53 protein-coding genes, 1 tRNA gene and 1 pseudogene (2 of these 55 only partly in view) are annotated in these 56,818 nt (G+C 65.9%); 6 read left to right on the top strand and 49 right to left on the bottom strand.

Annotated features, from left to right (window positions below; translation table 11 throughout):
• From CEK29_RS07040 to CEK29_RS24060, 6 genes and pseudogenes are all read right to left on the bottom strand, one after another.
• Nucleotides 1-206, bottom strand: the start of a protein-coding gene (locus tag CEK29_RS07040) for an HK97 gp10 family phage protein (RefSeq protein ID WP_094857679.1). Its footprint begins 370 nt before the window's first position; 206 of the gene's 576 nt are visible here — the first part of the coding sequence; it begins with the start codon at nucleotides 204-206; its stop codon lies off the left edge, out of view.
• The gene (locus tag CEK29_RS07035; protein ID WP_094857678.1) at nucleotides 203-520 is read right to left on the bottom strand and encodes a phage head closure protein; all 318 of its coding nucleotides are present in this window, start codon (nucleotides 518-520) and stop codon (nucleotides 203-205) included. Before CEK29_RS07035 ends, CEK29_RS07040 begins: the two co-directional genes overlap by 4 nt.
• 1 nt (nucleotide 521) lies before the next feature.
• Nucleotides 522-866: a head-tail connector protein gene (locus tag CEK29_RS07030; protein ID WP_094857677.1), complete on the bottom strand. Its 345-nt coding sequence runs from the start codon at nucleotides 864-866 to the stop codon at nucleotides 522-524.
• Entirely contained in the window at nucleotides 866-1,171 is a 306-nt protein-coding gene (locus CEK29_RS07025) for a hypothetical protein (protein ID WP_094857676.1), read from the bottom strand. Before CEK29_RS07025 ends, CEK29_RS07030 begins: the two co-directional genes overlap by 1 nt.
• A 56-nt stretch (nucleotides 1,172-1,227) precedes the next feature.
• Complete coding sequence (locus tag CEK29_RS07020; RefSeq protein WP_255176115.1) at nucleotides 1,228-2,139, bottom strand: phage major capsid protein; 912 nt, start codon at nucleotides 2,137-2,139, stop codon at nucleotides 1,228-1,230.
• Between the two features lie 23 nt (nucleotides 2,140-2,162).
• Nucleotides 2,163-2,343: pseudogene (locus CEK29_RS24060) on the bottom strand (terminase TerL endonuclease subunit); the annotation flags it as partial.
• Between the two features lie 45 nt (nucleotides 2,344-2,388).
• Between CEK29_RS24060 and CEK29_RS07015 the strand changes: the two are divergent.
• Nucleotides 2,389-2,937 (top strand): site-specific integrase, encoded by a 549-nt coding sequence (locus CEK29_RS07015; protein WP_094857675.1) that lies wholly within the window; start codon nucleotides 2,389-2,391, stop codon nucleotides 2,935-2,937.
• A 25-nt stretch (nucleotides 2,938-2,962) separates the two neighbouring features.
• Here the strand turns inward: CEK29_RS07015 and CEK29_RS07010 are convergent.
• From CEK29_RS07010 to ndk, 20 genes are all read right to left on the bottom strand, one after another.
• Nucleotides 2,963-3,041, bottom strand: a tRNA-Ile gene (locus tag CEK29_RS07010).
• Between the two features lie 7 nt (nucleotides 3,042-3,048).
• Nucleotides 3,049-5,322 (bottom strand): RNA polymerase sigma factor RpoD, encoded by a 2,274-nt coding sequence (rpoD, locus tag CEK29_RS07005; RefSeq protein ID WP_094800423.1) that lies wholly within the window; start codon nucleotides 5,320-5,322, stop codon nucleotides 3,049-3,051.
• A 964-nt stretch (nucleotides 5,323-6,286) separates the two neighbouring features.
• Nucleotides 6,287-8,404 carry a DNA primase gene (gene dnaG / locus CEK29_RS07000; RefSeq protein WP_094857674.1) on the bottom strand — a complete coding sequence of 706 codons (2,118 nt, stop codon included), beginning with the start codon at nucleotides 8,402-8,404 and terminating at the stop codon, nucleotides 6,287-6,289.
• Between the two features lie 19 nt (nucleotides 8,405-8,423).
• On the bottom strand, nucleotides 8,424-8,636 hold the full coding sequence (gene rpsU, locus CEK29_RS06995; protein ID WP_006218592.1) for a 30S ribosomal protein S21: 213 nt from the start codon (nucleotides 8,634-8,636) through the stop codon (nucleotides 8,424-8,426).
• Between the two features lie 477 nt (nucleotides 8,637-9,113).
• On the bottom strand, nucleotides 9,114-9,653 hold the full coding sequence (locus CEK29_RS06990) for a phosphoribosyltransferase (RefSeq protein ID WP_094800426.1): 540 nt from the start codon (nucleotides 9,651-9,653) through the stop codon (nucleotides 9,114-9,116).
• A gap of 125 nt (nucleotides 9,654-9,778) precedes the next feature.
• The gene (locus CEK29_RS06985; RefSeq protein ID WP_170948483.1) at nucleotides 9,779-11,074 is read right to left on the bottom strand and encodes an adenylosuccinate synthase; all 1,296 of its coding nucleotides are present in this window, start codon (nucleotides 11,072-11,074) and stop codon (nucleotides 9,779-9,781) included.
• A 77-nt stretch (nucleotides 11,075-11,151) separates the two neighbouring features.
• A complete protein-coding gene (locus CEK29_RS06980; RefSeq protein WP_094857673.1) occupies nucleotides 11,152-12,306 on the bottom strand; it encodes an ATP phosphoribosyltransferase regulatory subunit in 1,155 nt (384 codons plus the stop codon).
• Nucleotides 12,307-12,534: 228 nt separating this feature from the next.
• Entirely contained in the window at nucleotides 12,535-13,425 is an 891-nt protein-coding gene (gene hflC, locus CEK29_RS06975; protein WP_094800432.1) for a protease modulator HflC, read from the bottom strand.
• Between the two features lie 18 nt (nucleotides 13,426-13,443).
• The gene (gene hflK, locus CEK29_RS06970) at nucleotides 13,444-14,763 is read right to left on the bottom strand and encodes an FtsH protease activity modulator HflK (protein WP_094800434.1); all 1,320 of its coding nucleotides are present in this window, start codon (nucleotides 14,761-14,763) and stop codon (nucleotides 13,444-13,446) included.
• A complete protein-coding gene (gene hflX, locus CEK29_RS06965) occupies nucleotides 14,729-15,835 on the bottom strand; it encodes a GTPase HflX (RefSeq protein ID WP_094800436.1) in 1,107 nt (368 codons plus the stop codon). Before hflX ends, hflK begins: the two co-directional genes overlap by 35 nt.
• A gap of 90 nt (nucleotides 15,836-15,925) precedes the next feature.
• Nucleotides 15,926-16,162 (bottom strand): RNA chaperone Hfq, encoded by a 237-nt coding sequence (hfq, locus tag CEK29_RS06960; RefSeq protein ID WP_003810707.1) that lies wholly within the window; start codon nucleotides 16,160-16,162, stop codon nucleotides 15,926-15,928.
• 131 nt (nucleotides 16,163-16,293) lie between these two features.
• A complete protein-coding gene (gene hisC, locus CEK29_RS06955) occupies nucleotides 16,294-17,376 on the bottom strand; it encodes a histidinol-phosphate transaminase (RefSeq protein WP_094800438.1) in 1,083 nt (360 codons plus the stop codon).
• On the bottom strand, nucleotides 17,377-18,726 hold the full coding sequence (der, locus tag CEK29_RS06950) for a ribosome biogenesis GTPase Der (RefSeq protein ID WP_094800440.1): 1,350 nt from the start codon (nucleotides 18,724-18,726) through the stop codon (nucleotides 17,377-17,379). It abuts the gene before it with no gap.
• Between the two features lie 21 nt (nucleotides 18,727-18,747).
• Nucleotides 18,748-19,911, bottom strand: coding sequence for an outer membrane protein assembly factor BamB (gene bamB, locus CEK29_RS06945; protein ID WP_094800442.1), 1,164 nt, complete (start codon nucleotides 19,909-19,911; stop codon nucleotides 18,748-18,750).
• A 3-nt stretch (nucleotides 19,912-19,914) separates the two neighbouring features.
• Nucleotides 19,915-20,553: a YfgM family protein gene (locus CEK29_RS06940; protein WP_094800444.1), complete on the bottom strand. Its 639-nt coding sequence runs from the start codon at nucleotides 20,551-20,553 to the stop codon at nucleotides 19,915-19,917.
• Nucleotide 20,554: 1 nt separating this feature from the next.
• Nucleotides 20,555-21,847, bottom strand: a complete 1,293-nt coding sequence (gene hisS / locus CEK29_RS06935) for a histidine--tRNA ligase (RefSeq protein ID WP_094857672.1) — start codon at nucleotides 21,845-21,847, stop codon at nucleotides 20,555-20,557.
• A gap of 52 nt (nucleotides 21,848-21,899) precedes the next feature.
• Nucleotides 21,900-23,186, bottom strand: a complete 1,287-nt coding sequence (gene ispG, locus CEK29_RS06930; protein WP_094857671.1) for a flavodoxin-dependent (E)-4-hydroxy-3-methylbut-2-enyl-diphosphate synthase — start codon at nucleotides 23,184-23,186, stop codon at nucleotides 21,900-21,902.
• Nucleotides 23,187-23,200: 14 nt separating this feature from the next.
• Nucleotides 23,201-23,728 (bottom strand): helix-turn-helix domain-containing protein, encoded by a 528-nt coding sequence (locus CEK29_RS06925; RefSeq protein ID WP_094800449.1) that lies wholly within the window; start codon nucleotides 23,726-23,728, stop codon nucleotides 23,201-23,203.
• Nucleotides 23,725-24,876, bottom strand: a complete 1,152-nt coding sequence (gene rlmN / locus CEK29_RS06920) for a 23S rRNA (adenine(2503)-C(2))-methyltransferase RlmN (RefSeq protein WP_094800451.1) — start codon at nucleotides 24,874-24,876, stop codon at nucleotides 23,725-23,727. The genes CEK29_RS06925 and rlmN overlap by 4 nt, the downstream gene beginning before the upstream one ends.
• A gap of 34 nt (nucleotides 24,877-24,910) precedes the next feature.
• A complete protein-coding gene (gene ndk / locus CEK29_RS06915) occupies nucleotides 24,911-25,336 on the bottom strand; it encodes a nucleoside-diphosphate kinase (RefSeq protein ID WP_094800453.1) in 426 nt (141 codons plus the stop codon).
• A 385-nt stretch (nucleotides 25,337-25,721) separates the two neighbouring features.
• Here ndk and CEK29_RS06910 point away from each other — a divergent pair, with 385 nt between their 5' ends.
• Together CEK29_RS06910 and CEK29_RS06905 are read left to right on the top strand one after the other, a co-directional pair.
• The gene (locus CEK29_RS06910; RefSeq protein ID WP_094857670.1) at nucleotides 25,722-28,610 is read left to right on the top strand and encodes a valine--tRNA ligase; all 2,889 of its coding nucleotides are present in this window, start codon (nucleotides 25,722-25,724) and stop codon (nucleotides 28,608-28,610) included.
• 367 nt (nucleotides 28,611-28,977) lie between these two features.
• A complete protein-coding gene (locus CEK29_RS06905) occupies nucleotides 28,978-29,358 on the top strand; it encodes a hypothetical protein (protein ID WP_255176090.1) in 381 nt (126 codons plus the stop codon).
• Between the two features lie 52 nt (nucleotides 29,359-29,410).
• On the opposite strand, the gene trmD is transcribed toward CEK29_RS06905, so the two are convergent.
• The 17 genes from trmD to panD form a co-directional block, all read right to left on the bottom strand.
• On the bottom strand, nucleotides 29,411-30,220 hold the full coding sequence (gene trmD / locus CEK29_RS06900) for a tRNA (guanosine(37)-N1)-methyltransferase TrmD (RefSeq protein ID WP_094857669.1): 810 nt from the start codon (nucleotides 30,218-30,220) through the stop codon (nucleotides 29,411-29,413).
• Nucleotides 30,220-30,846 (bottom strand): ribosome maturation factor RimM, encoded by a 627-nt coding sequence (gene rimM / locus CEK29_RS06895; protein ID WP_094800459.1) that lies wholly within the window; start codon nucleotides 30,844-30,846, stop codon nucleotides 30,220-30,222. Before rimM ends, trmD begins: the two co-directional genes overlap by 1 nt.
• Nucleotides 30,847-31,110: 264 nt before the next feature.
• Complete coding sequence (rpsP, locus tag CEK29_RS06890; RefSeq protein ID WP_094800461.1) at nucleotides 31,111-31,371, bottom strand: 30S ribosomal protein S16; 261 nt, start codon at nucleotides 31,369-31,371, stop codon at nucleotides 31,111-31,113.
• Between the two features lie 644 nt (nucleotides 31,372-32,015).
• Complete coding sequence (locus CEK29_RS06885; protein WP_094800463.1) at nucleotides 32,016-32,273, bottom strand: sulfurtransferase TusA family protein; 258 nt, start codon at nucleotides 32,271-32,273, stop codon at nucleotides 32,016-32,018.
• Entirely contained in the window at nucleotides 32,273-34,894 is a 2,622-nt protein-coding gene (gene alaS / locus CEK29_RS06880; RefSeq protein ID WP_094857668.1) for an alanine--tRNA ligase, read from the bottom strand. Before alaS ends, CEK29_RS06885 begins: the two co-directional genes overlap by 1 nt.
• Before the next feature lie 69 nt (nucleotides 34,895-34,963).
• Entirely contained in the window at nucleotides 34,964-36,070 is a 1,107-nt protein-coding gene (locus CEK29_RS06875) for a hypothetical protein (protein WP_094857667.1), read from the bottom strand.
• Nucleotides 36,067-36,714 carry a prepilin-type N-terminal cleavage/methylation domain-containing protein gene (locus CEK29_RS06870; protein WP_141218312.1) on the bottom strand — a complete coding sequence of 216 codons (648 nt, stop codon included), beginning with the start codon at nucleotides 36,712-36,714 and terminating at the stop codon, nucleotides 36,067-36,069. The genes CEK29_RS06875 and CEK29_RS06870 overlap by 4 nt, the downstream gene beginning before the upstream one ends.
• A 33-nt stretch (nucleotides 36,715-36,747) precedes the next feature.
• Nucleotides 36,748-37,854, bottom strand: a complete 1,107-nt coding sequence (locus tag CEK29_RS06865) for a hypothetical protein (protein WP_094857665.1) — start codon at nucleotides 37,852-37,854, stop codon at nucleotides 36,748-36,750.
• Between the two features lie 35 nt (nucleotides 37,855-37,889).
• Entirely contained in the window at nucleotides 37,890-39,527 is a 1,638-nt protein-coding gene (locus tag CEK29_RS06860; RefSeq protein WP_176456846.1) for an ATPase, T2SS/T4P/T4SS family, read from the bottom strand.
• 113 nt (nucleotides 39,528-39,640) lie between these two features.
• Nucleotides 39,641-40,288 (bottom strand): hypothetical protein, encoded by a 648-nt coding sequence (locus CEK29_RS06855; RefSeq protein ID WP_094857663.1) that lies wholly within the window; start codon nucleotides 40,286-40,288, stop codon nucleotides 39,641-39,643.
• Entirely contained in the window at nucleotides 40,278-41,594 is a 1,317-nt protein-coding gene (locus tag CEK29_RS06850) for a hypothetical protein (protein ID WP_094857662.1), read from the bottom strand. The genes CEK29_RS06855 and CEK29_RS06850 overlap by 11 nt, the downstream gene beginning before the upstream one ends.
• Nucleotides 41,587-43,209: a hypothetical protein gene (locus CEK29_RS06845; protein WP_094857986.1), complete on the bottom strand. Its 1,623-nt coding sequence runs from the start codon at nucleotides 43,207-43,209 to the stop codon at nucleotides 41,587-41,589. The genes CEK29_RS06850 and CEK29_RS06845 overlap by 8 nt, the downstream gene beginning before the upstream one ends.
• 20 nt (nucleotides 43,210-43,229) lie before the next feature.
• Nucleotides 43,230-44,114, bottom strand: a complete 885-nt coding sequence (locus CEK29_RS06840; protein ID WP_255176088.1) for a TcpQ domain-containing protein — start codon at nucleotides 44,112-44,114, stop codon at nucleotides 43,230-43,232.
• A 343-nt stretch (nucleotides 44,115-44,457) separates the two neighbouring features.
• A complete protein-coding gene (locus CEK29_RS06835) occupies nucleotides 44,458-45,786 on the bottom strand; it encodes an extracellular solute-binding protein (RefSeq protein ID WP_094800481.1) in 1,329 nt (442 codons plus the stop codon).
• 4 nt (nucleotides 45,787-45,790) lie between these two features.
• The gene (locus tag CEK29_RS06830; protein ID WP_094800483.1) at nucleotides 45,791-47,047 is read right to left on the bottom strand and encodes a D-amino acid dehydrogenase; all 1,257 of its coding nucleotides are present in this window, start codon (nucleotides 47,045-47,047) and stop codon (nucleotides 45,791-45,793) included.
• 192 nt (nucleotides 47,048-47,239) lie between these two features.
• Nucleotides 47,240-48,286 carry a CDP-6-deoxy-delta-3,4-glucoseen reductase gene (locus tag CEK29_RS06825; RefSeq protein WP_094857660.1) on the bottom strand — a complete coding sequence of 349 codons (1,047 nt, stop codon included), beginning with the start codon at nucleotides 48,284-48,286 and terminating at the stop codon, nucleotides 47,240-47,242.
• Nucleotides 48,287-48,342: 56 nt separating this feature from the next.
• Nucleotides 48,343-48,711: an aspartate 1-decarboxylase gene (gene panD, locus CEK29_RS06820; RefSeq protein ID WP_094800487.1), complete on the bottom strand. Its 369-nt coding sequence runs from the start codon at nucleotides 48,709-48,711 to the stop codon at nucleotides 48,343-48,345.
• A gap of 253 nt (nucleotides 48,712-48,964) precedes the next feature.
• Between panD and sugE the strand changes: the two genes are divergently transcribed.
• Nucleotides 48,965-49,282 carry a quaternary ammonium compound efflux SMR transporter SugE gene (sugE, locus tag CEK29_RS06815; protein ID WP_094800489.1) on the top strand — a complete coding sequence of 106 codons (318 nt, stop codon included), beginning with the start codon at nucleotides 48,965-48,967 and terminating at the stop codon, nucleotides 49,280-49,282.
• On the opposite strand, the gene CEK29_RS06810 is transcribed toward sugE, so the two are convergent.
• The 6 genes from CEK29_RS06810 to CEK29_RS06785 all read right to left on the bottom strand — a co-directional run bounded on the left by CEK29_RS06810 (nucleotide 49,283) and on the right by CEK29_RS06785 (nucleotide 54,402).
• Complete coding sequence (locus tag CEK29_RS06810; protein WP_094857659.1) at nucleotides 49,283-50,158, bottom strand: MOSC domain-containing protein; 876 nt, start codon at nucleotides 50,156-50,158, stop codon at nucleotides 49,283-49,285. It abuts the gene before it with no gap.
• Nucleotides 50,159-50,525: 367 nt separating this feature from the next.
• Nucleotides 50,526-51,452, bottom strand: a complete 927-nt coding sequence (gene thpD / locus CEK29_RS06805) for an ectoine hydroxylase (RefSeq protein WP_094800493.1) — start codon at nucleotides 51,450-51,452, stop codon at nucleotides 50,526-50,528.
• A 25-nt stretch (nucleotides 51,453-51,477) separates the two neighbouring features.
• On the bottom strand, nucleotides 51,478-51,879 hold the full coding sequence (locus tag CEK29_RS06800; protein WP_094857658.1) for an ectoine synthase: 402 nt from the start codon (nucleotides 51,877-51,879) through the stop codon (nucleotides 51,478-51,480).
• Complete coding sequence (gene ectB / locus CEK29_RS06795) at nucleotides 51,876-53,183, bottom strand: diaminobutyrate--2-oxoglutarate transaminase (RefSeq protein WP_094800497.1); 1,308 nt, start codon at nucleotides 53,181-53,183, stop codon at nucleotides 51,876-51,878. The genes CEK29_RS06800 and ectB overlap by 4 nt, the downstream gene beginning before the upstream one ends.
• 113 nt (nucleotides 53,184-53,296) lie before the next feature.
• Complete coding sequence (gene ectA, locus CEK29_RS06790; RefSeq protein WP_094800499.1) at nucleotides 53,297-53,863, bottom strand: diaminobutyrate acetyltransferase; 567 nt, start codon at nucleotides 53,861-53,863, stop codon at nucleotides 53,297-53,299.
• Nucleotides 53,860-54,402 carry a MarR family winged helix-turn-helix transcriptional regulator gene (locus CEK29_RS06785; RefSeq protein ID WP_094800501.1) on the bottom strand — a complete coding sequence of 181 codons (543 nt, stop codon included), beginning with the start codon at nucleotides 54,400-54,402 and terminating at the stop codon, nucleotides 53,860-53,862. Before CEK29_RS06785 ends, ectA begins: the two co-directional genes overlap by 4 nt.
• Before the next feature lie 273 nt (nucleotides 54,403-54,675).
• Between CEK29_RS06785 and CEK29_RS06780 the strand changes: the two genes are divergently transcribed.
• The gene (locus CEK29_RS06780) at nucleotides 54,676-55,626 is read left to right on the top strand and encodes a MurR/RpiR family transcriptional regulator (RefSeq protein WP_094857657.1); all 951 of its coding nucleotides are present in this window, start codon (nucleotides 54,676-54,678) and stop codon (nucleotides 55,624-55,626) included.
• 43 nt (nucleotides 55,627-55,669) lie between these two features.
• Nucleotides 55,670-56,818, top strand: the 5' portion of a protein-coding gene (locus tag CEK29_RS06775) for an aspartate aminotransferase family protein (protein ID WP_094857656.1). It continues 192 nt past the right edge of the window; 1,149 of the gene's 1,341 nt are visible here — the first part of the coding sequence; the start codon lies at nucleotides 55,670-55,672; the stop codon falls past the right edge of the window.

The following is a 56,818-nucleotide window of genomic DNA, read 5'->3' as shown; positions in this document are numbered from 1 at the left end:
CGGGCGAGGTTTCCCGAGACACGCCGCATGCCAGCGACGTTCCGTTGCACTTCCTCGTAGAGGACCTGCGCCCCCGCCTGCGCGGCCGGCCGCATGGCCTCCTCCGCCTCTGCCCCAAGTTCATCAAGGAGGCCCTCCAGGCCGGAGGTGTCCAGATCGAATGTCGCAGTGCGACGGCCGGACAGGACAGGACGCCGGCGGCTCATGTGGTGATCTCGCAGGCCAAGTCCAGGAACTCACGGCGCTGCTCGTCTGGAAGTGCCGCCACGACGTTGTAGGGAATGTCGCCGACCAGCACTCTCATGCCGGCGCTGAAATCCTTGCGATAACGCACCCGGACGCTCGCAGAGGCGATGGACTCGACGCTACCCGCCGCCCCCACCTCTCGCCCGCTCATAACGCGCACGTTGGCCCAGACGGTGGCGACATCGGTCCATTCCTGCAGAGGCTGTCCCCATGCGTCGTGGCCGGAGCCTTTGCGCTGCACCGTCACACGGCGGTTCAAACTGCCTGCTCGCATATCACGCCCCCATCCCAACCCTGTAAGGCTGCAAGAGCGAGCGCACCCCGCGGGGCAGCTCTGCCACGGTCGCACCGACGACCACGTCCTCGCGATTGGCGTCGAGGTGACCGATCGTCAACAGCACGGCGGCCTTGATGGCGTCGTTGACCACCATCGGGGCCTCGCCAGCGGTGCCGGCAGCGACGGCGGCGGCCAGGGCATCGGCGTCCGGATAGACATCGCGGTCCATGTACTCGATCGCGGCCTGCTCAGCTGCGGCGATGTACACCATCAACAGCTCGTCGTCGCCGTCGCTGTCCGATCGAAGGTGCTTGCGGGCAAGCTCCAGCGAAACGAGGCCCATCAGTCACCTCCGGAGTCGCCGGCACCCTTGTTCTGGGGGTCGCCGCGCCGCTTGTTACTCGGCTTTTCTGCCTGCGGCGTTTTGACGGGCGGACCACCCTTCTCCCCGCCGCTGGCAGGCGTGGATTGCTGGCCGTGCGTTTGGCTGCCACCGTTCACGACCTTGCTTTCGTCGAAGGGCTCGACCAAGCGATTCAGGCGCAACTCACGAGCACGGGTGAGGTCGACCGTGATAGTCGCTCCCCGCTTGGCATACACGCCCTGATTGATGAATCCGGCGCACGTCTTGACTTCGATCTGGGTCATGTTGAGTCTGCGCCCGGTTGCCCGGGCGCAGTCCATTGCGTTGACGTTGGAGTCCGTTAATCGGTCTCGAACTCACCGTGAACGAACGACTCGGGGCGGTAGACCGCCAGAGCCAGCCGTTCCTCGGCGCGGATCGTCACCATGTTGGTGCGGAAGTTGTCACCGTCTTCCGTCGACACCTCGACAGCCGCCTCTTCGCGGTCGAAGACCTGGGCCGCGATGTTCATGGCGCCGACGAGGAACTCGTTTTCGGGCACGGCGTTGCTGTCGATCACCGGCAGCTTCCACATGCGCTGGACGCCGCCTTCTTGCACGTTGACCCAGATGTAGGCGCCGGTCGAATCCTTCTGCAGTTCCAGTTCAGCCCAGTCGACCGGGTTGAGCGCGATCGCCGACGCGCGGTATTCCGCGATACGCACCTGCAGGATGGCTCGTCGGAGCGTGTCGATACGCGTGTCTCCGGCCTTGCGCAGGGCCGCATTGAACGGCGTCGCCTGCGGAATGAGGCCCAGGAGATTCTGGCCAGTGCCGTCACCAGCCAGAATCTGCTCCTCCTCGACATACTTCAGGCCATAGATGGCGCGGCCATTGATGTAGCTCTGGAGCAGCGGAACATCGGAGAGAACTTGCTTCGAAGCCCGGAACCAGTGCGCCAGAGTACGAACCTGGGTGCTCTTCAGCTCGAACGAAAGATCCGATTGAGCTTTGGCCGCACCCTCGCCCGCCTGCGCGGCCGCCATGTTCTGGAAGCCGCTCTCCTGGACATACTCGATAGAGTTGGAGGCGGTTCGCCCCGGCATGATCAGGTCACGGATGGTGAACTGGCGATCAGGGCCCTGCAGGATCCCAGGCCTGCGGTCCGCGACAATGGCGGAACCTACGCCGCCCGTGCCAGAGATTGCGCTGGTGATGTTGGTCACGGCTTTCAGACCCAGGCGGGCGATGCCGCGCTCACGCATCGCGAGCACCTTGAAGTCCTCGGACTCGACCAGCTGCTCGCCGGCCAAGTCATGATCGGATTGCCGTCGTGGTGAAAGCGGCCCGAGGCGATCGCGGCCTCCAGCTCTTTCATCGGATCGCTCATGTTTGTGGTAGTTCTGGACGATGGTGATGGGCGTCAGCCCCTCCTCGTCCAGGTGATGCGATAAGTTGGTGGCCCCGTGCGGATCCAATGCTATCTCGTGAGCGCGTGCCGCTACGGCTGGAAGCGCCACGGGATGGCGGAGCACGACCCCGGCGCCCGGGTGCTCATGCCCACGGTCCGCAACGAACGCCAGTACTACACCGACCGACGCGGCATGTTGATGATCGCCCGCGCCTGCAAATGCAGGGCCACGCGCGCGGCGATACGCGTATCGTTCTACAGCGGCATGCGACTGGGCGAGGTGGTGAGCGCCAGCCGGGAAGATGGTCTGTTCAAGTTGCCGGACACGAAAAATGGAAATCCGAGATTCGTGCCGATCCATCCCCGAGCGCGGGCTGCGTCGACGGTCGCCATGCGCGACAAGTGGCACATGAGCAAGCAGTTCAAGAAGGCTGCGCGGGCAGTTGGCATGGACCACCTTCGCTTCCACGATCTACGACACAGCGCAGCAAGCGAGATGATCAATTCTTCGGTCGATCTGTATACCGTTGGCGCGGTGCTTGGGCATAAGTCGGCGGCGAGTACAAAGCGCTACGCGCACTTGGCTACCGGGACCATTGGGGAGGCTCTGGCCAACATTGGCAAGAAATCCCCCACCGCCAAAAGAAAAAGGGCTGCGTGATCACACGCAAGCCCTTGATTTTAAATGGTAGGCCCCCCGAGAGTCGAACTCGGCACCAACGGATTATGAGTCCGCTGCTCTAACCAGGCATGAGCTAGAGGCCCGAAAGCGTTACTGCCCTTCGAGGAAGCTCTTCAGCTTGTCGGCCCGGCTGGGATGACGCAGCTTGCGCAGCGCCTTAGCCTCTATTTGACGGATCCGCTCGCGCGTCACGTCGAACTGCTTGCCGACTTCCTCGAGCGTTTGGTCGGTGCTCATTTCGATACCGAAACGCATGCGCAGGACCTTGGCCTCGCGCGGGGTCAGGGAGTCTAGCACTTCCTTGACCACGTCGCGCATGGAGCCATGCAGCGCCGCGTCGGAAGGAGCCAGCGTGGACGTGTCCTCGATGAAGTCGCCCAGGTGCGAATCGTCGTCATCGCCGATGGGGGTTTCCATCGAGATGGGTTCCTTGGCGATCTTCAGGATCTTGCGGATCTTGTCTTCCGGCATGTCCATCTTCTGCGCCAGCGTCGCGGGATCCGGCTCGGCGCCGGTTTCCTGCAGGATCTGACGGCTGATCCGGTTCATCTTGTTGATCGTTTCGATCATGTGAACCGGAATACGGATGGTGCGTGCCTGGTCGGCGATCGAGCGCGTGATGGCCTGACGAATCCACCACGTGGCGTACGTGGAGAACTTGTAGCCACGACGGTATTCGAACTTGTCCACCGCCTTCATCAGGCCGATGTTGCCTTCCTGGATCAGGTCGAGGAACTGCAGACCGCGGTTGGTGTACTTCTTGGCGATCGAGATCACCAGACGCAGGTTGGCCTCGGTCATTTCGCGCTTGGCCTTGCGAGCCTTGGCTTCGCCGGTGGCCATGCGCTTGTTGACGTCCTTCAGGTCCTTCAGCGGCAGCACGACGCGCGTTTGCAGGTCGATCAGCTTCTGCTGCAGCTCTTGGACGGCCGGGATCTGACGCTCGAGCGTCTCGGCGTACGGATGACCCGCGGCGACCTCATCAAGCACCCACTGCAGGTTGGTCTCGTTGCCCGGGAACACCTTCAGGAAATGCGGACGCGGCATGCCGGCGCGATCCACGCAGGTGTGGAGCACGGCACGTTCGAGCTGACGCACTTCTTCGACCTGATTGCGCAGGGTGTCGGCCAGCTTCTCGACCATCTTGGCCGTGAAGCGGATACCCATCAGCTCGTTCTGGATGATTTCCTGAGCCTTGGTGTACGAGTCGGACTTGTAGCCTTCCTTCTCGTACGAGAGGCGCATGCGGTCGAACTGCTTGGACACTTCGTCGAACTTGGCCAGTGCCTTGACGCGCAGGTCTTCGAGCTGCTTGCTCGACATGCCGCCGGCCGGGCCGTCATCGCCTTCGTCTTCGTCGGCGCTCACGCCGGCGCCAGCGTATTCCTCACCATCTTCCGGATCCACCAGGCCGTCGACCACTTCGTCGATCTGAGCCTGGCTCTCACGCACGCGCGTGGCGTGGGCGAGGATCTCGTTGATGGTGGTGGGACACGCCGAGATGGCCATGACCATGTGCTTCAGGCCGTCTTCGATGCGCTTGGCGATCTCGATTTCGCCTTCGCGGGTCAGCAGCTCGACCGAGCCCATTTCGCGCATGTACATACGCACGGGGTCGGTGGTGCGGCCGAAATCGGAGTCCACCGTGGTGAGGGCGGCTTCGGCTTCGTCTTCGACGTCGTCGTCGTTGGACGCCACCGGGGCGTTTTCGCTCATCAGCAGGGTTTCGGCGTCGGGGGCCTGGTCGTAGACCGAGATGCCCATGTCGCTGAAGGTGCTGATGATGCCGTCGATGGCTTCGGCGTCGACCAGATCGTCAGGCAGATGATCGTTGATTTCGCCGTACGTCAGGTAGCCGCGGTCCTTGCCCAGCTTGATCAGCTGCTTCAGGCGATTGCGGCGCGCTTCGTATTCTTCGGGGGTGACGGGGCCACGGGCGATCAGATCCTTCGGATCGCCCTTGCCACGCTTGCCGCCGCGCTTGGCGGGCTTGAAATCAGGCACGACTTCGCCTTCGCCGTCCATCGGATCGTCGAACGAATCGCTGTCGTTATTGGCATTCTTGGCAGGACGGCCGGGACGACGGCCGCTGGGCACGGCCGGACGCGCGCCGCCGACCAGATCGGCCAGCTTGTCTTCGGCCTTCTTGGCACGAGCCTTGGTGACCTTTTCGCCGGTCGCGGCAGCAGCCGTCTTGGCGGGCGCTTTCTTGGCGGCCGCCTTCGTTGCAGTCTTGGCGACCTTCACTGCCGTTTTGGCAGGCGCTTTTTCCGCCGCCATGCTCACGACGCGCTTCTTGGCCGTCGGGGATTGGGCGTCAGCCGCATCGATTGCAGAGGTGGATTTGCCAGTGGTTTTGGTCATAGTCGCTTCCGTGGTCGTCGCAACCCTGTTTTGGGTTATTGCACCGTGGTGTACACGGGTAAAACTGGCGGGCCTTGCTGAAACCGCGCATTCGCGTTGGTCGCGAAACTGGCTCCGAACCCCGTTGCGCCGCTGATCTGGCATCGATGCCCAACAGCGCTAACGTGTCGCGATTTCGTCGGTTGCCGTGCGCCGGATATCGGAGGTGCTGTCGTGCCTGTTTCAGGCCGGGCTAGCTGTGGGAATCCCCTGCTGCCTTAGATACAACACCTGCCGTCATACCCGGCGGCGCGGCCGCCGATTGCGCGACCCACCACCTGCTTACTTCATTTGTTCCGACCCGCTACACGCGGGTCATGCCGCGCGATTTCCGAAAGCAAACCCCAAAAGGCCATGACCATGACCGCCGCGCAAAATCGCGGCACACCGTCATGGCATGACCGATTGGTGAAAACAGGTTCGCATCACCGGGTATCGTAACCCCGGCACTCGAAAACCGCCCAAACTTCGTAAAAATCGAGGTATCCAAGCCCCGCCGGGCACGCCGCTTGCTACTTGTCGCGGCGCGACCGTCTTGCAGGGTGACCCTGGCGTGGCATAAGCCAGCGAGCCAGGAGGACACCGTCGGCCCGTGCGTTGGAGCGTCTTTTGCCTCGAGGGCAAGCGCTACGACACCGCGACGTTCCGATTACCGCTCTGCGCCCGCCGGTGCGACCGGCAAACGCGCTGTTCAATGTGGCCCCGTTACGCCGGGCCTGCAGGAGACATTACGTACCCCTGCCGGGCGGATCTTTCATCGCGCCCCGCGCCTGCGGTCGCCATGCGGCGCAATTGCCGGACCTGCGTGCTGGGTCTGACCACCGGATCTGATCGCCGAGCCTGATCGCCGGGTCTGGTCACCGGGCCTGATCATGCCTGACGGACAAATTCGCCGTAAACACGAAACCCTCGATGTTAACGCAATTCAGCGCATACCTGCAGCTTTTAAGACAGTTAAACGGGCTGCTAGTTCAAGATAGCGCTTCCGGCCGGCCTCGTCGGAGACCCCCGATTGGGCCAGTTTGGCCATCTCGGCGCGCACCGAATCGAACTCGATCCGACGCAGCGCGTCGTCCCATTCGGTCTGCGGATCGGGCAGGTCTTCCTGGGCCAGCACGTCTGCGCGCAAACCCTTGAGCGCCACATACAGATCCGAATCGCTGTCCGCCGCCTCCATCAGCGCGCCCACGTGACGGGCGCCGCTGCTCTTGGCCAGCATGATCAGGTCTCGTACAAGACCTAGATGGGGACCATGGTCGATGACTTCAAGCTGCAGGTCGCCCATGGAGTCCACCAATTCGGGGTGGGCCAGCAACAGACACAGCAGCCGGCGCGCCAGGGACGGCATGACCCGCTTGCCCTCGTAACCGCCCGGGCCGTCGTCGCGGCGACCTTTCCAGTCGCCCTTGCCCTTGCCTTTCCATTCGCCCTTGGGCTTCCAGTCGCTTTTACCCTTCCAGTCGCCCTTGGACTTCCAGCCGCCGGACTCCTCGCCGCCCCATTGCGGCGCGGACTCTCCCGCGGGTTCGATGCCCATGGCATAGAGATCGGGCTCGTCGTCGCCGTAGGGCTCGTAGCCCCAATCCGGTGGAGCGCCGTCTTCGCCCCCACCGGATGCGGGCGCATCGCCGGGCTGGCCGGCTTGGCCCGCCTGCGCGGCAGCGGGCCGCGCCGCGCCGGGCTGCGCGGGCGTGGCGGGATGGTTGGCCGCCACCGCCTGGCGTGCCGCGGCCTGCGCCTGCATCTGCGCCGAGTACTGCGCCATCGACGCGGCCATCTCCTCGGGCGTGAGCTGCACCACCTTGGCCAGCTCGCGCTCGATCTGCGTGCGCAGACCACACTCGGGGATCTGATGCAGCAGCGGCTTGGCTTCGTGCAGGCAACTGGCCCGCCCTTCGGCCTCGTCGAGGTTGTGCCGGGAGCTCAGCTCGTCGAGCAGGAAGCGCGACAGCGCCGCCGCCTGGCCCAATTGCTCGCGAAACGCCTCGGCGCCGAACTCGCGCACATAGGAATCGGGATCGTGCTCGGCCGGCAGGAACAGAAAACGGATGGCGATGTCGTCGCGCAGCACCGGCAGGCAGGCCTGCAGCGCGCGCCACGCGGCCCGCCGACCCGCGGCGTCGCCATCGAAGCTGAAAACGACCTTGTCGCTGGCCCGCAGCAACTTCTTGACGTGATCCGGCGTGGTGGAGGTGCCCAGCGTGGCCACGGCATTGCCGATGCCCAGCTGCGCCAGCCCGACCACGTCCATGTAGCCCTCGACCACGATGACCATCCCTTCCTGACGGATGGACAGACGGGCCTCCCACAGACCGTACAGCTCGTGGCCTTTGGAGAACACGGGGGTCTCGGGAGAATTGAGGTACTTGGGCTCGCCCTTGCCGATGATGCGGCCACCGAAGCCGATGAGCGCGCCACGCGTATTGCGGATCGGGAACATGATCCGCTCGCGGAAGCGATCGTAGCGGCGGCCATCCTCGGACTCGATCACCAGGCCGGACTCGACCAGGATGGGATCATCGTAGTTGTCGAAGATCTGCGAGAGACCGTGGCGGTCCGTGCCGGACCAGCCCAATCCGAAATTGCGCGCGACCTCGCCCGTCAAGCCACGTTGCTTGAGGTAGGCGATCGCTTGGGGAGATCCGCGCAGCAGCCGCAGATACTGCGCCTGCGCGGCATCAAGCACCTGCGTATGACGCGACACCTCGGCCTGACGGCGTTGGGATTCGGCGCGTTGACGCGGACTGCGGGATTCTTCGGGAACGGTCATTCCCACGGAGCCGGCGAGGGTACGCACGGCTTCGGGGAAACTTGCGCCCGTGTGCTCCATCAGGAAGGTGATGGCGCTGCCATGGGCTCCGCAGCCGAAGCAGTGGTAGAACTGCTTCGTGGGGCTGACGGTGAAGGAAGGGCTTTTCTCGTTATGAAACGGACAGAGGCCAAGTAGATTGGCCCCACCCTTGCGCAACTGCACGTATCGCCCGACGACGTCTGCAACATCGACCCGGGCGAGTAAATCCTGAATGAATGATTCTGGAATCAATAGATTCTGGAATCAGATATCAATACAGGCGCGGGGGCAGTTGCTGGCTACGAATCCGCTTGTAGTGGCGCTTCACCGCGGCGGCGTGCTTGCGCTTGCGCTCGGCCGTGGGCTTCTCGTAGAACTCGCGCGAACGCAGCTCGGTGAGCAAGCCAGTTTTTTCGATGGTGCGCTTGAAGCGGCGCAGAGCGGCTTCAAACGGTTCGTTTTCCTTCAGTCGAACGATAGGCATAAATTCAGTGGTCTTGAGTAACTACGATTGATGACAAACCTGGTCCTGGCTGGCCCTACGGCTATCTACACACGCCGCAAGCCCCTGAAATCAGGTTCCAACGGGCTTGTAGCATGCGGCGCAACCCGAAAACCGAGCTCTGTGCTACGCACAGGCCGCCCTCGGGCCGCATCCCTAGCCGATCTCCGGCCTTTTGTCGCACACCTGAGAGGGCCCGGGGGGTTACCCAAGGGACTGCTCAGGGCCTACTCGGGGGTTACTCAAATGAGCCCCAAGCCGACAATAAAACAGGTTCGGTTTAGCGATAACCAGCGATTCTAGCACGACTGCGCCGAAATTGACCAGTCGGACCGGGCAAAGAGACAACACCCTGCCGGACCGCCGGCCAAGGCGCCCCGAGTCGGAGACCGAGGCGAAACAGCATCGGGTGGCACCGCAGGGCGCGCGCCGCACGCCGCGAGCGCGCCGAGCCCGGTGTCAGCTCGAACCCTTGCGGATCCAGGCTTCGAGCTGGTGCGGGCGCAGGCTGTCGTAATCCTCGAACGGCTGGTGAATCCAGGGGTTCGTGGGCAACTTGTCGGCGTAATAGTCGGGCGTGGCCTGCGAATGGCCTTTCCACCAGAGCACGGCACTGCGCAACTCGGTGATCGCCGGGAACTGGTTCTTGAGGTGGTCATGCACACGCATGAAGGTCTTGCCCGTGTCGACCATGTCGTCTACCAGCAACACCCGGCCCGACAGCGTGCCGCGCGTGATGGTGATGAACTGGGCGATATCGAGGTCGCCCTGCTTGGTGCCGGCGGCTTCACGGTAGCTGCTGGTGGCCAGAATGCCGAGGGGAACGTCGAAAATTCGGGACATCACGTCGCCGACCCGGACGCCGCCGCGGGCCAGACACAGAATCTGGTCGAATTCCCAACCGGACTGGTAGACCGTAAAAGACAGGCGCTCAATCAGGCGGTGATAGTCGTCCCAAGTCACCCACAGATGGCTGTCGTCGCTTTTTGGCGAGCTCATGGAGGGTCATCTCCTGCAAATGAATACGAAAAGGCCGCCGGCAGGTGACCCTGCGGCGGCCTGGCGAATCATAACCCGGGCAAAGGCGATTGAAAAAGCGGCCTGCTCTGCCCGGGCGTGTGCGTTCAGCCCTTGAAGGGGTGGCGCAGCACGATGGTTTCGTTGCGATCCGGACCGGTCGACACCAGGTCGATCGGCACGCCGCACACTTCCGCCACGCGCTCGAGGTAGCGGCGGGCGTTGGCGGGCAGCTTGGCATACTCGGTGATGCCGACGGTCGACTCGGACCAGCCCGGCAGCTCTTCGAGCACCGGCTGAGCCTGAGCGACGGCGTGGGCGCCGTACGGCAGCACGTCACGGAACTCGCCATCGACGCGATAGCCGACGCCGAGCTGGATGGTTTCGAGGCCGTCGAGCACGTCGAGCTTGGTGATGCACAGGCCCGAGATGCCGTTCAGGCGCACCGAGCGCTTGAGCGCGGCGCCGTCGAACCAGCCGCAGCGGCGCGGACGGCCCGTGACCGAACCGAATTCCTTGCCGATGGTGGCCAGGCGCGTACCGATCTCGTCGACCAGCTCGGTCGGGAACGGACCCGAACCGACACGCGTGGTGTAGGCCTTGGTGATGCCGAGCACGTAGTTCAGCGATTGCGGGCCCACGCCGGCGCCGGCCGAGGCCGCACCCGCCACGCAGTTGCTGCTCGTGACGAACGGGTAGGTACCGTGGTCGACGTCGAGCAGTGCGCCCTGCGCGCCTTCGAACAGCAGGCTGGCGCCTTGCTGCTGAGCCAGATAGAGGTTGCTCGAGACATCGCGCACCATCGGGGCGATGGCCGGCGCGAGCGCCATGGCCTGGTCACGCACTTCGTTGGCCGACACGGCTTCTGCGCCCAGGTACTGGGTCAGCACGAAGTTGTGGTAGTCGAGCACTTCGGCGAGCTTTTCGTCGAACAGGCTCGGATTGAAGAGGTCTTGCACGCGCAGCGCGCGGCGGGCGACCTTGTCTTCGTAGGCCGGGCCGATGCCGCGACCGGTCGTGCCGATCTTGCCCTCGCCCTTGCGTGCCTCGCGCGCCTTGTCGACGGCCACGTGGTACGGCAGGATCAGCGGGCAGACTTCAGAGATCTGCAGACGCGAGCGCACATCGAGGCCGGCGGCCTCGAGCTCTTCGATTTCCTTGAGCAGGGCCTCGGGCGACAGCACCACACCGTTGCCGATGTAGCAGGTCACGCCAGGATGCATGATGCCCGACGGGATCAGACGCAGAATGGTCTTCTGGCCGTTGATCCACAGCGTGTGGCCAGCATTATGGCCACCCTGGAAGCGGACCACGCCCTGAACCGACTCTGCCAGCCAGTCGACGATCTTGCCCTTACCCTCGTCACCCCATTGGGTGCCGATAACCACGACGTTCTTGCTCATGTTACGAATCAAATATCGAGTTTCTCGGGAAATCCGGAAATCTCCCCGCGGCCCTCCCGTCATCGGGAGGGAATTAGTCACAGCGTTTTGACCGTCCAGGCACCTTCTTGCAGTGCCAGCTCGCGATCGCAAACGTATTCGTCCTGGTCTTGCTCATGACCGGGCAATACCTGGACGACGATTTCGCCCGACCGGCGCAGTGCGCGCACCGCATCGATCAGGGCGGGGTCCTGCCCCCAGGGCGCGCGTACGGCGCGCCCGGGTTCTGCCGGCGCCAGCCCGGCTGCGAGCTTGCGCAGGTCGAGACTGAAGCCCGTGGCCGGGCGAGCCCGGCCGAATGCGCGGCTGACGTCGTCATAGCGACCGCCACGCACCAATGCATCGTGCCACCCCTCGGCATAAAGCGCGAAGGTGACGCCGGAGTGATAACCGTAACCGCCGACGTCCGCCAGGTCGATACCCAGCGCCACCTCGGGCAGCGCATCGACCACGGCCTGGAGGTCGTCGAGGGCGGCCGCGAGCGCCGGCAATGCCGGCAGCACGCGGCGCGCTTCTGCCAGCACCTCGGGCCCACCGTACAGCTCGGCCAGCGCGCGCAACGCCTGTTGCGTTTCGGAGCGCAATGCCGGGCCGCTCTCGTTGAGCGCCTTCAGACCCGCCACATCTTTCTCGCGCAGCAGCAGGATGATCTCGCTGGCGCGCGCCACCGCCGCGGCATCCGCGTCGAACAGCGCCTTGACCACGCCCGAATGGCTCAGATCGAGACGCGGCGCACGCACCCCGGCGATACCGACCGTTTCGAGTACCAGGTTGATGATTTCGAGGTCGGCCTCGAAACCCGCATGGCCGTAAATCTCGGCGCCGATCTGCAGCAGCTCGCGGCTCGACAGCAGGTCGGCCGGGCGGGCATGCAGGACAGTGCCGCAATAGCAAAGGCGGGTCACGCCAGCGCGATTGAGGAGGTGAGCATCGATGCGCGTGACCTGGGTGGTCATGTCGGCGCGTACGCCCAACGTGCGACCCGACAGCTGGTCGACCAGCTTGCAGGTGTACAACCCCAGATCACTGCCGGCACCCAGCAGAGAATCGATGTATTCGACCAGCGGCGGAGCGACCAGCTCGAAACCGTAAGTACGGTAGAGATCGAGCAGCTCGCGCCGCAGTTCCTCGATGCGCCGGGCCTCGGCCGGCAAGACATCTGCCAGCCCCTCGGGCAGCAACCAGTTACCCATGAATATTTACCTGAATGACGCGTCGATCAAACGAAAGCGTCGCCCAAAATGAAAACGGCTGAGGGGGCGTAAGCCCGCTCAGCCGTTGCGGAAATGTTCTAGCTTACGGGGTATTGTACATGGATCGGGCAGATCGTCCTACCCCTTGCCCAGCCCCGGAATGCCAAACGGGGCGCCCGAAGACGCCCCGCCCGGATGGCGCCCCGCCGAGGCGAGGCAACCGTGGTCTTACTGAGCCGTGCCCGTGGTCGCGGCCGTCGGGTTCTTGAAGAACTGGAAGAAATCCGACGACGGATCCACCACCAGCACGTCGCCCGTCTTCGAGAAGGCAGCGCGGTAACCCTCGAGGCTCTTGTAGAAAGAGTAGAACTCGGGATTGCGGCCGAAGGCTTCGGCATAGATGCTGCCGGCCTGGGCGTCGCCCTCACCCATGACCGTCTGGGCACGGGCGTAGGCCTGAGCCACGATCACTTCGCGTTGGCGGTCGGCTTCGGCGCGGATCTTCTCGCTCTCGGCGGCACCGATCGAGCGCAGCTCGTTGGCGACACGCGTACGCTCGGCTTCCATACGGCGGTAAACCGATTCGGAAATCTCGGGCGCGAACTCGATACGGCGCAGACGCACGTCGACCACTTGCACGCCCAGCGGCTCGGCGCGCTTCGCGACATTAGTGAGGATTTCGGCCATCACCTTGTCGCGCTCGGCCGACACGACGTCCTTGACGGTACGCACGTTGACCGACGCGTTGAGCGCGTCGCGGATCTGAGCCTGCAGACGTTCCTGGGCGGCGCGCTCGTTGCCACCGAAGGTCACGTAGTACAGGCGCGGATCGGCAATGCGCCACTTCACGTACGAGTCGATCATCAGGTTCTTCTTTTCAGAAGTCTGGATGCGCTCGGCATCGCTCGATTCGATGGTGAGAATGCGCTTGTCGAGCGTGACGACGTTCTGGAACGGCGGCGGCGCCTTGAAGTAGAGACCCGGCTCGTTGATAACGGTACGGACTTCACCCAGCGAGAACACCAGCGCGTAGTCGCGCTCGCGCACGACGAAAACGCAGGAAGAAAGGACGGCCAGGATGATGAGAAGGCCGACCAGGTAAGGCATGAGACGTTGCATAGTCAGGGCTCCTCGGGATTAGCGGGACAACACGCGATCGCGCGTGAGCGTGTTGCCGGTGTTGCTGTTGTTGCCGCTATTGCCGGCGTTGTTCGCCGACCCCGGAGTGCGCGAGGGCGCGGGCGGAATCGTGGGCTGGTTGCCGCCCGGAAGACTCAGATTGCTGCCCTGCGGACGACCCGCCTCGTGCGCGGCCTGCTGCATGATCTTGTCGAGCGGGAGATACATCAGCTGATTGCCGTTCTGCGTATCGACCATGACCTTGCTGGCACGCGTGAAGACCTCTTGCATGGTCTCGAGATAGAGACGTTCGCGCATGACGCGCGGCGCCTTCTCGTATTCGCCCAGGATCGACACGAAGCGTGCCGAATTACCCTGCGCGTCGCCGATGACCTTGGCCTTGTAACCTTCGGCCTGCTCGAGCATGCGCGACGCCTGACCACTGGCGAGCGGCACGACCTGATTGGCGTAGGCCTGACCTTCGTTGATCTGACGCTCGCGATCCTGACCGGCCTTGACCGCATCGTCGAACGCGGCCTGCACCTGTTCGGGCGGCTGGACGTTCTGGATGGCGACCGTGCTGATCTGGATGCCCGCCTGGTAGCGGTCGAGGATCTGTTGCATGAGTGCCTGGACTTCGCCAGCCACTTCGGTACGGCCTTCGTACAGCACGAAGTCCATCTGCTTCTTGCCGACGATCTCGCGCATGGCGGTTTCGGCGGCCTGGCGCACGGAATCATCCGGATCGCGCATCTTGAACAGATAATCGGGCGCGCCGTCCGCACGCAGGCGGTACTGCACCACGAACTGCATGTCGACGATGTTTTCGTCGGTGGTAAGCATCAGCGATTCAGGCAGAACCTTGTTGCGCGAACCCCCGCGGAAACCGACTTCGAACGTACGCAGCTGCGAAATGTTGACCATTTCGTGCGATTGGATCGGATACGGCATGCGCCACTGGAAACCCGCGGGCGCCGTGGACTTGTATTTGCCGAACTGGGTGACCACGGCCACCTGGCCTTCCTGGACGATGAAGAAGCCGCTCGCCAACCACAAGCCGGCCGCCACCAGAACGATGACGCCGAGACCGATCCGGGCGCCTCGCGGCGACGGCGGCTGAAAGCCCCCGCGCGGCGAGTTGGGGCGGTTGTTATTGCCGCCGCCCTTGCGCCCGAAGATCGAACCTATGCGGTTATTGAAGTCTCGCCAGACCTCATCGAGATCTGGCGGACCGTCTCCATTGCCCTGCGGCCGCTGCTTGGGCGGCTCGGAGCCATTGTTGTTGCCACGACCCCAGCCGGGATCATTCAGATTGAAGAGTTTGTTGATTCGAGGCATTGTTTCCCGCAATCTGTCCGGTCTCTGCAATTGCCCCGCGCAACGCATCCAGACCGGCGCGCTCGGTAGCGCTTACGAATACTCGCGCAATCGTACCATGGGCATCGCGCTCGACCCGCGGAGGCAGGTCAAGGCGGTCGATCTTGTTGTATACCAGAATGGTCGGAATCTCGGCTGCGCCGATTTCCGTCAGCACCTTCTGGACTTCCAGCACCTGCTCGTCGCGCTGCGGACTGGCCGCGTCGACCACATGCAGAAGCAGGTCGGCGTGCACGGTTTCTTCGAGCGTGGCGCGGAATGCCGCAATCAGGTTGGGCGGCAGATCACGAATGAATCCCACCGTATCCGAAAGCACCACCGAGCCCGCGCCGTCGATCCAGATGCGCCGCGTGGTCGTGTCGAGCGTGGCGAACAACTGATCGGCCGCGTAGGCGCCCGCGCGCGTGAGCGAATTGAACAGCGTCGACTTGCCGGCGTTGGTATAGCCCACGAGCGAGACCGACAAGGCGCCGCCGCGCGCACGCGCACGACGTTGCGTGATGCGCTGACGTTCGACACGGTCGAGGCGCTCGCGCAGCATCTTGACCTTGGCGCCGATCATGCGTCGATCCATTTCGAGCTGGGATTCACCCGGCCCGCGCATGCCGATACCACCGCGCTGACGTTCCAAGTGACTCCACAACCGCGTGAGGCGCGTGGAGAGATGCTGCAGCTGAGCGAGCTCGACCTGCAGCTTGCCTTCGTGACTCTTCGCGCGCAACGCGAAGATGTCGAGGATCAGGGCCACGCGATCGACGACGCGCAGGTTGAATTCGCGTTCGAGGTTGCGCTGCTGCGCGGGCGACAACGGCTGATCGAACAGCACGATATCGGCGAGCAGCGCGCCGGCCATGGCCACGCCCTCTTCGACCTTGCCCGAGCCGATGAAGAATTTGGCGTCGGGCCGGTCTCGGCGCGCGTTGAGGGTACCGACGATTTCCGCGCCGGCGCCGTCGGCCAGCATCGCGAATTCTTCGGCATGGGCAATATGATCAGGACTGCCCAGATCCACACTGATAATCAGGGCTCGCATACGTGCACCATTTCGAGGCCAAAGCGAAAATGCCCGCCGGCACGAAGCGTGCGGCGGGCAACAGGAGGTACTGCCGGAGCAATAAACGGTTTATTCAGCGGGAACTTCCACCTGGAAATTGACGGCTCGCGCCGGAACGACGGTCGAGATCGCGTGCTTGTAGACCATCTGGGTCACGGTATTACGCAGCAGCACCACGTATTGGTCGAAGGATTCGATCTGCCCCTGAAGCTTGATCCCGTTGACCAGATAGATCGACACGGGCACGTGTTCCTTGCGCAGCGTGTTCAGAAACGGGTCTTGCAAAGTTTGCCCTTTATTGCTCATTGGCCAGGCTCCATTTGTTATTGAGGTGGTGGCGGACGCCGAAATATGTACTCTACAGGGTTTTCCCGGGCGGTGCCACTTGGCTGCCCGGGCAAGATGCCACGAGAGTTTTCAGATTTTCCCCGAGGGCGTCACGATGAAAAAATCGCCTTCAGGCCCGTGATTAGACGGGCACATTCGTCGTCGGTTCCGACCGTGATGCGAAGGAATTGATCGATACGCGCACGACGGAAATGACGCACGATGATCGCACGCTCGCGCAGGGCCGCGGCGAGCGCGGCGCCATCGTGCGCGGGATGGCGGGCGAACACGAAGTTGGCGGCCGACGGCAGCACCTCGAAGCCCAGCGCCTGGAGGTCGGCGGTCAGCCGGTCGCGCGTGGCGACGATGGCGCGGCAGGTCTGTTCGAAATAGGCCTGATCTTCGAGCGCGGCGATGGCGCCAGCCGAAGCCAGACGGTCGATCGGATAGGAATTGAAGCTGTCTTTGACGCGCTCCAGACCTTCGATCAGGGCCGGATGACCGATGGCGTGACCCACGCGCAGACCGGCGAGCGAGCGCGACTTCGACAGCGTCTGCACCACCAGCAGGTTGTCGTGACGCGCCACCAGCGACACCGCGCTCTCGGCGCCGAAATCGACATACGCCTCATCGATCACGACCACGCATTGCGGATTGCCCGCCACGATGCGCTCGACATCGGCGAGCGGCATGGCGCGGCCGGTGGGTGCGTTGGGATTCGGGAAGATGATGCCGCCCGCGGCCTGCCCACCAGCAGGCAGGTAATCCTGCGGCTCAACCCGGAAGTCGTCGGTGAGCGGCACGGTGTCGTGCTCGATGCCGAAGAGACCGCAATAAACCGGATAGAAGCTGTAGCTGATGTCCGGGAACAGCAGCTTGCGACCCTCGTGCTTGAGCAGGGCCACGAACACGTGGGCGAGCACTTCGTCGGAACCATTGCCTACGAAAACGTGCGCCGCCGTGATGCCGTGCCCTGCCTGCGCGGCGATGGCCTCGCGCAGACGATCGGAGCCCGGATCGGGATACAGGCGCAACGTGTCGTCGGTTGCGGCGCGAATGGCCTCGATGGCCTTCGGCGACGGTCCGTACGGGTTTTCGTTGGTGTTGAGCTTGACCAGATCGAGCAGCTTGGGCTGCTCGCCGGGCACGTAGGGACTGAGCGCCCCGACCACGGGGCTCCAGTAGCGGCTCATTTACTTGTCCTCGGCGTAGGGGTTGTGCGAGGACTTGAACTCGATGCGCAGCGGCGTGCCAGCCAGATTGAAGGCGTTGCGGAAGCGGGTTTCGAGGTAGCGGCGGTACGAATCCGGAATCGCGTCCAGTGCGTTGCCGTGGATGACCACGAGCGGCGGGTTTTGTCCGCCCTGGTGCGCATAGCGCATCTTCGGACGGAAAATGCCCTTGCGCGGCGGCTGCTGCTGCTCGACGGCGTCCTGGAGCTCACGGGTGAGCTTGGGGGTCGAGAGCTTGGCGAATGCCGCGGCATGCGCCGCATTGACCGACTTGAGCAGCGGGCGAATGCCCTGCCCCTTGAGCGCCGAGATGGTGTGCATACGCGCGAACGACAGAAACCGCAGCTTGCGCTGGAATTCGCGTTCGATGCGCTCGCGCTGTTCGTCGTCGAGGCCGTCCCATTTGTTGATGGCCACGACCACGGCGCGTCCGGTCTCGAGCACGAAGCCCGCGATGTGGGCGTCTTGTTCGGAGACTTCGGATTGCGCGTCGATCATCAGCAGCACGACGTTGCTGGCCTCGATGGCCTGCAGCGTCTTGATGACGGAGAACTTCTCGACGGCCTCGAACACCTTGCCGCGCTTGCGCAGCCCGGCGGTGTCGATCAGCGTGTACTTGCGCCCGTCGCGCTCGAATTCGATCTCGATCGCATCGCGCGTGGTACCCGGCATGTCGAACGCGATCACGCGCTCTTCGCCCATCAGCGTGTTGATGAGCGTGGACTTGCCGACGTTGGGACGACCGACGATCGCCAGCTTGATGCGGTGATCGGGCTCGCCCTCGCCGTCGGCAAGCTCGGGCTCGGGTTCGACCAGGCCCTCGAGGGCGATGCCGATCAGATCGACGATGCCATCGCCGTGCGCGGCCGAGATCGGATAGGGCTGCCCCAGGCCGAGCTCGTGGAAATCACCCGTGGCGCTGCCCACGCCCATGCCTTCGGCCTTATTGACCGCGAGCAGGACGCGTTGCTGACCCGACTTGCGCAGCAGGCGCGCGATCTCGTGATCGTGCGCGTTGATGCCGGCGCGCGCGTCGACCAAAAACACCACCACGTCGGCTTCGGCGATGGCCTGGCGCGTCTGGCGCGCCATTTCGGCCAGGATGCCGTCCTTGGCCACCGGCTCGAAGCCGCCCGTGTCGATCACGATGAAAGGCGTTTCCCCGACCCTGCCCTCGCCGTAATGCCGGTCGCGGGTCAGGCCGGAATAGTCGGCCACCAACGCCGCCCGGGAGCGCGTAAGGCGGTTGAAGAGGGTCGACTTTCCGACATTGGGACGGCCGACCAGGGCAACGACAGGTTTGAAAGACACGGTGTAAGGCTTAGTTTTGGATTAGTTGGTACCGAGGAGGACCAGATTGCCGTTGCCGGTCTGGACCACCACGCCCTGCGACGTGGTCTGAAGCGGCGAGACCACCGCGCCACCGCCCACCGACACGCGCGCCATCAGGCGGCCATCGCTGCGCGACAGGAAATGCACATAACCGTCGTAGTCGCCGACGGCGACCGCGCCGCCGAGGATGGCCGGCGAGGTCAGTTTACGGTTCTTCAGGCCGGCCTGCTTCCAGACGTTGTTGCCGTTCTCGAGCGCGAAGGCGTTCACGACGCCGTTCTGGTCGGGCGCGAAGGCAAAGCGATCGTCGAGCGCCATGCCGCTGGCGCTGGAGAAATCCTTGGCCCACAGCGGACGGCCACCCTGGGTGACGTCGAAGCAAACGATGCGACCCTGATAGGCCACGGCGCACATCAGCGGACCGATCAGGCGCGGCGCACCGACTACGTCGGTGAGGCGTTCGAGGTCGCTCGCGCCCTTGGGCGTGGCCACGGTGCCTTCCCATTGGACGTTGCCGGACGCGACGTTGATCGCCAGCATCTTGCCACCCGGCAGACCGGTGATGACCAGGCCTTCGGCCATGACCATCTGGGCCGGGCTGCGCAAGGCGAGCGCCGGACCCGGACGCTGCAGGCTCCACAGACGATTGCCGGTATTGGCGTCGAAGGCCTGGATGCGGTAGTCGCCGCTACGGACGACGACGGCGCCGTAACCGACCACGGGCGGAATCTCGACATCGCTGGACGCCTTGGCGCGCCACTTGATCTTGCCGGTGTCGTCGAACGCGACGACTTCGCCCGAGGGCGTGGCCACTGCCGTGGTGGTGCCGTCGCTGCCCACACCGGCGGACAGCTTGGACTCTGCCTTGCTCTTCCAGACGACGCGGCCGCTCTGGAGGTCGAACTTGCCGACGGAGCCATCGGGCGTCGCGGCGTAGACGGCATCGCCCAGCACCGTGGGCGCGAAGCCCAGGCCGGAACCGCTACCGATCGACTGCGACCACACGGCGCGCGCCGACATGGCGGGCGAATAATCAGTCAGGGGCGCCGGCGCATAGCGGTCGTCGTCCTTGGAGAACCACGAGCACGCGCTCAGGGCCAGGACGGCGCTCATGACGAAGGCGCCGCGCCAGATCAGACGGCCAGGACGGGAATTACGCATCACTTATCAGGCTCCGGTCAAAGCATCGAGTTTCAGTTGCACGGCTTGCGTGAGGGGATTCGCGGCGCCCAGACCGTCGACGGCCTGTTGCCACGCCGTGCGGGCTTCTTCGCGCTTGCCTTGAGCTGCCAGCACGTCGCCACGACGATCGGCATACAGCGCGGCGAAAGGCGCCGGCGGATTGTTGAGCTGCGCCAGCGCGGCATCGTATTGCTTTTGGTCGAGCAGCATGCCTGCCAGACGCAGACGCGCGACCGGCGCGAGCGCGGGCTGCTTTTCCTGGCTGGCCAGCCATTCGAGCTGCTGACGCGCGCCATCGGTATCTTTCTGTTCGATCAGCGCGGCGGCGGCGACGAGCGCGCCCCGGCCGGCATAGCCGGTGGCGGGATAGTCGTCACGCAGCGTTGCGGCGGCGGCCTTGATGCGCACGGCCGAATCGGCACCACCCAGGCGGGCGGCATCTTCGAGGGCCTCGAAGTAGCCCATGGCCTGATTGGCGCGATAGCCCTGATAGGCCTTCCAGCCCGCGGAGGCGGCCCAGGCCAGCACGATCACGGTCGCCAAGCCGAGCAGCAGCGTGCCCCAGCGTGCCCACCAGGCCTTGATTGCGTCGAGTTTTTCCTGTTCTTCGAGATCGTATGCCATGCTAACCCTTGGATTTCAGAACTTCAGCCAACTGTGCGAGCGGGACCTGCTGCTGGCTGGCAGCGCCCTCGGCTTCGCCGCGTAGATACTTGAGGCTTGCGGTGTTGTTGGCCACTTCATCGTCGCCAAGAATAACCGCAACCCGGGCACCGCTGCCGTCGGCACGCTTGAATTGCGCCTTGAAGCCGGTCGCGCCGGCGTGCACGATGACCGAGAAGCCGGCATCACGCAACTGCTCGCCCACCTTGGCGGCCAGACGCTGCGCGCCTTCGCCCTGGTGAACCACATAGACGTCGCACTCGGCCTCGGCTTCGGCCGGCACGCTTTGCTGCCACAGATCGAGCAGCCGTTCCATGCCGATGGCGAAGCCGACGGCCGGCGCCGGCTTGCCGCCGAGCAGCTCGATCAGGCCGTCGTAGCGGCCACCGCCGCACACCGTGCCCTGCGCGCCGAGGCGGTCCGTGACCCACTCGAAGACGGTGAGGTTGTAGTAGTCGAGACCCCGCACCAGACGCGGATTGAGGCGGTACTCGATGCCCGCGTCGGTCAGACGCTGGCACAGGCCATCGAAGTGCGCCCGGGATTCTTCGCCCAGGAAGTCGAACAGGCGTGGCGCGCTGTCGGCCATCGCCTGCATGGCGGGATTCTTGGTGTCGAGGACGCGCAGCGGGTTCGAGTAGAGGCGGCGCTTGCCGTCTTCGTCGAGGATGTCGGCGTGCTTCTCGAGGTGAGCGATGAGCGCCGTGCGGTGCGCCGCGCGCTCGGCGGGCTGGCCCAGCGAGTTGAGCTCGAGGCGGATGTCGGTCAGGCCCAGCATCTTCCAGAGGCGCGCGAGCATGACGATCAGCTCGGCGTCGACATCCGGGCCGGCGAGGCCCAGCGCCTCGACGTCGATCTGGTGAAACTGGCGATAGCGGCCGCGCTGAGGCCGCTCGCGGCGAAACACCGGACCGATCGAGTAGACGCGATGCGGCCGGTCGTAGAGCATGTTGTGCTCGATCGTGGCGCGCACGATGCCTGCGGTCATTTCGGGCCGCATCGTGACCTGATCCTGCTTGCCTTCGGCGCCGTCCCAGAAGGTGTACATCTCTTTTTCGACGATGTCGGTGACTTCGCCGATCCCGCGCGCGAAGAGGCGCGTGCTCTCGAGCACCGGCGTGCGCATGTTGCGATAGCCGTAGCTGCGCAACCAGCCGCGCACGATTTCCTCGAAACGCTCCCATTGGGCGCTTTGGCCCGGCAGCAGGTCGTTCATCCCGCGAATGGCGGAGACTTTCTGGAAAGCTTGCGTCATCTTTGTCGTGCCACCGTCATCCCCGCGAGGACAGGCGGCCTGGTCCTTGTACTTAATGAGAAGCGTCGGCGCCGTAGCGGCGGGCGACATAATCTTCGACGATGGCCTGGAACTCTTCGGCGATGTGATCGCCCTTGAGCGTGACGGTGCGTTCGCCGTCGACGAATACCGGGGCGGCGGGCACCTCACCGGTACCGGGCAGGCTGATACCGATGTCGGCGTGCCGGCTTTCGCCGGGGCCGTTGACCACACAGCCCATCACGGCCACGTTCATGCTCTCGACGCCCGGATAGCGGGTGCGCCACAGCGGCATCTGGCGACGCAGATACGACTGGATGCTGTCGGCGAGCTCCTGGAAGAAGGTGCTGCTCGTGCGGCCACAGCCCGGGCAGGCCACGACCATGGGGGTGAAGGCACGCAGACCCATGGTCTGGAGGATTTCCTGGGCGACGATCGCTTCGCGATCGCGGTCGCCGCCGGGCTCGGGGGTGAGCGAGATCCGGATGGTGTCGCCGATGCCCTGCTGCATGAGCACAGCCAGCGCGGCCGTCGAGGCGACGATGCCCTTGCTGCCCATGCCGGCTTCGGTGAGCCCGAGATGTAGCGGGTAATCGCAGCGCGAGGACAGATCGCGATACACCGCGATCAGATCCTGCACATGGCTGACCTTGCAGGACAGCACGATCTTGTCGCCGGCGAGGCCGAGCTCTTCGGCGCGCAGCGCATTGGTGATGGCGGACTCGACGAGAGCGTCGCGCATCACGGCCTGGGCTTCCCAGGGCGTGGCGCGGGCGTTGTTCACGTCCATCTTGCGCGCCATCAGCTCGTGATCGAGGCTGCCCCAGTTGACGCCGATACGCACCGGCTTGTCGTGGCGGCAGGCCACTTCGATCATCTGCGCGAAGTTGTCGTCGCGGCGCTTGCCCCCGCCCATGTTGCCCGGATTGATGCGGTACTTGGACAGGGCCTGCGCGCAATCGGGAAACTGCGTGAGCAGCTTGTGACCGTTGTAGTGGAAGTCGCCGACGAGCGGGACGGACATGCCCATGCGATCGAGCTGCTCGCGGATCGCGATGACCTCGCGCGCGGCCTCGGGGGTATTCACGGTGATCCGGACGATCTCGGAACCCGCCTGGGCCAGCTCCTTGACCTGGATCGCGGTGGCGATCGGATCCGCGGTATCGGTGTTGGTCATGGACTGCACCACGACCGGAGCGTCACCGCCGATGGTGACGACACGCTCGCCCCATTTGACCTGGACGGCACGCGTGCGACGGCGCGGCGCGGCGCCCACGTCGGGAGGCGGCGTGTCCTGGCAGGGCTTGGACTGATCTTGCATGAATCGGGCCGGTGTTACTTGGTCAACTGGGAAACCCACTGGAACGACAGCCACTCACGCGGCAGCCAGCCTTGCCAGAAGGCATAGCCGACGCCGGCGGCGATCAGCACCAGAATCACGATCCACCAGCCCCAGGATCCGCCGGAACGGTCGTCTTCGCTGGGCAGCCCTTCGGTACCGGAGGTGCGCAGGCCACGGCTCTGCGCCAGGCTGCTGCCGCGCGTCGGGGCGACGCTGGCCGCCGGCGCGGGCGCGTGCGCCTCGAGCGAACCGGCGATGGCCTGACCGTCGGCGCCCAGCAGGCGCGCGTAGTTACGGATCAGGCCACGCAACGACACCCCGGTGGGCAGATCGTTCCAGCGCTCTTCTTCGAGTGCCTGGATCTGACGGGGAGAAAACTTGATGCGGCCGGACACCTCTTCGAGGGACCAGCCTTTGGAGAGCCGCAAGGCTCGCAGGGCCGCGCCGACAGTGGCCGCTGCCGCACCGGGATCGGTTGCGGGAACGGCTTGCGATACTGCGGGAGCGATTTCCTGCGTCATGCTGGCACCTGTCGGATGGGAATGGACCGAGCGGCAGCGTTGCGCTCGGTGATACGCGTGCGATCCTTGACTTCGCCGGCCAACTGGCCACAGGCGGCGTCGATGTCGTCACCGCGCGTCTTGCGCACGGTGGTGATGATGCCCGCGTCCATCAGACGCTGGGCGAAAACCTTGACCCGGGCCGACGGCGAGCGCTTCAGGCCGGACGCCGGGAACGGGTTGAACGGAATCAGGTTGAGCTTGCAACGCACCTGGCGCGCCACCTGGATCAGTTCCTTGGCGTGCTGGTCGGTGTCGTTGACGCCATCCAGCATGCAGTATTCGAACGTGATGAAATCGCGCGGCGCATGCTCGAGATATCGATTGCAGGCGGCGAGCAATTCAGCGAGGGGGTATTTCTTGTTGAGCGGCACGAGCTCGTCGCGCAGCGCGTCGTTGGGCGCGTGCAGCGAGACGGCCAGCGCCACCGGGCAATCCTGCGAGAGCCGGTCCATCATGGGCACGACACCCGAGGTGGACACCGTGACGCGTCGGCGCGACAGACCATAAGCGTTGTCGTCGAGCATGAGACGCAGCGCGGGCAAGACCTGGTCGTAGTTGAGCAGCGGCTCGCCCATGCCCATCATCACGACGTTGCTGATGACGCGGGTATCTTCGGAAGCCTTGGCACTGGCCAGGCGCGCGGAGCCGATATCGGCTTCGACGGCACGCTTGGCATGCCACAGCTGACCGATGATTTCGTCGGTGCGCAGATTGCGGTTGAAACCTTGATGGCCCGTCGAACAGAAGCGGCAGTTCACCACGCAGCCGGCCTGGCTGGAGATGCACAGCGTGCCGCGGTCGTCTTCGGGGATGAAGACGGTTTCGATGGCATTGCCCTGCCCCACATCGAACAGCCACTTGCGTGTGCCGTCGACGGAGCGCTGCTCGGTCGCGACCGGCAGCGCTTCGATCAGGCAGTTCTGGGCCAGCTGCCCGCGAAAATCACGGGCGAGATCGGTCATGGCGTCGAACGAATCGGCGCCGCGCTGGTGAATCCAGCGCTGCAGCTGGCGTGCGCGAAAAGGCTTGCCGCCCCACTTGCCGACCAGGTCGGCCAGGGCGCCGGCATCCATGCCCAGCAGATTGATTCGTTCGACAGTGCTCATGACGCAAAGACAGACAGAAAAGCCAGACCCGTGATCAACGGCTGTGGATGTTGATTTCGGGGAAGAAGAAAGCGATTTCGACGGCGGCGGTTTCGGGAGCGTCCGAACCGTGCACGGCGTTGGCGTCGATGCTTTCGGCGAAGTCGGCGCGGATGGTGCCCGGGGCAGCCTTCTTGGGATCGGTCGCGCCCATCAGGTCCCGGTTCTTGGCGATGGCGCCTTCACCTTCGAGGGCTTGCACGAACACGGGGCCCGAGATCATGAAATCGACCAGGTCCTTGAAGAAGGGGCGCTCGGCGTGCACGGCGTAGAAACGCTCGGCGTCGGCGCGCGACAGTTGTTGCAGACGGGCAGCGACGACCTTCAGGCCGGCTTGCTCGAAACGGGCAACGATCTGACCGATGGCGTTCTTGGCGACGGCGTCGGGCTTGATGATCGAGAGGGTGCGTTCAATGGACATGAGAACTCCAAAAGACTGACTTGACGACAGATTTTCAATAGGGTTTGACGCCCGGCCGCGCGGAGAGTTCTGCGCGGCCGCGACCGACATGACGGCCTGGGGGAACTGTGTTTGGGGGTGGCGAGCCTGCCGGCGCGCGCCTCGGTTGCATGCTGGCGCGCCCCCAAGGACGTGCCCACGGGCACGCACCTCAGCACCGGCCCGAACGTCAGAACCAGGATTCGGCACTGGCAACCAATCAGAATTCCTCAATAAAAACAGAGACTTCTAAAAGGTTTACAGTAACCCGGCATTCTAACACGCCGACACGACCGCATTACATCTTAAAATCGATGGTTTGCTCGACCGCCAGTATGGTCGGGCCCCTGTTTGCCGGAACTGAGTAATGACCCAAGCTGCCGACCCGAATTCTTCCCCGAACGACACTCCCGAACTGTCCAAAAGCTTCGAACCCGCCGAGATCGAATCGCGCTGGTACGACGAATGGGTAAAACGGGGCTATTTCGAGGCGGGCCGCCACGTAGAAACGGGGGCGGATAGCCAGCCTTACTGCATCCAGTTCCCGCCGCCGAACGTGACGGGCACCCTGCACATGGGTCACGCCTTCAATCAGACCATCATGGACGGCCTGATCCGCTATCGCCGCATGAGCGGCGATGACACCGTCTTCATCCCGGGCACGGACCACGCCGGCATCGCCACGCAGATCGTGGTGGAGCGCCAGCTCGACGCCAAGGGCGTGTCGCGGCACGATCTGGGCCGCGACGCCTTCACCGAGAAGGTCTGGGAGTGGAAGGAGCAATCCGGCAACACCATCACCAGCCAGGTGCGCCGCCTGGGCGCATCGGCCGACTGGCCGCGCGAATACTTCACGATGGACGACCGCATGTCGCGCGGCGTGGTCCAGACTTTCGTGCACATGTACCGCCAGGGCCTGATCTACCGCGGCAAGCGGCTGGTCAACTGGGATCCCAAGCTGCTGACGGCCGTGTCCGACCTCGAAGTGCAGTCGGAAGAAACCGACGGCTTCATGTGGCACATCGAGTACCCGTTCGTCGACGGGCCGCAAACCATCGTGGACAAGGAAGGCAATACCGTCACGCTGCGCGGCCTGACCATCGCCACCACCCGTCCCGAGACCATGCTGGCCGACGGCGCGCTGTGCGTGCACCCCGACGATGCGCGCTACAAGCACCTGGTGGGCAAGCTGGTCGAGCTGCCGCTGTGCGATCGCAACATCCCGATCATCGCCGACGACTTCGTCGATCCCGAGTTCGGCACGGGCTGCGTGAAGATCACCGGCGCCCACGACTTCAATGACTACGCCTGCGCCCTGCGCCACGACCTGCCGCTGATCGTGATCTTCACGCTCGACGCGCACATCAACGAAAACGGCCCGGCGCAGTTTCAGGGCATGGAGCGCTACGAGGCCCGCAAGGCCGTGGTTGCTCAGCTCGAAACCGACGGCTATCTGGTGCGCGTCGAACCGCACAAGATGATGCAGCCTCGCGGCGACCGCACGGGCGTGGTGCTGGAGCCCATGCTCACCGACCAATGGTTCGTGGCGATGAGCAAGCCCGCGCCCGAAGGCGCGATCAATCCGGGCAAGAGCATCACCGAAGTGGCGCTCGACGCCGTGGCCGACGGCCGCATCACCTTCTACCCGGACAACTGGACCACGATCTACAACCAGTGGCTCAACAACATCCAGGACTGGTGCATCTCGCGTCAACTCTGGTGGGGCCACCAGATTCCGGCCTGGTTCTCCGAAGACGGTCAGGTGTTCGTGGCGCACTCCGAAGAAGAGGCGCTCGAGCAGGCGCGCGCCGCCGGCGTGACGGGTCCGCTCAACCGCGACCCCGACGTGCTCGACACCTGGTTCTCGTCGGCGCTCGTGCCCTTCACCACGCTGGGCTGGCCTGAAAAGACGCCGGATCTGGCGCGCTACCTGCCCTCCAGCGTGCTCGTCACGGGCTTCGACATCATCTTTTTCTGGGTCGCGCGGATGGTCATGATGACCATGCACATGACCGGCAGCATTCCGTTCAAGCACGTGTACGTGCACGGCCTCATCCGTGATGCCGACGGCCAGAAGATGAGTAAGTCCAAGGGCAACACGCTCGACCCGGTCGACCTCATCGACGGCATCGATCTGGACTCGCTGGTGGCCAAGCGCACGTTCGGCCTGATGAATCCGAAGCAGGCCGGCACGATCGAGAAAGCCACGCGCCGCCAATACCCGGATGGCATCCCCGCCTTCGGCACCGACGCGCTGCGCTTCACGATGTCGGCATACGCCACGCTGGGTCGCAACATCAACTTCGACCTCAAGCGTTGCGAAGGCTACCGCAACTTCTGCAACAAGCTCTGGAACGCGACGCGCTTCGTGCTCATGAACACGGAAGGGCACGCGCTGCACGGCAACGAGACCGGTGAACTGTCGTTCGCCGACAAGTGGATCGTGAGCCAGATGCAGGCACTCGAAGCCGAAGTGGAACGCGGCTTTGCCGACTACCGCTTCGACAACGTGGCCAACGCGCTGTACCGCTTCGTGTGGGACGAGTACTGCGACTGGTACGTCGAACTGGCCAAGGTGCAGATCCAGAACGGCACGCCCGCCCAGCAGTTGGGCACCCGCCGCACGCTGATCCGCGTGCTGGAGGTCGTGCTGCGCCTGGCACACCCGATCATTCCGTTCATCACGGAAGAGCTCTGGCAGAAGGTGTCGGTCGTGGCCGGCAAGCGCGAGGCGGGTCAGGCCGGCAGCGTGAGCGTGCAGCCCTATCCGCGCGCCAACCCGGCGGCGATCGACAAGGATGCCGAGGCCGAAGTCGCCCAACTCAAGGCGCAGATCGAGGCCGTGCGCGCGCTGCGTGGCGAAATGAACCTGTCGCCCGCCCAGCGCGTGCCGCTCATCGCCCAGGGGGATGCCGCGGTACTCAAGCGCAATGCGCCCTATCTGGCCGCGCTGGCCAAGCTGAGCCAGGTCGACGTGGTCGACAGCCTGCCCGACGCCGGCGCGCCCGTGCAGGTGGTGGGCAATGCCCACCTCATGCTGCACGTGGAGATCGACGTGGCGGCCGAACGCGTGCGCCTGGACAAGGAGATCGCGCGCCTCGAGGGCGAAATCGCCAAGGCCAACGGCAAGCTCGGGAACGCCAGCTTCGTCGAACGCGCGCCCGCCGCCGTGGTCGAGCAGGAGAAGGCGCGCGTCGCGCAGTTCAACGAAACGCTGGGCAAGGTGCGCGATCAGCGCGCCAAGCTGGGCGGCTGAGCCCTCGGCCCTCCCCGCGCACTGATAGACCGGCCCCGAGTGGGGCCGGTTTTTTTTTGCCTCGGCCCGGCGAACGTAAAGGTTTGTGCCAGCGCCTCACTGCCAGAGCGTCCGGGCGCGATACAGGCTGTTGCAAGGGTATCCGGGCCTCACGGCACAAACGGGGCATATTTTCCCCGCTGCGTTGCGCAGCGCACAGCCGGGTCGGGCCCGGCTGAGCTGGTGGAGGGCGAAGCGGGGGCAGGATGGCCGAGGCAGTAGCGCCGGCCATGACCCCGCATCGCACTCCTTGCTGGCTGCCCCACAACAACGCCAGGAACGGCGACCGTGGATCCGGCAGCCGTTCCCATCACGTTGGAGACCTGAAATGCCGATCCTCTCGCAAGTCCGCGCCTTCTCCCACATCAAGACCGCCGCCGTCATGAGCGCCGCCGCATTCGCGCTTGCGGGCGGCGCCGCCACCGCGCAGCAACCGATGCCGGGCCAACAGGGAATGCCCAATCTGGCCGCCCTGAGCGGCCAGATGCACGCCGCGGCCGAAGCCTGCAACGCCTACACCAGCGCGCAACTCGAACAGATGAAGCAGCAGCAGAAGACGGCCACCGCCAGCCAGGGCATGTCGGCCGCCGACTTCGACAAGTCGTTCAAGACGAGCTATGACGACACGAAGACCAAACTCGGCACGATGAGCGCCGCCGACAAGGAAAAGATGTGCGCGCAACTGAAGGCGATGTCGGGCGCACGCTGAAGCAGCGGGTCGCGCGGCAGGCAAGACCCGGCAGCGCTGAACGATCAGCGCCTCAGCCGGCCTTGCCGCGCCGCCGCTTGCGCGGCGCCTCGGGCGGCGGCAGGCCCTGGAGCTCGGCCAGCCGCACTTCGTCGGCATGGTCGAGCCAGCCCTGCTCCCGTGCGCGATCGATCAACTCGGGACGCCGTTGCAGCGTGAGTCGTAGCGATTGATCGCGCCGCCAGCGTGCGATGAGCGCATGATTGCCGCTCTTGAGTTCGGCCGGCACCGCGACACCCTCATAGACTTCCGGGCGCGTGTAGTGCGGGCTGTCCAGCAGGCCCGACAGCGTGTCGTTGAAGGAATCCTGGAGCGCCGAATCGCCATCGTTGAGCACGCCCGGCACGAGCCGCACGGCCGCATCGATGACCGCCAGCGCGGCGATCTCGCCACCCGACAACACGAAGTCGCCGAGCGAGATTTCGAGCGTGACGCAGCGGTCGATGAAGCGCTGATCCAGCCCTTCGTAGCGGCCACAGATCAGAATCAGCCCGGTGGAGCCGGCCAGCCCCAGCGCCGCCGCCTGATCGTAGCGCCGGCCCACGGGCGCGAGCAGCGCGACCGGCGCGCGCGGCAGCCCCTCGGCCTCGCGGCCGCGCTGCGCGGCCTCGACCGCGGCCTCGAGCGGCGCGGCCAGCATCACCATCCCCGGCCCGCCACCATACGGACGATCATCGACGGTGCGATGGGCGTCCGATGTGAAATCGCGCGGATTCCAGGTGTGCAGAGACCAGATCCCCTGCCCGTGCGCACGACCGGTCACGCCTTGATCGCGAACGACGGCGAACGTTTCGGGGAACAGGGTGATGACGTCGAAACGCATCAGTCGTCTTCCAGCGGCCAATCGCTGTCGATGACGCGGGCGGTCAGATCGACGTGATGAACATGGGCCCGAACGAACGGCACCAGGACTTCGGCGGGACGACCCTTGGCGTCGAGCACGGGCTCGACCGGTGCGTCCGGCGCCGCCTGGCGCTGACGATGGACCTGCAGAATGGCATGGGCGCCGTTATCGAATACCCCGTCGACCACGCCGATCAGCGTGCGAGTGCCAGGCGCGTCGGTATAGAGCGCGCATCCGATCAGGTCGACCCAGTAGTATTCGTCGTCGCCCGCGGCCGGAAAGGCGCTACGCGCCACCGACACGACATGACCGCGCAAGGCTTCCGCCTGATCACGATCGGCTACACCGTCGAGCTGTGCGACGACCGTGCCACTATGGACACGTGCCTGCAGCACTTTGATTGCGACGGGTACGGACGCGACAACGCCCCGAGCCGCTTGCGGCGCGGGGCGAGTCAACCACCACTGAGACTGGGTGCGCAACACATCGGCCTGTGCCGAGTGCGGCTGCACCTTGACCCAACCCTTGACACCGTAGGCCGCGGTGATGCGACCCAGTTCGACCAGGTCTTCGGGCGCCGCTTTGGAGCGGACAGCATCAGACATGGGTCGTGTGCAAAAAATGTGGTTGGAGGGCTCGCGCCAGGCGCGAACCAGACTCGCGGGAGGCAGCAGGATCTGCCCAAACCGAATCAGCCCCGGCAACCCCTGCCTTGAAGGCCGGGATGACTCGGGCTGGAACCCACCGTGCGCGATGAACGCGGCGTTGATTCGGAGGTGTCACTGCTTCCTGGCCCGGTGTAACGCGTGAGCGCCGGCCACCGGGCATGTCATGGCACGCGTGCCAGACGGACCCGCGAGAGGCAAAGCTTAGGCAGCAGCCGAAACCTTGGCCGAGTAGTCTTTGACCAGACGCTCGACGGCGGGCGACAGTTGCGCGCCGTTGTCGGTCCAGTACTTGACACGATCCAGCGCGATGCGCAGGTTTTCGGTGCCTTCGGAGCCAACCGGGTTGTAGAAACCCACGCGCTCGACAAAGCGGCCGTCGCGACGGTTGCGCGAATCGGTAGCAACCAGGTTGTAGAACGGACGCTTCTTGGAGCCGCCACGGGCCAGACGAATCACCAGCATAGGTAATCCCTTGAATTAGTTGTGGAAAAACGGGAAATTCTAGCACCCTATTGAACACCATGGCAAATGCCCCGCCGTTTTTTGCGGTGGGCGCCCATGATGTTGTGCCGTTATGCCACGAAGCAACATATGCTCGGACTCGGTGGAGTGTGGCAATGGCGGCACGCGGGGTAGTCTCGGGTGTGGCCGGCAGCGCCGGTCCGCGGGAAGAACTGCCGCGCGTTTGCGGGTTCAGAACGGCTAAAAATCGGTTGAAAAACCGGGGCCGCAATGACGAGGCAACCGGGGATCGACCGGACCGCGATGCGAACAGCACGGGAAGACCTCCCCGGGACGCTCGGCGTGGCAGTGATGGCCCGGAGTCCGGGCTCGCCACGTTTCACCATCAACGGCAAGACGCAAGCATACACCGTCCCGGCCCATGGCCGCATTCAAAAGGAGTGTGTCATGTCTCAGAACGTTGTTTCACGCGGGCCGTGGCCGGGTCGGTGATTGCGCCGGCGCGCTCCAACGCCAGGCCGCTACGCCCTATCCGATCGCCACAACCCAACTGAAAGGCACGCGCCAAAGAAAATCCCCGAAGGCCGGTCGACGGCATTCGGGGATGGGTGCACCGGCACGCCCAGCGGGCGCGGCCCAGGCCGTCAGCGACGGCGCAGATAGTGATGCGCGCTATCGCCTTCGGTGAGCTGCGCCACCAGCGCGTTGCCGGTCTGCGTGGCGAAGGCCTGGAAATCCCGCGTGGCCTTGGGATCGGTGGTGATGACATGCAGCACCTGACCGCTTTCCATCTGGGCCAGGGCTTTCTTGGCACGCAGGATGGGCAGCGGGCAGGTCAGGCCGCTGGCATCGACCTCCAGTGCGAACTCGGGCCGCTGCGTGGCAGCGTGTTGATCGCTCATCAGAGACGCTCTTCGACCCACTTCTGGACACCGGCGACCGCCGCGGGCAACGCGCCCACATCGGTACCGCCGCCCATGGCCATGTCGGGGCGGCCACCGCCCTTGCCGCCGACCTGCGACGCCACGAAGCCGACCAGATCGCCCGCCTTGACGCGACCGGTCAGGTCGGACGTGACACCGCCCACGACGCTGATCTTGCCGTCGGCGCCGGTCGCCAGCAGCACGACCGCGGACTTGAGCTTGTCTTTCAGGTTGTCGACCATGCCGCGCAGTGCCTTGGGATCGACATCGTTGATGGTCGCGGCCAGCACTTTGACCCCCTTGACCTCGACGGTGGCACGATCGGCGAGATCGTTGCCGGCGCTCGCGGCCAGCTTGGCACGAGCCTGCTCGAGGTCTTTTTCGAGGGCCTTGACCTGGTCCTGCACCTGCACGATGCGGTCCGGGAGGTCAGCCACGGTGCTGCGCAGCACGCCCGCGGCGCGGGTGAGCAGCGCGTTCTGTTCGCGCACCCAGCGCAGCGCGTTGTCGCCCGTGATGGCCTCGACGCGACGCACGCCGGCGGCCACGCCGCCTTCGGACACGATCTTGAACAGGCCGATATCGCCCGTGCGCGCGACGTGCGTGCCGCCGCACAGTTCGCGCGAGAAGCCGATGTCGAGCACGCGGACCGTATCGCCGTACTTTTCGCCGAACAGCGCCATCGCGCCGCCCTTGACCGCGTCGTCGTAGGCCATGACCTGCGAGCGGGTGGAGTGGTTGGCCAGCACTTCGGCGTTGACGATGTCTTCGACACGCGCAATCTGCTCGGCGGTCATGGGCGCGTCTTGCGCGAAGTCGAAGCGGGTTTTGTCGGGATCGACCAGCGAGCCACGCTGCTGCACGTGCGAGCCCAGCACTTCGCGCAGGGCCTTGTGCATCAGGTGAGTGGCGGAGTGGTTGCGCACGGTACGCGCGCGACGAACGACGTCGACGCGCGCCAGCAGCTTGTCACCCACCTTGAGCGAGCCGGACTCCAGCTCGCCATGATGGCCGAACACACCCGGTTGAATCTTGAGCGTGTCGGCAACGGCAAAGCGCACGCCCTCGGCTTCGAGCAGGCCGGTATCACCGACCTGACCGCCGGACTCGGCGTAGAACGGCGTCGCGTCGAGCACGACGACCGCGTTCTGGCCAGCCTGAACCAACTCGACCTGCGTACCGTCGACATAGAGCGCCGTGACTTCGACGCCGCTCAGTTCGAGCTGTTCGTAGCCCTCGAAGCGGGTCTGTGCGCCTTCGTAGCTCAGGCCTTCGGCCATCTTGAACTTGCCCGCGGCACGTGCCTGGTCGCGCTGGCGCGCCATCGCGGACTCGAAGCCGGCCATGTCGACCTCGACCTCGCGCTCGCGACAGATGTCGGCGGTGAGGTCGACTGGGAAACCGTAGGTGTCGTACAGCGTGAAGAGCGTATTGCCATCGAGCTGGCCGCCGGCCTTGACGTTGGCCAGGGCCACGTCGAGGATCTTCATGCCGTGTTCGAGGGTCTCGCCGAAGCGCTCTTCTTCCTGCTTGAGCACCTGGGCAACGCGCTCGGCGATATTGGCGAGTTCGGGATAGGCCTCGCCCATTTCCTGGACGAGATCAGGCACCAGACGGTGGAAGAAGGGCTTGGTCTGGCCCAGCTTGTAGCCATGACGCAGCGCGCGGCGCACGATGCGGCGCAGCACGTAGCCACGGCCCTCGTTACTCGGAATCACGCCGTCGACGATCAGGAACGAGCAGGCGCGGATGTGGTCAGCGATGACCTTGAGCGAATTGTCTTCGAGGTTGTTCGTGCCGGTTTCGCGCGCGGCGGCCGCGATCAGCTTCTGGAAGAGATCGATCTCGTAGTTCGAGTGCACGTGCTGCAGCACGGCGGCGATACGCTCCAGGCCCATGCCGGTATCGACGCAGGGCTTGGGCAGCGGGGTCATGTTGCCGGCCGCGTCGCGCTCGAACTGCATGAACACGAGGTTCCAGATTTCGATATAGCGGTCGCCGTCTTCTTCGGGGGATCCCGGGGGGCCGCCCCAGATGTCGGCGCCGTGATCATAGAAAATCTCGGTACACGGACCGCACGGACCGGTGTCGCCCATCTGCCAGAAGTTGTCCGATGCGTATCGGCTGCCCTTGTTATCCCCGATGCGGATGATGCGCTCGGTGGGCACGCCGACTTCCTTGGCCCAGATGTCGTAGGCTTCGTCGTCTTCCTGGTAGACGGTCACCCAGAGCTTCTCGGCGGGCAGCTTGTAGACCGTGGTCAACAATTCCCAGGCATAGAAGATCGCATCGCGCTTGAAATAGTCGCCGAAGCTGAAGTTGCCCAGCATCTCGAAGAACGTGTGGTGGCGTGCGGTATAGCCGACGTTTTCGAGGTCGTTGTGCTTGCCGCCCGCGCGCACGCTGCGCTGCGACGAGGTAGCACGGTTATAGGAACGCGTTTCCTTGCCGGTGAACACGTCCTTGAACTGCACCATCCCGGAGTTGGTGAACAGCAGCGTGGGGTCGTTACCCGGCACCAGCGAGGACGACGGAACGATCGTGTGGCCCTTGGACTGGAAGAATTGCAGGAACTTCTGGCGAATCTCGGAGGATTTCATCGTGGATGAATCGGGATTTAGGCGAATTTTTGATTATAGAGGCAAGGCGGAAGGAAGCCAGCGACCACCTTAATCGGCCGCCAGGCACAGCGCGGTCAGCTCGGTGACCCTATATTCGACGTAACCCGGCGGGCACCGGCAGCGAATCATGCGGAACGGATCGCCAAAATCCAACTGCTGCAGAACGTGATAGCCATACACGCAGTCGTGGTCGGCTCTGCCCTCGGGATCCATCCGGTTGCGATACAGCCCACCGAACCGCTCCTTGAAGGCGCGCTGCCAGACGCCCTCGCGGCAGACCAGCGTCCTGCCGCTGGCGTCGCTGGCCAGCGCGCCGGCGGGCATCGCGCACGCCGCGGCTTCGGTGTAGGCCGCGGCCACGGACAGATGGGTGCGGGCGCTGATCTCGCGCTGCGCGGTCACCGCGCCCTGCGCCGCCACGGATCCCGCCACGCTGAGATGGCCGCGTAGCTGCGGGTCGCGGGTGTCGCCCACCTGCACGTAGCGCGGGTCGAGGGGCGGCTGGTTGGCGCCGGCACCGGCCTGGCCGGCCCATCCGATGACGGTGCCCCACGGCCATAGCCCCGCGTCGATGCCCGCGAGCGCCGCCTCGCCCGCGGCCCGGCCGACCACGCGGCCCGTGGCGGGATCGAGCCAGGCGCCCTGCCCGCCCAGCTTTTCGAGGAGCGGAAAAATGGCGACCAGGTCGAGCGGGCGGCCGCGGCGGCCCACCAGGGCGCGGTCGCTGGCCACAACCGCGTCCAGCCGGCAGGCCGCCCCCGGGCACGCCGCGCCGCGCAGCAACACCGTGACGCCAAATCCCAACGGCGCCCGCCCGGGAAAGCCGCGTGGCAGGCTCCCTGCCCGGATCAGCTCCTCGAGCGAAGGCCGCGCCGGGTCGGCATAGCGCAGCGCGCCAGTCAGATCCCGCGGCGGCTCGCCGCGCTCCCAGGCGTCCCGGTCGCGCGCGGCGGCGGTCTGGACGGCGGCGAGCACCTGGGCCATCCATTGGCCACTGGCCCGCGCCGCCGCATCCTGCGCTTCGCGCGCCTGACGCGCCGCCACGGCCACGACGAGCAGCATCGCCAGCAGCGCCGCCCAGGTGAACTCGAGCAGCGCAAAGCCGGCTTGCCCGGCCCCTGCCGGACGGGGACGAAGGCGCCCGCGCGCACTCATCGGAACGTGAACTCGAAGCGGTTGCTTTCGCCCCTGGCGCACTCGGCCAGGGCTTGCAGGCCGTCGTAGGGGAGCGGGGGATTGCGCGTGTCATCCTTCACGGTGACCGCGCCTCCCCTGCCCTGCAGGGTCACGACGGACGCGGCCTGCTGCAATACCGCGGCCAGGCCGGGACACGCCGCATCGTGGACAGCGTCGAACGCGAGTCGATAGGCGCTGCCGACGACGCCGCCGGCCGCCGCGGCCGGGACCGCCGTGATACGACCGGTCTGCCCGAGCCCATGCCGCAGCGTGGGCGCGGCGCCATCGGCGCCTTCGGTGATCACGATCGACGAGCCCTCGAACGCGCGGGCCAGCGTGGCATTGCCCATGTTCGTATAGGGCAGCGCGTCGTTGGACCAGGCCTGTCCTTGCATGCGCGCCACGAAGCGGTGCACCTCCTCGCCCACGCGCGGCACGCGAAACTCGATCACATAGCCGCGCACCGCGGGGATGCCGAACACCGCCACCAACAACAGGATGGAGGCGACGATCGAAATCTCCACGAGGGACATGCCGCGCTGACGCCGTAGCGCGATACGAGGATTCAGTGCGCGATGGGGGCCGAGACGACACGGGACGCGCAGCAGGAGATAAGCGGACATGAGGGGCTCCAGATGAATACCGGCAACGGAAAATCAATAAGACGAATACACCTGCACCAGGGCGCGACGCAGCTCGTCGATCACCTGGTAATGCCACAGCACGAGGCCGATCAGCTGTGCCACGACGCCGAGCAGAATCCACCAGCGCAACACGCCCGCCTGCCGCGCGACCGCGGGCAGCAGATGGGACTGAACCCGCCCACGCGCGAGGCGCAGCCCGGCTTCCAGCCCATGCGCGAGTGTCATGTCGCCCAGGAACCACCAAAGCCGTTTGTCGAGCAGACCCGTGTCGAAGGTGGCTGCGCCAACGTCGCCCGCATCGATGCGGGCCACCATGGCATCGATGTGCCAGGCCATCCACGGGCTGGCATATGGCCGTTGCGATACCAGGGCCGCGCGCAGGCGGGTGTCGAGATTGCCGTGCCGCCTCAGCAGCACATCGAGCAAGGCGAGGAAGCGCGTGGCCTGCACATCGCGATAAAGCCGCCACGGCCCGAGGCCGTCGATCGCGCCGCGCCATGACGGCGTGACCGCGGCAAACGACCAGATCCACAGCCCGCACAGCCCCCCTCCCAGTGCGAGCGCCACCGGCCACACCTGGGCCAGCAGGTCGGACAGGCCGAACAGCCGCTGCGTCGACACGCCGTGCTGTGCCACCGGCACGGCGTCGAAGACCAGGCGCAGCTGAGGCACGGTGTAGTACGCGACCGCGATCAGGGTGGCCATCAGCACCAGAAGCGCGATGAAGGCCGCGGCCAGGGTGGAGAGGGCTTCGCCGCGGGCCCGGCGGGTCAGTGCACAGACCCGCGCCAGTTCGCCAAGCGCCTGGGTCAGCGCCGTGGCGCCCGCCGCCTGAGCGGCGCCCACGACCATGCACTCTTGGGCGGGCAACGTGCCGCTCCAGACTTGCCCGAGGTCGCCGGCATGGGCGTCGCATATCGACGCCCAATGGGCCGACAGACGGCCTCTGACCGTGCGGGGACCGTGACGCGCCGCATCGCGAAAGAGCACGTCGCGCAATGAGTGCCGCCCGTCCGCGCCACCCAGCAGGGCCGCGAGATAGTCGTAGTAGTCCGCCCGATCCGAGCGGAACCGCCACGCGTCCAGGCGTAGCCTGACCCAGCCCAGGTGGGACCGCATCCGCCGACGCCAGGCCATGACGTGAACGTGGCGCATCACGCGACCTCCCGCCAACGCGGACGCGGCCGGCGCGACAGGGAACGGTGCGCAGGCAACGGCGCCGCGCGCGCCATTCGCATCAGCGGTGCCACGCCGCCTGCCAGGTCGGCCAGCCAGCGCGGGTCGATGTCGCCGTGCAGAACCCGAACCCCGCCCGCATGCAGCAAAGGCATGACGGGCAGCACGCCAGAAGGCGGGCCCGCATCTGTGGAAACGATGCTGTCTGCCTCGCCCCGTGCCTCGGCCAGCACGTCGGCCACCACCAAGCGTCCGGCGTAGCCCCAGAGCGCGGCGGGACGACCACGCGTGCAACGAGGGCATCCCTGTTCGTTGCGGTAACGCACCCGTCGCAGCGTGCCCGGCATGCGTCGCTCGCCGCGCGCCCACCCTGCCCGCCAACGGCGCCATTCATTGCCGCGGCGATGGTCGCGTTGCAGCCACTCCCAGGGGGACAGCGCGCAGTGCCGGCACAGACGCGGCGCAAGCGTTTGGTAAATCCGCAGCTTGATCAGGCCAGGCGCATTGAGCAGGTCGCGAGACACACCGATGAAATCGCTTGCGAGCCGATCGACGATCGATTGCGCCGAGCCGGCATGCACCGTGGTGTAGACACTGATGCCGGCGCTCGCCATGTCGGCGAAGGCACGCCCGGTATCGTGATCGCGCACCTCGCCCAGATAAAAATCTTGCAGCGCGCTGCGCTTGACCGTTTTGAGCTTGGCATCGAAAGGATGCCCTTCGGACGGGCCGAGGTCGCGCACCACGGTATTTTGCAGGGCACCGGCAATCGGGGTTTCGACGGGATCTTCGAGCGTGATGAGCTTGCGCGTGCCCGGCAAGGCCGCCAGCATGGCCGCCAGCGTGGTGGATTTTCCGGATCCTACGCGGCCCGAGACCACCACCGCACCGCCTTCGATACGGCAGGCCGTTTCGATGCGGGCCAGTTGCGCCGGCAGAAACCCCAGACGGCGCAGACGGGCCTGCTGCGCGGGCTTTTGGCGCGTGAGGCGCAGGCAGACCGCGGGCCCCGTGTCGGTGGCCAAAGACGCCCAGCGCAACAGCACCGGCTCGCCCGCGTGATCGTGCAGGAGCTGCCCCTGCTGCTCGGCGAGCGGGTCGAACACCGCGCCATTACCGCCGCGTACATCCATCCACACGACCGCGAGCATGTCGCGCAGCATGCGCGCCGGCACCGGCGCCAGCGTCGGTATCGGCACGTACATCCCGTCGACCGTGCAACGGATCTCGGCATCGCGCGAGGGCTCATCGACGCGCAGGTGCAGGTCGCTGGCCTCCAGCCGCAGCGCCTGCGACACGATCTCGTGGAACAGCAACTGCAGGGCCGACGAGCTCATGCGCAGGGAATCCGCGGGCTCGGCGACCACCGAGGGCGCGGGATCGCGGGCCAGCGTGAGCAGGAGCGACGTGGAGGCCGCCTGCCGCGCGGGGGTGCTGAGCGGCCAGCCGTGCCGCCGCACCAGCCGTTGCACCTCGTCGGTCGCGTCGCCTTCGAGATACTCGGGCAGCACCAACAGGCGCACGCGCTGATCGTCGAGCAACACGGGGCACACCATCGAGCGCAGGTCGGCCAGATCGAACTCGGCATGCAGGCTGCGCACGAAGGCCGGCCGCATGGCCCGCAGTTCGGCGACGCTGCCGCATATCGCCGGCAGGCCTTGCGCTGGCCCCTCCGCCACCGAAGCGGTATGAACGGCGCGGGATTCGGATCCCTTGAGCACGGCGCGCATCACCGGACCGCCCCGGGGTCGGACGCACCCAGCAGGCAGGTGCGCAGCGTGTCGGAGCCGTGCCGCAGCACCACGCAGGGCGGCTCGATGCGCTGCAGTCGATAGGACTCCCCTGCTTCGCCTGCCGCACGCGCATCGCGCCTCCGGGCCTGCTCCTGGCCGCTGCGAAAGCGCTGCACATCGCCGTCGATGGCGACGTCGGCCATCAGCTGACGCCCGATCCCATAGATCGCCTGGACCCGCACGCCCCGTTCGCGCACTGAGGGACCGGCGGCGGCGGGCGCACGCTGAGCCTGCACTTCCGCACGCAGCAGATCGGCCACGGTCTGGCTGCCGGTCCACGCCTGCGGCAGATCAGGCCCGGCGCTCGCAGCGAGCGGGGCGGCAGGCGCGTTTGCGTCGAGCGGAGCGGCAGGCGTGGCGTTCGCATCGAGCGGAGCGGCAGGCGCGGCGTTTGCAGCGACAGGCGCGACCGGCGCGGCTGACACGGATGGCGCGGGCGCCTGACCGGTGCCGGCATCGGAGAACGATGCGCGCGGGACCTCCCGTGCCGGCATCGTGGCAAGGGAGGGAGGCGCAGCCGCCACACAGCCCGCCAGCAGCAAGGCGCCCGCGAGCAGCCGGCGGGTGCAAAGGTCAGGGTTCATAGACGTCTCCATCGAGATCGACGAGCAGTGGGCTGCGCGGCCCCTGGCTGGGACTGGCGAGGTCGACGCGCATGGACAGCCGCTGCCAGTGCGCTTGCAACGCGGACCAGGGCATCGCGGTGACCACACGCAGCGGGCCCTGGAGCGCGACGGAACGCCGTCGCGCCACCGCGCCCTCGCCGTGCGCCTGCGGCGCCGAGACCTGCAGGCGCGTGAGGGAGGCGCGGTGCGTTTGCAGCAGGCTCAGTCCGGTGGCGGAAGGCGGGGCGCCGGGCGCGGTACCCGACGGTGCAATGACCCGCGCCTCGCGGGCCGGCACGCGCCAGCCGAGGTCGGCCTGATCGAGCGACGGAAAGGCCAGGGTCCACCCCGCCGGACGGCGCTGAACGAACTGCGCGCTGGTGGCTTCGGTGGCCACACGGCGATAGCGCGCGTCGCAGTCCCAGGCGGGCGCCGCGCCCTGCCAAAGACAGCGCGCCTGCTCCAGACGCCAGCCCAGCACGCCGAGCGGAAGCCGATTGAACGAGGCAAGCGCGTCGGGCAAGGCGTGGCCATCCTGGACGCGCAAGCCCGCCTCGACAGGCGGTGAAGGCGCGGGCGCCTGGGCCACGACCGGGGGAGGATCCGCCTGGACGGCGCCGCCGAAGGCGATCCATCCGGCGCCCGTGGCCACCGCCGCCGCGCATACCAACGGCACCGGATGCCAGCGGCGCACGGGCTGCAGGCGGGCGCCCGGCACGACCTGGCGACTGGCCTGCAGATAGAGGGCGGCGGCATCGCACACCACCAGCAGCGGATGACGTGTGCACAAGGCCTGCAATGCGGCCTCGGCCTCGGCGCGCGAGAGGTAGACCCGATCCGCCCGCGTCAGCACGGCGCCATCCTGGGTGGCGGCCAGCCACCAGCGGCCATCCGGCAGGCAGGCCAATCCGGCTCGCGGCTGACCCTGCGCCAGATGGGCGAAGGCCTGTGCCGCGGAGACCAGGATGCGCGCGGCTCGCGGCCCGCGCATCAAGCCGTGACGTCGCGTGAGCCGCAGACAGCCGCAGGTGAGACCGCCGGCGCCGCCCACGACGAAGTGCGTCGCGCCGGTCTGCCGCGCACGCAATCGCGCCAGGGCCGTGGCGTGCGATCCGACCACGGCGAACCAATGCAGGCCGACGACCAGTTGCGTGCCCGGCTCGGCATGCGCGTAGAGCCCGGCGCGGCCCGCCGCGGACAGCTCGGCATCCACTTGCGGCTCGGCATCCGCGGCAACCGGCCCCGTGTCCATCACATCGGGGCGATAGGCAGTGGGATCATGCATCACCGTCCTCCAACTGGGCCGTGACCAGCAGTACCGTGCTCAAGCGTGTGTCGCCGAGTTTGTCGTGCCCGCCCGCGACGATCGGGGCGCCCGGCGCAAGGCGGCGCGCCTGTGCGTCGAGCTCCTGCCGGTCGAATCCCGCAAGCAGGACGGCCTGCCCCGGCCGCAGGGCGACCTGCTGAACCGTGCCTTGCCCGTCGAGATTGAGCTGCTGCACCACGAGCGCGCTGTCCTTGGGACCGAACGACAGCGCCTGGAGCGGCTGCGCGTAGGTGTTGTCGTAGCCGATCGAGAGCAGAATGCTGCCGTCGTCGCGCGCGTCCGGCACGATGGTCACGAAGGTGCCGACCGTCTCGCGCTTCTGGCTCACGCTCACGGTGGGCAACAGCGCCTGATTGACGTTGGTGCTGCCTACCGCCCCGCCCTGCACCTGATCCACGTACGAGAACGTGTTGTGGACCGCGTGGGTGACGGGCTGGCGGTTCAAGGTGAGCAGGGGGATGCTGCGCCGGCGCACGACCGTGCCGGCCTGCGACAACGCGCGCAGCATCGCGCGGCTGCCCGCCCAGGCCCCGGTATCCACCGCCGCCGAGGCCAGCGCGCCCGTGCCCTGGGCAGCCGCCGGCGTGGCGAGATTGAAGGCGCGGCCGGCCTGGGCGAACACGCCCGACCAATCGATATCGCGCTCGTCCTGGGCGCTGGTGGAGACCGTGACCTCTTCGAGCAGAATGCGGACACGGCGCGTGGCAATGCGATTCTCGCGGGAGATGTAGGCGTCGATGCGGTCGAGCACCTCGGGCAGGTCGGTGACGACCAGCGCACTGCCGCCCGTGGCAACCTCGGAGACCACGCCCGCGCGCGACAGAAACGGAAGAATCCGTGCCCGCAACGCCTCGAGCGGCGCGCCCTCACCCGACTGCATCGATGTCTGCATGGCGTGATCGAAGCCCTCGGCCTGCGCGCTCGCGGATCGACCGAGACGGCTTTCGGTCTGGGTCGAGAGCGCCAGCATCCGGACGTCGAACACCCGGGTATCGGTGCGATAGAACTCGATCGCCCCGGCGCGATAGCGCCAGTGCACATAAAGCCGTGCGGCCAGCGCATCGAGCAGATCCGCCAGCGGCTGAGGACCGCTTTCGAGTTCGGCCTGCCGCGCCGCGTCGTCGACCGCCGATACCGAGCCTTGCAGCCCCTGCAAGCGGGGCATGAACATCGCAGGCGGCAACATCGCTTCGGGCAAGACCCGCACGGCGATACCGGTGGCACGGCGGATTCGCTGCGCGATGCGCAGGAGATCGGGCTTGTCGGTGTAGAGCAAGGTGGCCTCGACGCGCGTGCGCAGCGGCTCGGGCAGGACGACGTCACGCGCCAAAGGCTGCGCACGCCCGGCCAGCCAGGGCACGGCCACATCCTGCGCCGCCACGCGCGTGGCCCGATCCGACATCCGGCGCGCATGCGCATCGTGCAGGCCCTCGACCCGCGCGCGGGCTTGTACGCCTTGTGCGCGCGCATGGTCGAGACGCTCGGAGAGCGAGCACCCCCCGCACAACAGCGCCAGCGCGACCGCCGCGGGCCAGCCGCGACGGGCCGCGGGCCCGCGGCACGGCGGCACCATCCGGGGAGCGTTGAAGGCGATCATGCGTCCACCTTGGCATCGGCGCGGCTGCGATCGCAGGCCTGCGCCAGCGGCACCACTCTGAGCACGCGGTTGGCATAGAAGCACGGTTGAACCGGACGATCCGAGAGCTCGGTGCTGGCGAGAAGATCACGCACGACCTGTTTGAAGTCGCCATGAAAATCCGCCGCGCCATCGAGCGGGATATCGGCATCGACGGCCCAGTGAGCCGCCTGGAACATCCACCCCGCCCCCGTCGCCCAGCGCGAGAGCACGGCGCGCAGCGTGGGATCGGGCGGCCCCGCGCGAAACGTGGCGACGTCGGCGTCGGGGATTCGAGCGCTGGCGGCGCTGAGAGGCGAGGCCCGCGTTGCCGCGCCAGAAGCGGCAAGCTGCGGGCCCGCGCCGGTGCCCGCGCCGGTGCCCGCGCCGGTATCGGTGAGACGCGCATGGCCGCCCACCCCTGCCGTGTCGGGCGCCCGCGGCGCCGCCTCGGGCAGCAGGGCCTGCGCCTGCGGGCCCGCCCCGAGCGAGGCGGCGGTGTTGGCCGGCCCGGCCTGCGCGAGAGAGGCATGCCTCGCGCGCGCCTCGCGGTGACCCGCCCGCATGACGAGCTCGCGCGCATCGCTGCTCACGACGACATAGGGCGGATACGAGCGATAGGGCAATGGCAGCAGACCGGCGGCGGTGTGCGCGAACAGCGCAGGCACCTCCTGGCCGGGCGCGAACTGCAGCCAGATCTCGCGACCTTCGCCGAACATCTGTGCGGGCCCCGCTTCGATGTCGCCCGAGAGCTGCCAGTCGAAATCGTACGCCGCGGCACGCGCCTGCCACGCGGGCGCCGGCACGCCGTCGGCGGCCCAGCCATCGCTGCCCAGGCGCAGACCGCAGCCCGGCAACAGCACCAGCAAACTGCTCGCGCAGACCAGCCCACGCGCGCACCGGCATCGCCCGACGCCCTCTTGCCGCAAAGCCGCGCCATCCTTGTTCATCACGCCTCCCTGGCCTGGACCCTGACGGGAACCGCGGACCGGAGATCGGTGCCGGCGGCCGCGTCTATCCAGCTGGGACGACGCGAACAGGCATGGTGCGCGCTTCGCCCGGCGCCCGAAACCTCGACTAGTACGGAGGGACGCCGTCATCGCGGCGTGACGAAACCGTGCGGCCCGCGCGCGCGAGATCAGCGCGAGCGGCCATGAAAAAGGCCACCCCGAAGGGTGGCCTGATCAACGCAGGAGCGAGTCCGAATCAGCGCTGGGTGGCGATGGTACGGGCTTGCGCCGAGGCGTTGTTGAGCGCGGCGACCGGCGGCGTCTTGCCGTCGAACGCATCCTGGAGCTGCGCGTTGAACACGGGCTCGATGCGATCGTAGTTGGCAATACGGAAACCGCGGCCGTTGGGGGCCGGCTGGGCGCGCATGGAAGCGATCAGCTGGTGCGCACCGGGGACCTTGTCGTAGAACGACACGTCGGACGCACGGAACGCCGCCTCGGTCAGGGGCAGGTAGCCGGTCTGCTGGTGCCATTCGGTGGCGATCACCGGTTTGGACAGCCAGGCGAGGAAGTTGGCGGTGGCTTTTTCTTCGGCTTGCGGATGGCCTTCGACCGCCCACAACGCGGAACCGCTCACGAACGGACGGCCGGCGGCCTTGGTGGCCTGGTCGTAGTACGGCAGCGGCGCGACGCCGAACGACAGCGAACGCGTGTTGAGGAACTGGCCGAACGAACCCGAGGTGGAGGTCAGCACGCCACACTCACCCTTGGCGAACAGCTGATCGCTCTTTTTGTCGCCCGAATAGGCCGTGAGCAGCAGCGAACGCTTCCAGCTCACCATCAGCGAGAGGTGACGCATGTACAGCGTGTCGAACTGCATGGTGGGGGCGGCTTTGCCCTTGCCCAAGCCGTTTTCGTTGGTGGCGTAGAGCTGGTTGTTGATCGGCGCCAGATTCTCGAGATGCACCGTGACCTGCTCGCTCGTGGCGTAGGGGCAATCGATATCCGCCACGTCGCGCAGCTTGAGCAGCTCGGCCTGGAGCTCGTTCCAGGTGCGGGCGGGCTGGTTGGGATTGAGGCCCGCCTTCTTGTACAGCGCCGTGTTGTAGTACATCACGGGCACTTCGGCCATCCAGGGGAAGGCCAGCAGGCGGCCGCGGCCGTCGCGCACGAAATCGCTGGTCGCGGGCAAGAACCAGTTCAGGTCTTTGATCGGGTATTTCGCGAGCAGCTGGTGCAGCGGCAGAATCGCCTTGTGCTCGGCCACGACTTCGGGCGAGTGGTTGTCGTTCAGCTGCACCAGATTGGGCGCCTTCTTGGCTTTGAGGGCTGCCGCGGCTTCGCTCTGCAGTGCCGACTCCGACGGGAAGTCGCGCAGCTTGACCGTCACGTCTTTCTGTTCTTTGTTGTACTGCTTGGCGAGTTTTTCGAACTCGGCCTTGTTGGCGCCGTTCAGCACGTGCCACACCTGGATTTCGACCGTATCGGCATGCGCGATGCCGGTGGCGGCCAGGGCCAGACCAAACAGCGCGTACCGGCTGGCACGCAGCGCGTGGGCAAGGCCCGTCAGTTGCAGTTTCTTCATAGGTTCACAGACCAAGAAAAGGAAATTCCGGCTCGGGCCGGCGTCCGCTGAGCAGATCGGCCAAAGCGCGGCCCGAACCCACTCCCATCGTCCAGCCCAGCGTACCATGGCCCGTATTGAGATACAGGTTGGAAACACGGGTGCGGCCGATCAGGGGTACGTTCGAGGGGGTGGACGGGCGCAGGCCCGACCAGTAATTGACGCCCTCGTAATCGAGGGCATCGGAAAAGAGCTCGCGCGCAAGGCGCGTGAGAGCTTCGCAGCGTCCGGTATTGAGGCTGCGCGAATAGCCCGACAATTCGGCCGTGCCGGCCATGCGCAGCCGGTTGCCCAGCCGGGAGAAAACCACCTTGTGGCTGCTGTCGGTCAGGCTGACGGTGGGCGCGCGCGCCGGATCCTTGATCGCGAAGGTCGCGGAGTAGCCCTTGGCGGGATAGACATTGCACGACACCCCGAGCGGTCGCACCAGGCGCGGGGTGTGGCTGCCCAGCGCCGCCACGTAGGCGTCGGCGCGCAGGACGCCATAGGTGCCGTCGGGTTCGATGAGCTCGACGCCGCGCACCTGCCCCGCCTCGACCAGGAGCCGGGTGATGCCGGTGTTGAAACGGAACTCGACGCCCGCGGCGGCGCAGCGCTCGGCCAATGCGACCGTGAACAGATGAACGTCGCCGCTTTCGTCTTCGGGTGTGTAGTCACCGCCGACGATGGTGGCCCGGTGCGGCGCCAGCGCGGGTTCGATCGCAATCACCTCATCGGTGTTGATCACCCTGCGCTCGACGCCGAAGTCGCGCATGAGACCCGCGGCGCGTTGCGAGTTCTCGAACTCGTGCGGGTCGCGATAGAAATTGAGGATGCCGCGTTCGAGGTGGTCGTATTGGATGCCGAGCTCGGCGCGCATGGCCTGCAGCGTGCCGCGGCTGTACTCGGCCATGCGGACCATGGCGCGGATGTTGGGCGCGAGGCGCGACGGCAGGCATTCGCGCAGAAACGCCAGGCCCCACATCCATTGCCGCCAATCGAGCTGCGGGCGGAACAGCAGGGGCGCGTCGTCCTGGAACATCCATCTGAGCAACTTGAACGGCGCCTGCGGATTGGCCCAGGGCTCGGCGTAGGACACGGAGATCTGCGAGCCGTTGGCCAGACTGGTTTCCTGGGCGGCGCCCGTGCAGCGATCGACGACGACGACGTCATGGCCGGCCTGCCTGAGCCACCAGGCGGTGGAGACCCCGATGATGCCGCTGCCCAAAACCGCTACTTTCATGCGCTCAATACTCCCTGCCCGAGACGCCGGGCCGACATGGTGGATGCGCGCGCCGGACTGGCCGCCCCCAGGATGGTGCGGCAGTTTACTCCGGCGCAGGCACGAAGTTCGCTAAAAAAAAGGGGAGACATCCGCACCGCGCATCGAGCCGGTTGGATGTCTCCCATTGTCGCATGATGCGCGGCGCTGAAATCAGGCGCCGACGCGGGCCAGATCGGCCTCGGAGGTGAACGCGTCGGCGTAGAACTCCTCGGCGGGCAGGCTGCATTGCGCGCTGAATTCGCGGCGTGCGGCATCGACCATCAGGGGCGTGCCACAGGCATAGACCTGATGACCCGACATGTCCGGCACATCGGCCATCACGGCCTCGTGCACGAAGCCGGTGCGGCCCGTCCAGGCGTCTTCTTCGAGGCCATTGGAAATGACCGGCACATAGGTGAAGCCGGGCAGCGTCTCGGCCCAGGAACGCGCCAGGGCGTCCATGTACAGATCCTGCGGACGACGGCCACCCCAGTAGAGCGTGACCGGACGGCGGATTTCGTTGTGCGCCATATGCTCGACGATGGCCTTGACCGGCGCGAAGCCGGTGCCGCTGGCGAGCAGGATGATGGGCTTGTCGCTGTCTTCGCGCAGGAAGAACGAGCCGAACGGGCCTTCGAGGCGCAGGATCTCGCGCTCTTTCATCTGGGTGGCGCCCGCGCCGAAGACGTGATCGGTGAACAGGCCGCCGGGCATGTGGCGAATGTGCAGTTCGAGCGGGCTGCCGGTGTGCGGCGCCCCTGCCATCGAGTACGAACGGCGCTTGCCGTCCTTCAGGATGACTTCGATGTATTGGCCGGCGTAGTAACGGAACTGCTCGGAGGCCGGCAACTGCAGCTTCAGCACGGTGACATCGGGCGCGACGCGCTCGAGCGTCTGCACGCGCGAGGGCAGCTTGCGGATCTGGATGTCGGAAGCGAGCCGGACTTCGGTGGATTCGAGCACGAGGTCCGTCTGGGGACGGGCCTGGCAGAACAGCGTGTAGCCGGCGGCGAGCTCCTCGGGTGACAGGATCTGGGCCGGATAGGTGCCGGCATCGTACTCGCCGGACACCACCTTGCCCTTGCAGGTGGAGCATGCGCCGGTACGGCAGCTATAGGGCAGCACGATGCCGGCGGCCAATGCCGCGTCGAGCACGGTCTGGCCTGACTCGACCTGAAAATGATGCTGGCTGGGTTGGATGGTGACCGAGAAGCTCATGATGATACGAAGTGGGAGACGCGGAGCGCTGGAGGGCGCCCCGCCGGCCCGGACACTCAGTCCGGGAACTTGCGGATTTCCTTGACGCGGTTGGCGTCGGTCACCAGCACGACCTGCGGCTTGTGCCGCGCCGAATCTTCTTCGGACATCGGGCCGTAGGTGCAGATGATGAGCAGATCGCCGACCTGCGCCTTGCGTGCCGCTGCGCCGTTGAGTGAGATGGCGCCGCTACCGCGGGCTGCCTTGATGATGTAGGTATCGAAGCGCTCGCCATTGGTGACGTTATAGAGTTCGATGCGTTCGAACTCGCGCATGCCGGCGGCGTCGAGCAGGTCTTCGTCGATGCCGCACGAACCTTCGTAGTGCAGATCGGCTTCGGTGACCGTGACGCGGTGCAGCTTCGCCCGCAGCATAATGCGTTGCATAAAAATTTGATTCCTGGTGTGCGGGCCGGGTCCGCAACAAAGGCCCGGGCAGCGCGGCGGCGGACGCCGCCAGACGCGCCCATTGCAGCGAGGGCTCCCGGCTTTGCCCTCTGGCGTCCGCTATTCTATAATTTTTGGCTCCGGGACGACCCGGAAGCGTCGTGCGGCGTCTGCCGCCACGCATTGCCTCATCCGGGGACGGCCCCTTCAATGCCGCTCGCCCCTTCTCAGGCGGGCGCTACACGGAGCTGTCATGACCTGGTTGATTCTGTTTCTCGCCGGACTCTTCGAAGTCGTTTGGGCGATCGGCCTCAAATACACGCACGGATTCACGCGCCTCGTGCCCTCGGTCATCACCGTGGCCGGCATGATCGTGAGCTTCTGGCTGCTGTCCACCGCCATGAAGACCCTGCCGCTGGGGACCGCTTACGCGGTCTGGGTCGGCATCGGCACCATTGGTGCCTTTGTCGCGGGCATCGTGCTTTTCGGCGAGTCCGCCAGCCCGCTGCGCATCGCCAGCGTGCTGCTGATCGTGGTCGGCCTGATCGGCCTCAAACTCGCCACGCCCTGATCAGAAGTCGAGTTCGATCTCGACCGCATCCCCGACGCGGAGCACGGCGCCCTCGGGCGCCGATACGATCGCGTTCTGGCCAAAAACCACCCCGATATCCAGATTGCGGTAGCCGGCGAGCGTCTGCCCCGGCTCGGCATACGTCTGGGCGGTGCGCTGGTCGATGTCGGGCACCGAACACCGGGTGCACGGCTTGACCAGCGCGAGCCTGGCCTCACCGAGGGTCACGACGGCGGTCTGGTCTTCTTCGAATGCGGGCCAGTCGTCGCTTTCGATCACGATGTTGGGCCGGAAGCGGTCCATCGGCACCGCCGCCGCGCCCCGCGCCTCGAGGCGGGCATTGAGGTCGTCCAGCGATGCCTGATTGGTGATCAGCAGCGGGAAGCCGTCGGCAAAGCCGAAGAAATGATCGCCCGCGAACTCGTCGGCGAAGTCGGGATGACGCTCGAGCCAGCCATCGACCCATTCGGGCTTGGCCGGACGGCGGGCCTCGCGATCGACCTTGAGCAGCCGGCAAGGCGTACCCAGAAACTCGCTCAACCAGGCGGCGGCGGCGTCGGTATCGGCGCGCGCGGTGATGGCGTCGCGCCACACTTCGACCTGCTCCGAGGCGGGTGCGAGCCCGCTTTCGTCGAGCGCCACCTGTAGCGGCGACTGACCCGGCGCGCTCAGCGTGAGCGAGCGGGCGTCGAGTGCGGTGCGGATGAGCGCCATGCGCGGCCACTGGCGCTGCGTCATGAACTGGCCCTCGGCCGTCACGATCAGCCAGCGGCGATCGTGGTTCAGGCCCGCGCGGTCGATCGGCGACTCGCTCAAGTCGATGCCGGCACACGATTTGACGGGATAGATATGCAGACTGCGGATCCGAGCGGCCATGGAACACCAGGGAATGGGTTGTGGAATGCGGGCAAGCTTAGCAGGCCGTTCCCACCCCGCCCAGGTCCACATCGCAGCAAAAATGAGGCTCCAAGGCGAGCCCGCGCGCCCACCTTGGGACGACCCTGCTGTGGAGGATGTGCCCCCACGCTGCGCCTGCGGCTTGCTGCCCCCCGAGGGGGCGCGCCCACCTTGGGACGGCCCGGCGGTGGAGGATGTGCCCCCACGCTGCGCCTGCGGCTTGCTGCCCCCCGAGGGGGCGCGCCCACCTTGGGACGGCCCGGCGGTGGGCGGGCCCAAAAAAACCCCGGGGGATCGCCCCGGGGAATGGGTAATGCCACGGCTTGCCGCCGCAGGCATTGGGAGGTCAGCGCTCCACGAGCTTCAGTGCGTCCAGCGGCGTGACAGCCTTGAACGCCTTGCGCGTGGCGATGTGCTCCGGACGCGGATCCAGGCCGTACTTCGGCGGATTCAGCGTGTTTTCCATGCTGTTGTAGACCATGAACACGTTGGAACGCGGCCACGGCGAGATGTTGCTGTTCGAGCCGTGCATCGTGTTGCAGTCGAAGAACACCACCGAGCCGGCTTTGGCCATCATGGTCTGGATGCCGCCCTGCTCCGCGAGCAGCTGCAGGCTGACCTGATCCGGCACGCCGTATTCCTGCTTCTTCAGCGACTGCTTGTAGTGGTCACGCGGCGTCTCGCCGACGCACGAGATGAACTGACGGTGCGAACCCGGCACCAGCATGAGCGGGCCATTGGTTTCGTTGTTGTCCGACAGCAGCACCGAGCAGCTCAGTGCACGCATGGCGGGCATGCCGTCTTCGACGTGCCACGTCTCGAAGTCGGAGTGCCAGTAAAACTCTTTGCCGTGGAAACCCGGCTTCATATTGGCACGCGACTGGTGGATGTACACCTCGGAACCCAGGATCTGGCGGGCCACGTTGGCCACGCGCGGATCACGGGACAGACGCGACAGCACCGGGCTCAACACGTGCACCATGAAAATCGAGCGCACGGCATTGCTGCCACGCTCGGTGATCGCCTCTTCGCGACGCACGATGGCGGGATCGCGCGTCATGCGCTCGACCTCGGCCAGCAGCGCGGCGACCTCTTCCTGGGAAAACAAGTTTTCCAGCAGCAGGAAGCCATCACGCTCGTACGACTGCACCTGTTCGGTGCTGAGCGCATCGGCGTATTGACCATCGCCGTAGACCACGGGGTCCTTGCGGGCGATGATGGCGGAACCACGATCCGTACGCGAGGCGTACGGATCCTGCGCAGGTGAAATCATAGAAACCTCCAGTTCAGTGTTGGCCTCAGGCGGCGACCTTCTCTTCGGGCAGGGCGTAGACGCCATCGGCGTCGTGCACTTCCTGGCCGGTAAGGGGCGGGTTGAAAACGCAGATCACCCGCAGCGGCTCCTTGCCGCCGCACAGCCAGTGCTCGTCGTTTTCGTTCAGGGCGTAGACGACGCCCGGGCCCAGGTCGTACTTCTTGCCATCGGCAATGGTCTCGATCGAACCATCACCCTCGATGCACCAGACGGCCTCGAGGTGGTTCTTGTAGTGGATGTGCGTGCGCGTGCCGGGAAAGATCGTGGTTTCATGGAACGAGAAACCCATGTTGTCCTTCTTCAGCAGCACACGACGGCTCACCCACGTATCGGTGCGCACCTCGTCCTGGGTGCCAATCACATCTTTCACATTTCGCACGATCATCGACGCTTACCTCCAAATTTGAGTACACGGGCGGACTTTTCGTCTTCGCCCAAGGCATCGGCCACGCTGGCCTCGATCACGTCCAGGCCACGGGTCAACAGTTCATCCTCGATCGTCAGCGCGGGCAGGAACTTCAGCACTTCATCGTGCGCGCCCGACGTCTCGATCACCACGCCGCGCTGGAACGCCTTCTGCGCGATGCGGTTGGCCAGGCCCGGATCGGCGGTCGCCACCAGGCCCTGGATCAGGCCACGCCCACGGACCGCGAGGCCGGCGTTCGGGTAGCTGTGCGCCAGGTTCTCGAGCCAATCACGCACCAGACGCTCCTTGCGCTGGATGTCGGTCGAGAACGCGTCGCTCGCCCAGTAGGTGTCGAGCGCTTCGGTGGCCGTGACGAAGGCCAGGTTGTTGCCGCGGAAAGTGCCGCTGTGGGCGCCCGGCTTCCACACGTCCAGCTCGGGCTTCATCAGCACGAGGGACATGGGCAGGCCAAAACCCGAGAGAGACTTCGACAGCGTGATGATGTCCGGACGGATGCCGGCCGACTCGAAGCTGAAGAAGCTGCCGGTGCGTCCGCAGCCCACTTGAATGTCATCGACGATCAACAGCATGTCGTGACGACGGCACAGCTTTTCGAGCTCCTTGAGCCAACGCAGCGTGGCCACGTTGACACCGCCCTCGCCCTGCACGGTTTCGACGATCACGCCGGCCGGCTTGTCCAGGCCGCTGCTCGGATCATCGAGCATGCGCTCCAGGAAGGCGATCGTGTCGACGTCGGGACCGAAGTAACCGTCATAGGGCATGAAGGTCGTGTTGCCGAGCGCGTAGCCGGCCGCATCACGGAACTTCATATTCGCGGTCGCCGAGAGCGAGCCGCCGCTCACGCCATGAAAGCCGTGGGTGAACGAGATAATGTTGGAACGTCCCTTGACCTGGCGGGCGATCTTCAGCGCGGCTTCGACCGCGTTGGTGCCCGTGGGACCGGTGAACTGCAGCGTGTACTGCCAGTTGCGCGGCTTGAGCAGCACGCGATCCACCGTTTCGAGAAAGCGCTTCTTGGCGCTGGTGGCCATGTCGAGGCCGTGAACCACACCGTCGGACTCGAGGTACTCGAGCAGCTTTTCCTTGAAGACCGGGTTGTTATGCCCGTAGTTCAGGGTGCCGGCGCCACTGAAAAAATCGATGTACTCCGTGCCTTCCTCATCGATCAGCAGCGACCCGCGGGCCTGGCTGAATATCACTGGAAAGGACCGAATGTAGCCCCTGACTTCCGACTCCATCCGGTCAAAAATTTTCAAATCCATGTGATCCTCCCATCATCAAATTGACAGACAACAAAGCCCCCTCCAGTTGCCGTGAGGCATCCGGATGTCATGGACTAAGTCGGCGGTACTGAAGGCCGCGAGCGGCCGTCCCGTTAGTGGGACGGGGCGAACGGGCCTATCTTCAACAGCATCTCGTCGTCGTGCTCGGCCCCGCCAAACAGCTGCCGATCGAAATACGGCTGCTCGCTGACGTGGGCGCCCAGCTCACCGGCGAGACCGGTGAACGTGCGGCGCGAAGCCTGGTTGTCAGGCCCCACCGTAGTTTCAAGATGGCGCACCTGCTGCAGCGCGTCGCGCGACAGCAGTTCGTTGAGCATGGCGCGGGCCAGTCGTTGGCCGCGGGCACGGGCGTGCACGGCTACCTGCCAGACAAAGAGCGTGTCGGGGCGGTTGGGCGGGACGTAGGCGGAGATGAATCCGTCGATGTCGCCACCCAGGCTCTCGGCGACCACGCAGGTCTCGCTGTGGTGTTCGCACAGCAGCAGGTAGGCATAGAGGGAATTGACATCCAGCGGCGGGCATTCGGAGACCAACCGATGGATCGCGGCGCCATCGGTCAGCGTGGCTGACCGGAAGATGTGGCGCGGCAGGCGGGCCGACGCGGGGCGCGCGGCCGAATTTGGCAGGGAAGTAGTGTTGTTAAGTTCTATATTTCTCATACGACCAATCCCGATTCTGGAGGTGCGCCACCCGTGGGCACGTCGAGAATGGGCGAGGAGGGATCATGGACTTCTGCTGCATGTCCTTCCTGTTCCATCAGGTCGACGATGCGCTCCAAAGAGAGCGTGATCGTCGCCTGCTCGAGCTCGGGCAGCGCGTTGAGCGAGTCGGCCAGATGCTTCTGCAAAGGCGACGGCGCTTCGGTTGCCAGCGCGCGGCCGGCATCCGTGGCGGTAACGAACACGATGCGGCGGTCTTCACGGCCGCGTTCGCGGCGGATCAGACCTTTGTCCTCCAGACGGTCGAGAATGCCCACGACCGTGCTGGGGCTGACGTGAATCTCGCGGCTGATCGCCGTGGCCGTAAGCGGACCGCTGGCAATCACCGTACGCAGGCACATCAGCTGGGGCGCGGTGATGTGACTCACCGCGGCCAGCTGGCGCGAGTGCAGTGCGATCGAACGCGTAATGCGGCGCAGGGCGCGCAGGATGCGGAGGTCGTACTGCTGCGAGGATTCCGTCGTCGTGACGTTATTCATGACTGAAAATAGTTCAACAAAATTGATTTCTACACAAATGATATGCGGCCAAACCGTATGAGTCAAACCTGAATTGCAAGCACGATGTAATTAAATGAAGGTGACTTTGCAGCAGATGACAAAAATAGCCGATATCCCCAGGGGGCGCCCCTTTTAATAGGGACGTAATATCAGGGCATTCCCGGGGTAAAAAAGGGGCATACCCAAGACATAAAACGAATGTTTTTTAGCTAATGTATAAAACAACATCTGTTTTATTGCCTCGCCTACATCATGCCTGATTTGCCGCTGCCCGAGGCGCTCGTCGACACGCTGCGGTCGCGCCTCGCCACCTTGCCCCCGGAACTGGAACGCGCCGCGCATTGGGTCGTCGCCCATCCTGTCGAGGTCGGGCTGTGGTCCATGCGCCGTCAGGCGCAGGCGGTCGGGGTCGCGCCGGCCACGATGCTGAGGCTGGCGCGGGCCACCGGACACGAGAGCTACGACGACTTTCGCCGACCCTTTCAGTCGGCGCTGGCCGCCCCGCGCGGGCCCGGCCTGCGGCAGCGCGCGGCGGCCCTGCAGGCGGCGAACGCGCCCGAGCCGGATGCCGCTGGCCGCCGGCCAGGGCATGCGGTGCTGCAGGCGGCCCAGACCGACGCCATGGCTTCGGCGTGCGTGCTGAACACCCCGGCCGATCTCGACGCCGCCGCACTGACCGTGCTGGCCGCGCCACGGGTCGGATTCCTGGGCACGCGCTCCGCCTTCGGCATCGCCTTCCAGATGCGTTATGCCTACCAGCTCATTCGTCGCAACGGCGTCCTGATCGACGGCCTGGGCGACACGCACGCCGAGCAGATCGACGCCCTGCAGCACGGCGACGCGCTCGTGGTGTTGTCGCAGGCCCCCTACCCCACGGCCACGGTCGCCCTCACGCAGCAGGCCGTCGCGCGCGGCGTGGCCGTGATCGCGCTGACCGACTCGCCCCTGTCGCCGATCGCCGCCGACGCCCGCCACACGCTCCGGTTCGCGGGGAGCGACCTCGAGCAGGCGCAGGCGCAGCCCGCGGTAGCCGGGCCCGGGTCGTTCTTTCACACCACCGCCGGCCTGCTGGCGCTGGCCGAGCACCTGGTGGCACGCATCACGGCGTGCGGCGGCGAAGCCGTGCTGGACCGCCTCGCCGACGTCGAGGCGCGCCTGCAGGCCGAGCAGGTGTATTGGCACCGTGCGCGGCAGTCCGGCTGAGCGCACGCAAGCCTTTTATCGATTCGAACCGCGCGGAGGCGCCATGAAACCGACCCATATCCTGCATCGCTCGCTGCGCCACACCCCTGCCACCGCGGTACGCGGCGAAGGCGTGTGGCTCTACGACAGCGAGGGCCGTGCCTATCTCGATGGGTCGGGGGGCGCCGCGGTGTCCTGCCTGGGCCACAACCATCCCGAGGTGCGCGCGGCCATGCACGCGCAAATCGATGCGCTCGCCTATGCGCACACCGGCTTCTTCACGACGGAGGTGGCCGAGCGGCTCGCCGAACGGCTGGTGGCCGACGCTCCCGCGGGCACCTCGCATGCCTACTTCGTCTCCGGCGGCTCGGAGGCGGTCGAGGCGGCGCTCAAGATGGCCCGCCAGTATTACGTCGAGATCGGCCAGCCGCAGCGCCGCAACATCGTGGCGCGCCGTCAGAGTTACCACGGCAATACGCTGGGCGCGCTGGCCGTCGGCGGCAACGCCGCGCGCCGCGCGCAATTCGCGCCCTTGCTGATCGACGTGACGCACGTATCGCCCTGCTATGCCTACCGCGATCAGCGCCAGGACGAAACCGAAGCGCAATACGCGCAGCGCCTGGCCGACGAGCTCGAGGACACGTTCCTGCGCCTGGGGCCCGAGACGGTCATGGCCTTCGTGGCGGAGCCGGTGGTGGGCGCCACGCTTGGCGCCGTGCCCGGCGTGGGCGGCTACCTGCGCAAGGTGCGCGAGGTCTGCGACCGGCACGGCGTGTTGTTGATCGCGGACGAGGTGATGTGCGGCATGGGCCGCACGGGCACCCTCTATGCCGTCGAACAGGAGGGCGTGCTGCCCGATCTGATCACCATTGCCAAGGGACTGGGCGGCGGATATCAGCCGATCGGCGCGGTGATGGCGCAGGAGCGCATCGTATCGGCCATGCAGCGAGGCAGCGGGTTCTTTCAGCACGGCCACACCTATCTGGGCCACGCCATGGCGTGCGCGGCGTCACTCGCCGTGCAGGAGGTCATCCAGCGCGACAATCTGCTGGCGCAGGTGCGCCGGCAGGGTGACGGACTGCGCGCGCGCCTTCAGGCCCGGCTCGGCGATCATCCGCATGTCGGAGACATTCGTGGCCGCGGGCTTTTCATGGGCGTGGAGCTGGTGGCCGACCGTGCCACCCGGCAGGTGTTCGACCCTGCCCGGTCGTTG

The organism is Bordetella genomosp. 5, assembly GCF_002261475.1.
Lineage (GTDB): Bacteria > Pseudomonadota > Gammaproteobacteria > Burkholderiales > Burkholderiaceae_B > Bordetella.
The sequence above is the reverse complement of the archived record's forward strand: the minus strand, read 5'-3'. Positions and strand labels throughout refer to the sequence as shown.

Bases quoted from the DNA above. Each gene is read 5' to 3' on its own strand.
- hisS (WP_094857672.1), bottom strand. From the start codon at position 21,847: ATGACGCAAGCTTTCCAGAAAGTCTCCGCCATTCGCGGGATGAACGAC.
- rpoD (WP_094800423.1), bottom strand. From the start codon at position 5,322: ATGACCAAAACCACTGGCAAATCCACCTCTGCAATCGATGCGGCTGAC.
- CEK29_RS06985 (WP_170948483.1), bottom strand. From the start codon at position 11,074: ATGAGCAAGAACGTCGTGGTTATCGGCACCCAATGGGGTGACGAGGGT.
- ectB (WP_094800497.1), bottom strand. From the start codon at position 53,183: ATGGATTTGAAAATTTTTGACCGGATGGAGTCGGAAGTCAGGGGCTAC.
- hisC (WP_094800438.1), bottom strand. From the start codon at position 17,376: ATGAGCCGCTACTGGAGCCCCGTGGTCGGGGCGCTCAGTCCCTACGTG.
- CEK29_RS06855 (WP_094857663.1), bottom strand. From the start codon at position 40,288: ATGAACCCTGACCTTTGCACCCGCCGGCTGCTCGCGGGCGCCTTGCTG.
- CEK29_RS06850 (WP_094857662.1), bottom strand. From the start codon at position 41,594: ATGCATGATCCCACTGCCTATCGCCCCGATGTGATGGACACGGGGCCG.
- CEK29_RS06830 (WP_094800483.1), bottom strand. From the start codon at position 47,047: ATGAAAGTAGCGGTTTTGGGCAGCGGCATCATCGGGGTCTCCACCGCC.
- hfq (WP_003810707.1), bottom strand. From the start codon at position 16,162: ATGAGCAATAAAGGGCAAACTTTGCAAGACCCGTTTCTGAACACGCTG.
- rpsP (WP_094800461.1), bottom strand. From the start codon at position 31,371: ATGCTGGTGATTCGTCTGGCCCGTGGCGGCTCCAAGAAGCGTCCGTTC.
- CEK29_RS06905 (WP_255176090.1), top strand. From the start codon at position 28,978: ATGCCGATCCTCTCGCAAGTCCGCGCCTTCTCCCACATCAAGACCGCC.
- CEK29_RS06870 (WP_141218312.1), bottom strand. From the start codon at position 36,714: ATGTCCGCTTATCTCCTGCTGCGCGTCCCGTGTCGTCTCGGCCCCCAT.
- hflC (WP_094800432.1), bottom strand. From the start codon at position 13,425: ATGCAACGTCTCATGCCTTACCTGGTCGGCCTTCTCATCATCCTGGCC.
- CEK29_RS07030 (WP_094857677.1), bottom strand. From the start codon at position 866: ATGGGCCTCGTTTCGCTGGAGCTTGCCCGCAAGCACCTTCGATCGGAC.
- alaS (WP_094857668.1), bottom strand. From the start codon at position 34,894: ATGAAATCCTCCGAGATTCGCCAGAAGTTCCTGCAATTCTTCCAGTCC.
- rpsU (WP_006218592.1), bottom strand. From the start codon at position 8,636: ATGCCTATCGTTCGACTGAAGGAAAACGAACCGTTTGAAGCCGCTCTG.
- CEK29_RS06910 (WP_094857670.1), top strand. From the start codon at position 25,722: ATGACCCAAGCTGCCGACCCGAATTCTTCCCCGAACGACACTCCCGAA.
- CEK29_RS06875 (WP_094857667.1), bottom strand. From the start codon at position 36,070: ATGAGTGCGCGCGGGCGCCTTCGTCCCCGTCCGGCAGGGGCCGGGCAA.
- CEK29_RS06810 (WP_094857659.1), bottom strand. From the start codon at position 50,158: ATGGCCGCTCGGATCCGCAGTCTGCATATCTATCCCGTCAAATCGTGT.
- CEK29_RS06940 (WP_094800444.1), bottom strand. From the start codon at position 20,553: ATGGCATACGATCTCGAAGAACAGGAAAAACTCGACGCAATCAAGGCC.
- CEK29_RS06885 (WP_094800463.1), bottom strand. From the start codon at position 32,273: ATGAGCGATCAACACGCTGCCACGCAGCGGCCCGAGTTCGCACTGGAG.
- trmD (WP_094857669.1), bottom strand. From the start codon at position 30,220: ATGCGTTTCGACGTCATCACCCTGTTCCCCGAAACGTTCGCCGTCGTT.
- ispG (WP_094857671.1), bottom strand. From the start codon at position 23,186: ATGCAAGATCAGTCCAAGCCCTGCCAGGACACGCCGCCTCCCGACGTG.
- CEK29_RS07025 (WP_094857676.1), bottom strand. From the start codon at position 1,171: ATGACCCAGATCGAAGTCAAGACGTGCGCCGGATTCATCAATCAGGGC.
- ndk (WP_094800453.1), bottom strand. From the start codon at position 25,336: ATGTCCATTGAACGCACCCTCTCGATCATCAAGCCCGACGCCGTCGCC.
- CEK29_RS06780 (WP_094857657.1), top strand. From the start codon at position 54,676: ATGCCTGATTTGCCGCTGCCCGAGGCGCTCGTCGACACGCTGCGGTCG.
- CEK29_RS07035 (WP_094857678.1), bottom strand. From the start codon at position 520: ATGCGAGCAGGCAGTTTGAACCGCCGTGTGACGGTGCAGCGCAAAGGC.
- rimM (WP_094800459.1), bottom strand. From the start codon at position 30,846: ATGTCTGATGCTGTCCGCTCCAAAGCGGCGCCCGAAGACCTGGTCGAA.
- CEK29_RS06845 (WP_094857986.1), bottom strand. From the start codon at position 43,209: ATGGTGCCGCCGTGCCGCGGGCCCGCGGCCCGTCGCGGCTGGCCCGCG.
- CEK29_RS06785 (WP_094800501.1), bottom strand. From the start codon at position 54,402: ATGAATAACGTCACGACGACGGAATCCTCGCAGCAGTACGACCTCCGC.
- hflK (WP_094800434.1), bottom strand. From the start codon at position 14,763: ATGCCTCGAATCAACAAACTCTTCAATCTGAATGATCCCGGCTGGGGT.
- panD (WP_094800487.1), bottom strand. From the start codon at position 48,711: ATGCAACGCATTATGCTGCGGGCGAAGCTGCACCGCGTCACGGTCACC.
- CEK29_RS06825 (WP_094857660.1), bottom strand. From the start codon at position 48,286: ATGAGCTTCTCGGTCACCATCCAACCCAGCCAGCATCATTTTCAGGTC.
- CEK29_RS07015 (WP_094857675.1), top strand. From the start codon at position 2,389: ATGGCGGAGCACGACCCCGGCGCCCGGGTGCTCATGCCCACGGTCCGC.
- ectA (WP_094800499.1), bottom strand. From the start codon at position 53,863: ATGAGAAATATAGAACTTAACAACACTACTTCCCTGCCAAATTCGGCC.
- CEK29_RS06860 (WP_176456846.1), bottom strand. From the start codon at position 39,527: ATGCGGCCGGCCTTCGTGCGCAGCCTGCATGCCGAGTTCGATCTGGCC.
- CEK29_RS06800 (WP_094857658.1), bottom strand. From the start codon at position 51,879: ATGATCGTGCGAAATGTGAAAGATGTGATTGGCACCCAGGACGAGGTG.
- CEK29_RS06980 (WP_094857673.1), bottom strand. From the start codon at position 12,306: ATGGGTAACTGGTTGCTGCCCGAGGGGCTGGCAGATGTCTTGCCGGCC.
- CEK29_RS06865 (WP_094857665.1), bottom strand. From the start codon at position 37,854: ATGCGGTCCCACCTGGGCTGGGTCAGGCTACGCCTGGACGCGTGGCGG.
- sugE (WP_094800489.1), top strand. From the start codon at position 48,965: ATGACCTGGTTGATTCTGTTTCTCGCCGGACTCTTCGAAGTCGTTTGG.
- thpD (WP_094800493.1), bottom strand. From the start codon at position 51,452: ATGATTTCACCTGCGCAGGATCCGTACGCCTCGCGTACGGATCGTGGT.
- CEK29_RS06990 (WP_094800426.1), bottom strand. From the start codon at position 9,653: ATGAGCTCGCCAAAAAGCGACGACAGCCATCTGTGGGTGACTTGGGAC.
- CEK29_RS06835 (WP_094800481.1), bottom strand. From the start codon at position 45,786: ATGAAGAAACTGCAACTGACGGGCCTTGCCCACGCGCTGCGTGCCAGC.
- CEK29_RS06925 (WP_094800449.1), bottom strand. From the start codon at position 23,728: ATGACGCAGGAAATCGCTCCCGCAGTATCGCAAGCCGTTCCCGCAACC.
- rlmN (WP_094800451.1), bottom strand. From the start codon at position 24,876: ATGAGCACTGTCGAACGAATCAATCTGCTGGGCATGGATGCCGGCGCC.
- hflX (WP_094800436.1), bottom strand. From the start codon at position 15,835: ATGCGAGCCCTGATTATCAGTGTGGATCTGGGCAGTCCTGATCATATT.